The following is a 56647-nucleotide window of genomic DNA, read 5'->3' on the forward strand; positions in this document are numbered from 1 at the left end:
GGCCAGGCGGCACGCCCGACCGGTTTCGGTCAGCGCCCAGGCGCCTTCCAGCGCCCCGGCGCTGCCCCGGGTGGAGCCGGCGCCGCACGCCCCGGATTCACTCGCCCCGGAGCTCCTGCCGGAGCCCCCGGCTTCGGCCCGCCCCGCCCTGCCGGTGGAGGAGGCGGAGCCGGTCGCGGTCGCGGCCCGGGCGGTGGCACCGCTGGTGCCTTCGGTCGCGGTGGCGGCAAGAACAAGGCGCGCAAGTCGAAGCGTACGAAGAGAGCAGAGTTCGAGCTGCGCGAGGCCCCGTCGCTGGGTGGAGTATCCGTACCCCGCGGCGACGGTGGCACCGTTGTTCGTCTGCGCCGCGGAGCATCCATTACGGACTTCGCCGACAAGATTGACGCGAGCCCCGGAAACCTCGTTACCGTGCTATTCCACCTCGGTGAAATGGCCACGGCAACGGAGTCCCTCGACGAGGCCACGTTCGATGTACTCGGCAGCGAACTCGGCTACAAGATTCAGATGGTCTCGCCCGATGACGAAGACCGTGAGCTGCTGCTCGCGTTCGATATCGACATCGATCAGGAACTCGAAGACGAAACCGACGAGGACCTTGCGATTCGTCCTCCCGTCGTCACCGTCATGGGCCACGTCGACCACGGTAAGACCGCGCTGCTTGACGCGATCCGTAACGCCAAGGTTGCCGAGGGCGAGGCCGGTGGTATCACGCAGCACATCGGTGCTTACCAGATCATCACCGAGCACGAGGGCATCGACCGTGCCATGACCTTCATTGACACACCGGGCCACGAGGCGTTCACCGCCATGCGTGCTCGTGGTGCGCAGGTCACCGACATCGCGATCCTCGTGGTTGCCGCCGACGACGGCATCATGCCGCAGACGATTGAGGCGCTCAACCACGCTCAGGCCGCCAACGTGCCGATCGTGGTTGCAGTGAACAAGATCGACAAGCCAGGCGCCAACCCACAGAAGGTGCGTCAGCAGCTGACCGAATTCGGCCTCGTCGCCGAAGAGTACGGCGGAGACGTCATGTTCGTGGACGTGTCGGCCAAGAACAAGACCGGTATCAAGGAAATTCTTGACGCCGTGCTCCTGGTCGCCGATGCCGCACTCGACATGCGCTCCAACCCGAACAAGGACGCCCGCGGTGTCGCCATTGAGGCTCGCCTGGACAAGGGCCGCGGCGCGGTGGCAACCGTGCTCATCCAGTCCGGAACGCTGCACGTCGGAGACTCCATCGTCGCCGGAACGGCCTACGGCCGCGTTCGTGCGATGGCCGACGAAAACGGCGTTGCCGTTCTCGCCGCCACGCCGTCCCGCGCGGTCCAGGTGCAGGGTCTGTCGAGCGTTCCCCGCGCCGGCGACACCTTCCTCGTCATCGAGGAAGACCGCACCGCCCGTCAGATCGCCGAGAAGCGTGAAGCCGCCGAGCGCAACGCACTGCTGGCCAAGGCCCGCAAGCGCATCAGCCTCGAAGACTTCACCCGTGCGCTCGAAGAGGGCAAGGTCGAGTCGCTCAACCTCATCATCAAGGGTGACGTCTCCGGTGCCGTTGAGGCCCTGGAAGAGTCGCTCCTCAAGATCGAGGTCGACGATTCGGTTCAGCTGCGCATCATCCACCGTGGTGTCGGTGCGGTCACGGAGAGCGACGTCAACCTCGCTACCGTCGACAACGCCATCATTATCGGGTTCAACGTTCGCCCGGACACGAAGGCCCGCGAGCGTGCTGCTCGCGAAGGCGTCGACGTGCGCTTCTACTCCGTCATCTACTCCGCGCTCGAGGACATCGAGAGTTCCCTCAAGGGAATGCTCAAGCCCGAGTACGAAGAGATCCAGAGTGGTATCGCCGAAATTCGCGAGGTCTTCAGCTCGTCGAAGTTCGGAAACGTCGCCGGTGTCATCGTGCGAAGCGGTACCATCACCCGAAATGCCAAGGCTCGCGTTATCCGCGAGGGCATCGTGGTGGGGGACAACCTGGGCATCGAGTCGCTGCGCCGCTTCAAGGACGATGTCACCGAGGTCCGTACGGACTTCGAGTGTGGTATCGGACTGGGCAAGTTCAACGACATCCGAATTGGCGATGAGATCGAGACCATCGAAATGAAGGAGAAGCCGCGCGTCTAGCGTTGGTTTGGGGGTCGGGCTTCTCGCGAAGCCCGACTTCTGCATTGGGTCGGTCTTTTCATTGAGACCCGACCGTGGGTCGGGTCTCCGCAAATTTCCCCTTGAAAAGGAAAGAGAGCGGGGACCCCTACCCCGATTCCCTTTTCAAGGGGAAATTTGCTCCGACCCTCAGTTGGGTGCGCGGCATCCGTTTAATAAGATGTTGAAAACACAGAATGATCCGGCGCTTCGGCGCCGGCAAACAAGGAGTAGTGCAATGGCAGATCCGGAACGCGCCAGAAAGATGGCGGACCGCATTAAGGTCATCATCGCCAAGCGGCTGGAACGCGGCTTGCGCGACCCGAGGCTCGGGTTTGTGACCATCACAGACGTGAAGGTCACCGGGGATCTGCAGCACGCCTCGGTGTTTTACACCGTCTATGGTTCGATCGAAGAACGCACGGACAGTGCAGCCGCACTCAAGGCCGCCACCGGCCTGATGCGCAGCGAGGTCGGCAAGAACATCACCGCGAGGCTCACCCCGTCGATCGAGTTCATCGCCGACGGTATTCCGGAGAACGCAGCGTTGATCGATGATCTGTTGCGTGAGGCGCACGATCGCGACACCGCGACCGAGGACAGCAAGGGCACGGCGACCTATGCCGGCGACGCTGACCCGTACAAGAAGCCGCGCGACTACGACCTCGAAGACGACGAGGCGGACGACGTATCGGCTGACTCCGACGACTCCGACGCTGCGAGCACCGCGAAGCACTAGCGCCACCTTCGACCGGGCCCGGGCCCGGTCAGTTTAAGGCGGCGGGTTTACGGTGCTGGTGCTGGTGCTGGTGCTGGTGCTGGTGCTGGTGGGGCGGCAGGGTGCGGCTAGTGAATGGCGGGGGCGCGCTGGTAGCGCGCGAAACGGTAGGGCAGGCCGGTGCTGGAGTGGAGCCATCCGCTGGCTGGATTGGTGTTTACACGGGTCCAGTCGGGCGTAAGCGCTGGGGCGAGGGTATCGCCGGCGAACTGTTCGTCTATCTCGGTCAGCTCGAGGGTGTCGGCGTGCGGGAGGGCGAGGCGAAAGATCTCGGCGCCGCCGATCACCCAGACCGGCCCAGCGGCAATCACGATTGCGTCGTCGAAGCTGTGCACAACGGATGCCCCGGGCGCGGCCCAGCCCCGTTGGCGCGTGATCACGACGTTGTGGCGGCCCGGCAGGGGACGGAAGCGTTCGGGAATCGAGTCCCAGGTGAGCCGACCCATGATGACGACACCGCCATCGGTGATCGCACGAAAATGGGCGAGGTCCTCGGGCAGGTGCCAGGGGAGGCGGCCGTCGAAACCGATCACATCATTGCGGCTTTGCGCCCAGATCAGACCGATGCTCATGACATCCCGTCGGGCAGGGTGTAACCGTCGGGGGAGTCGACCGCCAGGCCGTCGGCCACGAGGCTGTGCAGCGCGCGCTGCAACTGGGCCGCCTCTGGCCAGAGCGAGGCAATCTCGGCTTCCGTTACGGCGCGGTGGGTGGAGCGCAGCTCGGCCATGATCAGGCCGCGTACCTGCCGGTCGCTGCCCGCGAACTTCTTCTGCACGGTCTTGCGCGTTCCGGTGAACTCGGGGTAGCCGGCGGCGCGCCAGGCACAGTCGTCCCGAATCGGGCAGATATCGCAGTGCGGGCTGCGGCTGGTGCAGACGACCGCGCCGAGCTCCATGATCGCTGCGTTGAACAGGGCGGCTTCGAGCGCGCTGCCCGGCAGCAGGGCACCCATCGCCTCGAGGTCACGGCCGCGGCTGGGCGGTGCCGGTTCTCCAGCGCCCGCGACGGCGCGGGCAATCACCCGCCGGGTGTTGGCATCGACGACCGGATGCCGGTGGCCATACGCGAACGCTGCCACCGCACGCGCGGTGTAGTCCCCGATCCCGGTCAGGGCGAGCAGCGCATCGATGTCGGAGGGGACGACGCCGCCGTGTTGCTCGGTGATCTGCACGGCTGCAGCGTGGAGCCACAGGGCGCGCCGCGGGTACCCGAGGCTGGACCAGGCGCGCACCGCTTCGCTCGGCGGCACCGCGGCGAGGTCCGCGGGTGTCGGCCACCGCGCGAGCCACTCCTGCAGCCGGGGAATGACCCGCTTCACCGGGGTCTGCTGCAGCATGAATTCGCTCACCAGAATGCCCCAGGCGCCGAATCCCTCGCGGCGCCAGGGCAGGTCGCGGGCGTTGGCCAGGAACCAGGCGTTGAGCGTGGTGCTGACATCAGAGGTCCTGCTGCCGGCCACCGCGCCCGGAGCGGCCGCACGAGCGGCGTTGTCTCCGGTGCCGGCAACTGTTGCGACGGGCACACCGGGCGCGTCCTGCGGCGCAGCGGGATCATTCGAGGGCGCGATGTTCATCCGTTCTAATCTAGGCTCGTTTCATGAAGCTGGTTTCCACACCCCGGATCGAATTTCTACGCACCCTGGCCGCCGAGATTCTGCACAATTACGGCCGAGGTCGTACGATCATTGCCGTCGACGGCAGCGAGATCGACGGCAGCGAGAAAGCCGGCCGCGTTGGCTTCGCCGACGACCTCGCGGCGGTGTTCCGCGAGAGCGAACACCCCACGTTTAGAGCCAGCCTGCGCAATTTTCAGCACTCACGCGCCGAGCAACAGCGACTCGGCGGAGACGGCCTCGATGTTTCCGAGCGGTTGTACCGGGTCGGGTACGACTACTCGGCGCTGCGCCGCGTACTGGTCGAACCCTTTCGCCTGGGTGGCAGTACCGGGTTCGTCACCGAGGAATTCGACCCCGACCGCGATGCCTGGATTCAACCGACCTGGCAGACCGCCCCGGCTGACGCCATTCTCATCGTCGACGGAGCCTACAGCAACCGACCGGAATTGCACGGGCTGTGGCTGTTCAGCGTGCTGCTTGAATCGGAGCCAGGGAGCGACTCCGACCGGCAGTACCTCGCCGATGTGCGCCCGCGGGACCTGGTTTCGGCGGTCGTCGACAATACCGACGCCACCCTTCCGCGGCGGGTCTTGACCGACCGCTGCTAGTGGCTGGTGGCGGTGAACTGATCGAACCGGGCCATGACTTGCGCCGGTTTCAGGAATTCCCGGCTGATCTCCACCTCGTGCACCAGCGCGGTCAGGAGCGCGTTGACCGGTGCCGGTCGTCCGGCCAGTTCGGCCTGGCGCACGACAGCGCCATTGAGGTGGTCGATTTCGGTCAGGTGGGCCCGCTTGATGCTCTGCAGGGTCGACCCCAGATTGGCGACCGGACCCATTTTTGCGCTCATGCGCAGCGGCAGGGTCTGTCCGAGAGCCACCGGCAGCCGCGCGAACACGCGCAGGCTGCGATCGCTCATCCCCTGCAATGACCCAAAGGTGACGTGGCGGGCCATCCCCACCTGCACGGTCTCCTGCATGCTCTCGGTCAGGATTCGGCGCAGCGGTGCATCGGCGATGACCGCCTGCACGCTCAGCCCGGTGATGGCCGGCAGGGCGTTGAGCATGTTCACCACCAGCTTGGTCCACTGGGCGCCCACGAAGTCTTCGGCGGCGAAGGTGGGGAACGCCTCGTCCAGCACCGCCTGCCAGTGCTGGGTGGCAGCATCCGCTTTGCCGTTGCCGCGACCGAGGTAGCTTGATGCTGCGGTGGTCACCCGCACGCGGCCCGGCCCGATGTAGTGCGCGGCAATGAGGGTGAGCAGGCCGAAGCATTCCGAGTTGGGCAGCAGATCCTGGGCGATTCGCACCCCGTCCAGCCCGTTCTGCACGACGATCACCGGTGAGCCGTCGAGCAGCTCGGCATTCTCGGCGATGGCGGCCGCGGCATCCTGCGCTTTCGTGCAGATGAGGGTCAGATCCGGCGTTTCGGTCAGAATCTCCCGCACCAACACGCGGCATTGCGCATCCCCGTAACCTCCGGTGAGTCGGATTCCGTTCTCTCGAATCAGCGACCTGGCGACTTCGCGGGCGGTGATGGTGAGATCGTGGCCGGCCCGCGCGAGCAGGGTCGCGAAGAGTCCGCCCAGGGCGCCGGCGCCGATCACAGCAATTCGCATAGCCCCAGCCTAGATCGCGTTTCGGGCGGGAGCGTTCCACGCTGGTACCCTCATGGAGTGACTAGCGGCCTCCTCCTCATTGACAAGGCGCAGGGCTGGACCAGCCATGACGCTGTCGCCCGAACCCGGCGCCTGGCCGGGACCCGCAAGGTCGGCCACGCCGGCACCCTCGATCCGATGGCCACCGGCCTGCTCGTGCTCGGCATCGACAGCTCGACCCGGCTGCTCACCTTCATCGTCGGGCAGGGCAAGGAATACCTTGCGACCATTCGTCTGGGGCAGTCCACCACGACCGATGACGCCGAGGGCGATGTACTCACTCGCGCACCGGGCGAACAGGTCGCCGCGATCACCGCCGAAGCAGTCATCGCGGGTATTGACAACCTCACCGGCGATATCAGCCAGCAGCCGAGTGCCGTCAGCGCTATCAAGGTCGATGGGAAACGGGCTTACGCCCGGGTGCGTGCCGGCGAAGACGTGCAGCTGCCGCCCCGACCGGTCACGGTGAGCGGTTTCGACCTGCTCACGAGCACGCCTGGCGACGGTTTTCTCGACCTCGAGGTGCGGGTGGAGTGCAGCTCCGGTACCTATATTCGTGCCCTCGCCCGTGACCTCGGTGTGGCACTCGGCGTCGGCGGCCACCTCACCGTGCTGCGCCGCACGAGAATCGGCCCGTTCTGCATCGAGAACGCGGCCACGCTCGAGCAGGTCGATGTCGTCGCCAACCTCATTTCTCCAGCGGATGCCGCCACCCGGCTGCTGGCGCGCCTCGACCTGTCCGCAGAGCAAGCCATCGACCTCGGTCATGGAAAACGCATCACCGTGGAGAAAGACGCCACCCGCACCGGTCCGGTCGCCGCCATTGCGCCGGACGGGCGCCTGGTCGGATTGGTCGAGTATCGCGGCGACCAGGCCAAGTCGCTGCTGAACTTTCCGCCAGATCTCCCGACCGCCACCGAACCGGAACAGAGCTCATGATCGAATGGTTTACCTGGCTGCAGCTCGGCATCGCCGTGCCCGGCGGAGTGCTCTGTGTCATCCTCGGCCTGCTCGGCCGCAAACCCACCGACCTCACCATGGGCGCGGCCGCCCTCGTCGAGCTGCTGCTCATCGTGCAGCTCGCTGCCGCGATCGCAGCGCCACTGGCCGGCAACGACGCCACCGGTAGTCTGCTCGAGTTCTACACCTACCTGGTCAGTGCCATTGCGCTGCCGGTCGCGGCCGGATTCTGGGCGCTGGTCGAACGCAGCCGCTGGAGCACCGTCATTCTCGGCGTGACCTGCCTGTCGGTCGCGGTCATGCTCTACCGCATGAACCAGATCTGGAACGTGCAGGGGAGCTGACCCGGTTCCGGTAGCCCCGCGGAAGCTGCAATAATTATCGAGCAATGAAAACAGAGCGATGACAGAATCCCCAACCGAGAAGCCCGCCGCCGCCGAGCGGGTGAGCGGCATCGGTCGACTCCTCATCGCCGTCTACGGCGTGCTGGCCCTCGCCGCCACCGGCCGCTCCTTCGTACAAATCGTGCGGGCTTTCGATGAAGCCCCGCTCGCGTATTCCTTGTCTGCTCTCGCCGCGGTGGTCTATATCGTGGCCACGGTGGCCCTGATGCGGCGCAGCATCCGCTGGTATCGCATCGCCTGGATCACGATCAGCTTTGAACTGCTGGGCGTACTCGTCGTCGGTACCCTGAGTCTGGTTGATCCGGCGCTGTTCGAGCACGCGACCGTCTGGTCGATCTACGGCAGCGGATACCTCTTCATTCCCCTCGTGCTGCCCCTGCTGGGCATGTGGTGGCTCTCCCGCCACCGCGTCGCGTCGGTGAGCGAGGGTCGCGCATGAAGATTCTGAACGGCGTCGAGTCCGTGCCGAGCGACTGGCCCGACTCGGCCGTGAGCATCGGCAAGTTCGACGGCGTCCATGCCGGACATCGGGCGGTCATCACCGAGCTCCAGACCGTCGCCGAGCGCGAACAGCTGGCGGCCGTCGTCGTGACGTTCGACCGGCATCCGCTCGCCCTGCTCTCGCCGCAAAACTGCCCGAGCCCGCTGGTGAGCGCGGAGCAGAAACTCAACCTGATCGCCGGGACCGGGATCGACGCGACCCTGCTGCTCGAGTTCAACCACGCCCTGTCCAGCCTTCCGCCGCGCGAGTTCATCGAAAACATTCTGGTCACCGCCCTGCACGCCCGTTTCGTGCTCGTCGGTCGTGACTTTCGGTTCGGAGCCAAGGGGGCAGGCGACGTCGCCCTGCTGAGGCAACTCGGCCTCGAATTCGGCTACACCGTCGGACTGATCGACGATGTGAAACCAGACGGGGAACGCCGGGTCTCGTCCACCTGGATTCGCGAATTGCTCGGCGCCGGCGCGGTGCGCGACGCCGGAGACCTGCTCGGGCATCTGCCGACCGTGCGCGGCATGGTGGTGCACGGCGCAGCCCGCGGTCGCGAACTGGGCTTTCCCACCGCGAACCTGTCCACCGATTCCGAGGGTCTGATTCCGGCCGATGGCGTCTATGCCGGTTGGCTGACGGATGCCGGTGCTCGCTACCCGGCGGCGATTTCGGTTGGCAACAATCCCACCTTCGACGGGGTGGCGCAGAAGCAGGTCGAGGCCTACGTACTCGATGAGACCGAGCTGGACCTGTACGACCGTGTGGTCGACGTCGCGTTCGTTGAGCGGATTCGCGGCATGGTCGCCTACGCCGGCATCGACCCGCTGATCGAGCAGATTCGCGACGACGTGGCACGGGTGCGCACGATTCTGGGCCCGTAATTCCGGCCCTGGTTTAGTCCAGTTGGAGCCGGTTACCGACGGCGAACCAGGCGGTCGCGCCAAACACCGGGGCGAGCAGCACCGCCAGGACCCAGTTGGTGCGCTTGGTCGGACACAGGTGTGCGGCCCGCCCGATCTGCACCATGGCGACGAGGGAGAGCGTGAGCACGACCAGCCCAGTGAACACTGCCACCATGATGCCTGCCCAGTCGTGACCGCCGATGTTCTCCATGCCCCGAACCATACCAAACAGTATGTTTATAGTTTCGCACAATGGGGTAACGGTATCTGGGCACTGGCACGCGAGGCCTAGCCCCAAAAGGGGGTGCCGTCAAGGCCCTCGGGGGGAGTCGATGCGGGTCGTTGCCCCCGGGTATTCTGGAAACTCGCGCATTTTCCGGGGGATCCAATGTCACAACAAGTACGAGCGATCGAAACGCGCGCCGCGATCATTCGCGGTGCAGCAGCGGCTTTTGAGCAGCGCGGTTACGGGAGCACGTCCCTGGCCCAGGTCAGCGGTGCGGCTGGCGTCACCAAGGGGGCCTTGTACTTTCACTTCGATTCGAAGGAAGCCCTCGCCGTCGCCATAATCGACGCGCAGCACGCGGCGTCGGCGGCGGCCGGGCAGAAGCTCCTCGATGACAACTATCCCGGTTTGCACGCCCTCGTCTCGATGTCCTACGAGCTCGCCCGGCAGCTCCGCGACGACCTCGTTGTGAGCGCCGGCATCCGTTTAACCATCGAAGCGGTGAATTTTTCCACCCCGGTGGCCGGTCCGTACCTTGACTGGATGGTCGCCTGCGAGGAATTCCTCCGCCGGGGGATCGCCTCCGGCGACGTCAACCCAAAGCTGGACGTCAGCGCGGCCGCGCATTTCTGCACCGCGGCCTTCACCGGCGTGCAGGTCGTCTCCGACGTATTGACCAAGCGGGCCGACATTGACCAGCGCCTCACCGAAATGTGGGCCATGCTGCTGCCTGCCCTCGTCGCTCCCGGCCGCTGGGAGGACCTGAAAGACCTACCGGAGCGCATCCGGCGGGAGCGCGTGGGGCTGTAGCCGTCGCATCCGCTCGGCTGAACCTCGCCCCTAGACTGACCGAGTGACTACCGCAACCCCCAGCCCTCTCTGGCCGGGACGCGGCCTGGCCCTGCTGGGCATCATTCTGGTCGCGGCCAATCTCCGCAACGCGGTGACCGCCCTCTCGCCCATCGTCGCCGAGATCAACGTCGATATTCCGCTCGGAGTGGTAGCTCTCGGCGTGCTCGGCATGCTTCCGCCGGTCTGCTTTGCCGTGTTCGGTATCTTCACCCCCATGATCACCCGCCGCCATGGCCTCGAACTGCCCCTCGTGCTCGCTCTCCTGGCGATTCTGGTCGGTCATTTCACTCGCGGGTCATCCGGCTCGATCACCATGCTCATTATCGGCAGTGTCATCGCCTTCGCCGGCCTCGGCGTTGGCAATGTGCTCCTGCCGCCGCTGGTCAAGAAGTACTTTCCGGACCGGATCGGCCTCGTCACGTCCCTTTATGCCACAGTGATGTCGCTGAGCACCCTCGTTCCTCCGCTCATCGCCGTTCCGGTAGCGGATGCCGCGGGCTGGCGAATCTCGCTCGGCATGTGGATGCTGCTGGCTCTGCTGGCGCTGGTGCCGTGGATCACGATGCTCCTCCGGCACCGCACCGAGCAATCGCCGAGCCCCGTGGTCGATGAGGCCGATGCGGCCATTCTCGGTCGACTGTGGCGATCCTCGATCGCCTGGGCCATCGCCGGCGTGTTCGCGACCTCGTCGCTCAACGCCTACGCCATGTTCGCCTGGCTGCCGCAGCTCCTCGTCGATACCGCGCGGGTAACTCCGGGCGAGGCGGGGACGCTTCTCGCGGTCTACGCCGGCATGGGAATCCCGTGCGCCCTGATCATTCCGATCCTCACCGCCCGCCTGAAAAATATCGGCCCGCTCGTCTACGTGGGCGTATTCGCGTTCGTAATCGGCGATCTGGGGCTACTGTTCCTGCCGGCGACCCTGACCTGGCTCTGGGTGTCGCTCGCCGGCCTGGGACCCATGTTTTTCCCGCTGGCTCTCGTGCTCATTAATCTGCGCACCCGCACCCACGCCGGTGCGGTCGCGCTCAGCAGCTTCGTGCAGGGCATCGGTTACACCCTCGGTGCCTTGGGCCCGCTGGTTTTCGGCCTGTTGCACGAACTGAGCGGTGGGTGGACCTGGCCGCTGGTCTTCCTCCTCGTAACGGCGCTCGTCGTGCTCGTCGCTGGAGCGGTGATCGGTCGACCGCACATGCTCGAAGACGACCTGGCACGCTCCCGCTGAGCCAGCCGGCTACGGCACCAATTCCCCGCGGTGAATCAGCGCTGCGGCGCCGATCAGCGGGCCGTCGCCCGAGAGGGTCGAGTGCACCACGCGCACCCGGGTGGCGTAGGCGAATTGCACGCGTTCCAGGATCGCTGCGCGAGCGAAATCCAGCAGGTCGGGGGTGACATTCGAGAAGCCACCACCGATGGCGACCACGTCGAGGTCGAGCAGCGTCGCTGCCGAGGCGATCGCCTGGCCGAGGGCCCGGCCGCTGCGCTCTACGGCCAGAATCGCGATCGGGTCGGCGGCCGCGTAGGCTGCCGCCAGGTCCTCGCCGGACTCGCCGGTGAAGCCCTGAGATCTGGCCCAAGCGACGGTTTTCGGCCCGGAGGCGATCGCCTCGATGCAGCCGGTGCCGCCGCAGGCGCAGGCATCCAAGAAGCCGCCGACCTCGATGTGGCCGATATGACCGGCATTTCCGGTGGGACCGGACACCGTGACGCCGCCGAGAATCAGGCCGCCGCCGACACCGGTCGACACGATCATGCCCATCAGGTTGTCGACTCCGCGGCCCGCGCCCACCCAGTGTTCGGCCAGGGTGATGCACAGGCCGTCCATGCGCAGCCGCACATCCAGACCGGGAACCAGCTCGGCCACGAGCTCCTGGAGCCCGAACTCGCGCCACACCGGCAGATTGAGCGGCGATACCGCCCCCGAGTTCAGGTGAATCGGCCCGGCACAGCCAATGCCGACGCCGATCAGCGGATAGCCCGGCGGCACGCTCGCGAGGGTTGCCAGAATGACAGTTCTGACAGCGGATGCGAGCTGCTCACTGGTCGCGCTGGCCCCGGTCGGCGCGCGGTGCCGACTGCTTGGAAGCACCGTACCCCGGTCGTCCACGAGTGCAGCTTCGACCTTGGTTCCTCCAACGTCAACGGCGAGAACGTACTCGAGGGCTTCATTGGCGCGCATGCTCTGATCGTATGGGATGGGTTCGCTCAACGTGCCCAGCGGAGGCTCCTGCTCAAAAGAGCAAGATCGTCTACAGCTGTTGATTCGCGCGTCGGGCCCACGTAGGCTGAGCTCAACCGATTGGACCGCGAACCGTATATGAGCGACACCGACGAACTCCTCTCCATCCGCGCGGCCGAGCTGTACTACGAGGAAAACCAGACCCAGGATGAGATCGGCGTGATTCTGCGCCTCACCCGCTGGAAGGTCGGCCGGCTGCTCGCGAGCGCTAAGGCGAACGGCTTCATCCGCATCGAAATCGTGCACCCGCGCGCCCGCCGGCTGCCGATCGAACGACGGCTGCGCGAATCGACCGGCCTGACCGATGCCATCGTGGTGTCCTCCGCCGGGGTGTCGAGCGACGCCGAGCTGCAGTCGCGCACCGCACAGGCCGCCGCCGACTATCTCACGAGCCTCCGCCCGATTCCGCGCACCCTCGGCATCAGCTGGGGTCGCACCCTGCACGACGTGTCCCTGCACCTCAAACAGGGCTGGGCGCCGGGGGTGAACGTGGTGCAGATCAACGGCGGCGTCAGCCTGAATCAGCGCACCGGCACCGCAGCATCCACTGCGGTGACCATCGCGCACAAGGCCGACGGCTCGGCCACCCTGCTGCCGAGCCCCGCCATCTTCGAACGTCTCGAAACCAAACAGGCGATGGAAGCCGACCGCACGGTTGCCGGGGTGCTCGCCCTGGCTCGCAACGCCCAGGCCTACGTCTTCAGTGCGGGGCAGGCGGATGCGAATTCCGCCCTGGTCGACAGCGGCTACCTGACGGTCGCCCAGATCGACGACCTCGTGGCGCGCGGCGCCGTCGGCGACGTCGTCGGCCGCTACATCGACCACAACGGCCGAATCGTCGACCCCGAACTCAACGAACGCACGGTCGGCATCCAACTCGACCAGTTGCGCCGCGCTCCGCTCACCATCGCCGTCATCTCCGGACGCTCCAAACACGCCATCGCCCGCGCCGTCGTGCGCAACGGGCTGTGCACCGTTCTGGTGACCGACGAAGACACCGCGAATGCCCTCCTCCAAGACTGAACATCTGTGACCCATAACACCAGTGCCACCGCACAGCACGTATATGCCCAGAAGGACACCCCATGACCAGTAGCCCCTTGGCCACCTACCAACCCGATCAGCGCGCCGCCGCGTTGATCGGCGGGGAGGCCACCGACGCCAACCTGCGCCGGTACCTGCACGGCATCCCCGGAATCGACGCCGTCGGCCTCGAAGCCCGCGCCGCCGACCTCGGCACCCGCTCGATCAAGACCAGCTCCAAGCGCTGGGCGATCGACACCATCATCGGACTGATCGACCTCACCACCCTCGAGGGCGCCGATACCCCCGGCAAGGTGCGTTCACTCGTCGCCAAGGCGCTGGTACCCGACCCGGGCGACCCCGGCTGCCCGCGCGTCGCCGCGGTCTGCGTCTACGGCGACATGGTCGGCACGGCCGTCACCGCGCTCGGCTCCGCCCGAGCCGCCGGCGGCACCGAGAGAGCCGGTGTTCAGCGGGTACATGTGGCCGCCGTCGCCACCGCTTTCCCCAGCGGCCGCGCCTCGCTCGCCATCAAACTCGCCGATGTGCGCGACTCGGTCGCCGCCGGCGCCGACGAAATCGACATGGTCATCGACCGTGGCGCCTTTCTGGCCGGCCGCTTCGGCCAGGTCTACGACGAGATCGTCGCGGTGAAAGACGCCTGCCGCCGCGCCGACGGATCGGTGGCCCACCTCAAGGTGATCCTCGAGACCGGCGAGCTGAACACCTACGACAACGTGCGCCGCGCCTCCTGGCTGGCCATTCTGGCCGGCGGCGACTTCATAAAGACCTCCACCGGCAAGGTCGCCCCGGCCGCAACGCTGCCGGTGACGCTGTCCATGCTCGAGGTCGTGCGTGACTGGCACCGCCTCACCGGCGTGCGCATCGGCGTGAAGCCGGCCGGCGGCATCCGCACCTCGAAGGACGCCATCAAGTACCTCGTGACCGTCGCCGAAACGGTGGGGGAGGAGTGGCTCGTGCCGCACCTGTTCCGCTTCGGTGCCTCGAGCCTGCTGAACGACGTGCTGTTGCAGCGCCAGAAGATGACGACCGGGCACTACTCCGGCCCCGACTACGTGACGATTGATTAGGAACGACCATGAAATTTCTTGACTACGCTCCGGCCCCCGAGTCGCAGGCACTGCTGGGCCTCAAAACCGACTATGGCCTGTTCATCAACGGTGACTTCACGGCCGGCCGCGGCACCCCGTTTCAGACCATCAACCCGGCCACCGAACAGCAGATCGCCATGATCGCGACCGCCAACGAAGCGGATGTCGACGCCGCCGTCTCGGCCGCCCGGCACGCCTACGACGGGGTCTGGTCCCGCCTGTCCGGCAGCGACCGGGGCAAGTACCTGTTTCGCATCGCCCGCCTGGTGCAGGAACGCGCCCGCGAACTCGCCGTCGCCGAAACCCTCGACAACGGCAAGCCGATCAAAGAGACCCGCGACGTCGACATTCCCCTCGTCGCCGCCTGGTTCTTCTACTACGCCGGCTGGGCCGACAAGCTCGATCACGCCGGAGTAGGCCCGAACCCGGCCTCGCTCGGCGTTGCCGCCCAGGTCATCCCGTGGAACTTTCCGCTCATGATGCTCGCCTGGAAGATCGCCCCCGCCCTCGCCGCGGGTAACACCGTCGTGCTCAAGCCCGCCGAAACCACCTCGCTGACCGCGCTGTTGTTCGCCGAGATTCTGCAGCAGGCCGACCTGCCCGCCGGTGTCGTGAACATCATCACCGGTGATGGCAGCACCGGGCAGACGCTGGTCAACCACCCCGGCGTCAACAAGGTCGCCTTCACCGGGTCGACCTCGGTCGGGCGGGCCATCGCCCGTTCGGTCGCCGGAACCGACAAGAAGCTCAGCCTCGAGCTCGGCGGGAAGGGCGCCAACATCGTCTTCGATGACGCCCCGATCGACCAGGCGGTCGAGGGCATCGTGCGCGGCATCTTCTTCAACCAGGGCCATGTCTGCTGCGCCGGCAGTCGCCTGCTCGTACAGGAGAGCATCCACGACGACGTCATCGACCGGCTCAAGCGCCGCATGCAAACGCTGCGCCTGGGCGACCCGCTCGACAAGAACACCGACATCGGCGCCATCAACAGTGCAGAGCAGCTCGCCCGCATTCGCGAACTGTCCGAGCTGGGTCAGCAGGAGGGCGCCGAACGCTGGAGCGCCGACTGCGTCATCCCCGAGAACGGCTTCTGGTTCGCGCCGACCATCTTCACCAACGTGTCGACCAGTCACCGCATCGCCCGTGACGAGATCTTCGGCCCGGTGCTCTCGGTGCTCACCTTCCGCACCCCGGCCGAGGCCATCGCCAAGGCGAACAACACCCCGTACGGTCTCTCCGCCGGAATTTGGAGTGACAAGGGCAGCCGCATCCTGGCCGTCGCCGACAAGCTACGCGCCGGCGTGATCTGGGCGAACACCTTCAACCAGTTCGATCCGTCGAGCCCGTTCGGCGGCTACAAGGAGAGCGGCTACGGCCGTGAGGGCGGCCGCCACGGCCTCGCTGCCTATCTCAAGCCCGCCGTGCGCACCGGCTCGCGGTCCGCCGCCGCCGTTGTGCAGCAGAGTCCCGCCACCGCATCCGCCAGCAAGAAGTCAGCATCTGCAAAGAAGGCCGCCAAGTGAACCGCCTCACCATCCCCAAGACCTACAAGCTGTACATCGGCGGCAAGTTTCCGCGCAGCGAATCTGGCCGCGTCTATGAGGTGCTCTCGCACAAGGGCGAGTTTCTGGCCAACGCAGCGAAGGGCAGCCGCAAGGATGCCCGCGACGCGGTCGTTGCCGCTCGCAGCGCCCTCGGCGGCTGGGCCGGCGCCACGGCCTACAACCGCGGCCAGGTGCTGTACCGCATCGCCGAACTGCTCGAGGGCCGTCGGGCCCAGTTCATCGACGAGATCATGAGCAGCGAGGGCGTCAATGCCGCAGTGGCGAGCGCCCAGGTCGACGAAGCCATCGACCGCTGGGTCTGGTACGCCGGCTGGGCCGACAAGTACGTGCAGGTTGCCGGCAACGCCAACCCGGTCTCCGGCCCGTTCTTCAACCTCTCGGTGCCCGAACCCACCGGCGTCGTGGCGATCATCGCGCCGCAGGGCACCGAATCGCTCCTCGGACTGGTCAGCGCTATCGCCCCGGCCCTCGTCGCTGGGAACACCGTCGTCGTCGTCGCCAACGAGACTGCGCCGCTGTCTGCGATCAGCCTCGGCGAGGTGCTCGCCACGAGTGATGTGCCTGGTGGAGTGGTCAACATCGTGACCGGTTCGCCAGCTGAGATCGCGCCCTGGCTGGCCAGCCACGCCGATGTCAACGCCCTCGACCTCGTCGGAGCCGGCGACCTGGATTGGGTCGAGCTGCAGATCAGCGCCGCCGACACGCTCAAGCGGGTGCTCCCGCCCGAGACGGGAGCGGATGCCGCAGCACCGGCGTTGTCCCGCATCCTTGCCTTCACCGAGCTGAAGACGGTCTGGCACACCAAAGCTATTCTCTGATTCGGTTCCGGGGCACTCAGCGGGGGGTCACGTGGACGGGATAAACTCCGCCTCATGACCTCACGCAGAGCACTTGTCACCGGTGCGACCGGTTACATCGGCGGACGCCTCGTACCCAAACTCCTCGAAGCCGGCTTCACGGTGCGCGTGCTCGTGCGCACCCCGTCGAAGCTGCGTGATGTGCCCTGGTCTGACCAGGTGGAAATCGTGCAGGGCGACCTCGGCGACGCCAAATCGGTGCAGTCCGCCTGCGCCGATATTGACGTGTTCTACTACCTCGTGCACTCGATGGGTGCGGCCGGTGATTTCGAGAAGACTGAGCACATCGCAGCCGAAAACGTTGCCAAGGCCGCCGCTGCAGCGCAGGTGTCGCGCATCGTCTACCTTGGCGGGTTGCATCCAGACACACAGACGCTCTCGGCCCATCTGCGCTCCCGCATGGAGGTCGGCCGCATCCTGCTCGACAGCGGTGTACCGACCACGGCCTTCCAGGCCGGCGTCGTTATCGGCTCCGGCTCGACCTCGTTCGAGATGATCCGTCACCTCACCGACGTGCTTCCCTGCATGCCGGCGCCCAAGTGGGTGCGTAACCGTATCCAGCCGATCGCCGTGCGCGATGTGCTCTACTACCTGCAGGCGGCGGCTGATCTGCCCAGTGAGGTGAACCGTACCTTCGACATCGGCGGCCCCGACGTGCTGCGCTACGACCAGATGATGAACGGCTACGCCCTCGAGGCCGGCCTCAAACATCGGGCGATTATCGCCCTGCCGGTGCTCACCCCGTGGCTGGCCTCACAATGGGTGAACCTGGTCACACCGATTCCGCGCAACCTTGCCATTCCCATCATCGCGTCGCTGCAGTATGACTGCGTCGTGCACGAGAGCGACATCGATCAGTACATTCCGCAGCCGGACGGCGGCCTCACCGGCTACCGGCGGGCCGTGCGCCTCGCGCTGGGCCGCATGCGTGACGGAGACGTGGAGACCAGCTGGCGCAACTCCTCGATCGAGGGCGCTTCCAGTAACCCGCTGCCGAGCGACCCGAACTGGGCCGGCCACGCCGTTTACACCGACCTGCGGGAGAAAACCACCCCGGCCGATCCGGCAGCGCTCTGGCGAGTCATCGAAAGCATCGGAGGTGAGAACGGCTGGTATTCCTTCCCGCTGGCCTGGGCCGTGCGCGGCCTGATGGACAAGGCCGTCGGCGGTGTGGGCCTGCGCCGCGGCCGCCGCAATCCCGACCACCTGCAAACCGGCGAGGTGCTCGATTTCTGGCGGGTGGAGCAGATCGACCACGGCAGCTTTCTGCGGTTGCGCGCCGAAATGCGCTTACCAGGTCGGGCCTGGCTCGAAATGAGCGTCATACCAACGGATGCCGGCGGCTCGCTCTACCGCCAGCGCGCGGTCTTCTTTCCCCGCGGGCTCGGTGGACGGTTGTACTGGGCGTCGATCTTCCCGTTCCACGGCATCATCTTCGAGGGCATGGCGACCCGCATCACGGCGACGGCCGCGGCCGAACGCGTGGCGCAAGAGGAGGCCTAGGAGCGGCTTTCCCTGGCGGTGGTTTCTCGCTCCCACCACGACTGATCCGGCGGGTAGATGTGTCGATAAATCGTGCGTATACTCTGGGAATTCTGGCGACTCGGCCCGGTTCGGGGCATGATGGGTAACAGATAGGAGGCCTACTATGACAGTTTCACTCGCCTTTCTGGGCGACGGCCTCACCGCGAATGGTCAGTGGGAAGAGTGGTTTCCCGAGTACGTGGTGCACAATCTCGCTGCCAGCGGTAATACCACCGATGAGATTATTTCACAGCTTGATCAGGTGATTGAGTTGCGGCCCGACGCCATTGTGATCGGGGTCGGCACCAACGATCTCGGCTGGCGCAAATCCGACGAATATGTCGTGCGCAACCTCGAAACCATCCTGCACACGCTGCGCCGTGCCCTGCCGGAGACCCGCATCATGGTGCAATCGGTGCTGCCGCGCGACCGGGACTTCGCCGGCACCATCCGCTCGATCAACCGGCACGTCTGGCAGTACGCCCCCACCCAGCACGTGCAATATCTCGACCTGTGGCCGGCCCTGGCCCTGCCAGACGGTGAACTCGACCCGACCTTCGGCATCGACCGGCTGCACCTGAACGAGGCCGGCTATGCCGCGTGGCTGGCCGAGTTGCGGCCGGGGCTGGAGATGCTGTTCGAGCGACCGCCGTCGACGACGTCGATTCCGATTCAGCACGCCTGAACTGTTCGGGACTGACCCGCGCTGCGGGCGGCTCAGTACGGCTCGGTAGAGTGGACTCATGCTTCGATCGGTTCGCCCCGCACGTGTCCTGACCCTCGGCGGGATGGTCGTCGGTGCCGGCGCTAAGGCGATGGCCGCACAATGCATCAGCTTCGCCGTGCGCGGTAACGTGCGCATTCTCGATGCCGACGACAAAAAGAATCACTTTCTGCTGGAATTCGTGCACGCCGACGGCGTCGATGAGACCGAAAGCCGCATTCTCAGCAAACTTTTTCCCGGCTTGCGGCCCGGCGAGCAGCGCGACCTGAAGAAGAAGAGCGTTTCGCTCAGTAAGGCCCTGCAGAAGGAACGGCTGGCGACCCGCGCCGAATCGCTGCGGCTGGGCGTCAGGAAAAAGCAAAACGATGGGCTGCGGGTGTGGCTGTTCCTGCTGGCCAGCGTGAGCGCCCTGGCCGCCGGACTGGCGAGTCTCGGGGCCGTCATCACCGTCGTGGGCGGTTTCTGGCCGCTGCTGTTCATCGTGCTGGGCATCACCACCGCGGTGGTCACCTTCGTTTGTGCCGGAAATCTGCGACCGCTCACCGACAGCGGCGCTGAACTGCGTGACTATTTGAAAGGCGTCAAGTTGTATATAGGTCTTGCCGAAGCCGATCGACTTCGTGTTCTGCAGAGTCCGGAGGGGGCCGTGCGATCGGTCTACCAACCGGAGAACGGTCGTCCCGATCTGACCAGAACCACCACAGCGGATGCCCCCTCCGTTCAGATCGTGAAACTCTACGAGCGCGGACTGCCGCTGGCCATACTGTTCGGCCAGGAGAAGGAAAGGTCGAAGGTACTGGGCGGGTATTACGGGGAGAGCGGCACCCAGCCCGACTGGTATCTGGGAACGGGAATGTTCCAGGCCGAGCTGTTCGCCGGTGCTATCAGCAGCTTCTCGGCGTCCTCTGCCGCGTCGTGGTCGGGCAGTGCCACCAGCTCGTCGACCGCGGGCGGCCGTGGCGGCGGGTTCTCCGGCGGCGGCGGGGGCGTCTGATGGGCACGCCAGTCGAACCGACCTTCACCCGCTCTGCCCTCGCACCGGGTCTGCTGGGGGCGATCGCCCTGCTCGCCGGCCTAGCCCTGCTGGACAGCGAGAGCTTCATCATCATCCGCTACGCCGTCAGCATCCTCGCGCTCATTATCTGCGTCTTCGTGCTGCAGGCGCGGTCCTGGTACTGGCTGATCGGCCTCGCGCCGATGGCGATTCTGTGGAACCCTGTCGTGATTCTCGACCTCAGCGGTCAGGGCTGGGTCTCGGCCCAGTTCATCGCCGCGATCATTTTCATCGCCGTCGGCCTGCGCACCAAGGTGCCGGTTCGCAAGAATTGAACGGGGGCGTAGACTACTAGCGCGTTGAGAGAACCGGGTCAGGTCTCTACTGTGCGCTCGCTGGCGATGGCCGTACTCGTTGAATCAGTACCTGTAGAGGCGCGTGATTCGACGGCACCACCGCTGCGACAGCATCCGCTTGACCGCGAGTTTTGTGTGAAGATCGCGACCCGTGCTGTGTTTCGTGAATCGTTTGTTCCTGAGAACTCATCAGAACGATTGGCGGGCTGCAGCGTTCCGGCAACACCTGGATGCCGTGACCGGCTCGCGTGGACGGATACAGCCGGTACCCGTACCGTGCTGCTTTTGAGTGGAGAACAATGGCTTATACCCGCACCGATGCCTCGGGCAGCCGGAACAACCTCGGCCGCGGCGGTGTCACCCGCAATCGGGCCCACCCGCGTTCGCGTGACGACGACGCGCCGATCATCCCGATTCTCGCCCGCAAGGTGCGCGAGGTCGAGGCGAAGGCGCAGTCCGGTACCAAGCTCGGGCCGACCAACCGCACCAAGTATCAGGTCATTGCCCTGCTCATGCGCGAGGAACGCGCCAGGGTCAAGGGCGATAAGGAGCTCTCCGACGCCAATCGGGCCGAGCTGCTCAAACGCCTCGACGGCATTGCCCAGATTCTGGCCAAGACCGCGGCTCGCGATACCAGCCTGATCACCCTGCTCGAACCCGATGCCGGCGTCTCCACCGTCGCGCAGCGTTTTCGCCGGGACTGGCTGCTTGAATCCGGTGCCGAACTGAGTCCGGACGAACTCATCATCACCCGCGAACCCGAAGCCAAACCGGTCGTGCTGCAGAACCAGGTCGTCCCGCAGTCGGTCAAGGCCCGGCAGCTGGCCAACCCGTTCCTCGCCCCCGACTTCAGTGCAGCAGCCCAGCCGATCGTGCACCCGCGCCGGCTGGCCAATTGGGAACTGCTCGGTCCCCTGTTCAAATCGTTCGAGTACGGTTCGGGCGGCCAGGCCGCCAGCATGGACATGCCGGAAGCCCCCAGGCTTGACCGACTGTCGCCGAACGGTATGGAGCTCATGCGGCACCAGGCCCGGTTCATCGAGAGCGCTCGTCTGGGCCACCGCAGCTATCTGCTCGCCGATGAGCCGGGCCTCGGCAAGACGGCGCAGAGCCTGCTGGCAGCATCCGTTGCCAACGCCTACCCGCTGCTGGCCATCGTGCCCAACGTCGTCAAAATGAACTGGGCCCGTGAAGTGGAAATGTGGACGCCGAACCGGCGTGCCACCGTCATCCACGGCGATGGTGACAGCCTGGACGCCTTCGCCGATGTGGTCGTCGTCAACTACGACGTGCTCGACCGGCACCTGGCCTGGCTGGGCACCCTCGGCTTCAAGGGCATGGTCGTCGACGAGGCCCACTTTATTAAGAACCTCGCCTCCCAGCGCTCCAAGCACGTACTCTCGCTGGCCGACCAGATTCGCCGCCGTACCCCGGGCGGCAACCCGCTGCTGATGGCCCTGACCGGAACGCCCCTGATCAACGACGTCGACGACTTTCGGGCCATCTGGCAGTTCCTCGGCTGGATCGACGGCGACAAGCCGGCCCCCGCACTGCTGAAACGCCTGGAAGAGACGGGCCTCACGCCCGCCGACATGGGTTTTTACAAGGAAGCTCGCGCCGCCGTGATCGACATGGGCATTGTGCGTCGCCGCAAGATCGACGTCGCCGCCGACCTGCCGGCCAAGCGCATCGCCGACCTCCCGGTCGAGCTCGATGACGACCTCGGCCGCTCCATCCGTCAGTCCGAACGGGAACTCGGTGCCCGGCTGGTCATCCGGTACCGCGCACTCGTCGCGGCGCGGCACACCGGCTCTGGCGGCCCGGCCGTTCCCGATGAGGACCAGCGGAATGCTTACATTCGCGCCGTCGCGCACGCCGAACTCGAAGATTCCAAGGGCCAGAGCACTGGTGAAAACGTATTCACGATGGTGCGCAAAATCGGTCAGGCCAAAGCTGGTCTCGCAGCCGACTACGCGGCCCAGCTGGCCCGGTCGGTCGGTAAGGTCGTGTTCTTCGCCAAGCACATCGATGTCATGGACACCGCTGAGGAGATCTTCGCCAAGCGTGACCTGAAAACGGTGTCGCTGCGCGGCGACCAGAGCGCGCTTGCCCGGCAGGCAGCGATCGACTCCTTCAACAACGACCCCGACGTTGCGATCGCGGTCTGTTCCCTCACCGCGGCCGGCGTCGGCGTCAACCTCCAGGCCGCGTCGAACGTTGTGCTGGCCGAGCTGAGCTGGACCGCAGCCGAGCAGACCCAGGCCATCGACCGGGTGCACCGCATCGGGCAGGATGAGCCGGTCACCGCTTGGCGCATTATCGCCGCGCACACCATCGACGCCCGCATTGCCGACTTGATCGGAAGCAAGCAGGGCCTGGCGGCTCGGGCACTGGATGGTTCGCAGGAAGAGTACGCCGCGGCCGATTCGGTGCAGGAGAGTGCTCTGATCTACCTGCTCACCCAGGCCCTCGACGGAAAACTATAAGGCCCTGCGCGACTGACCGGGCCGGATGCGATTTGAGCCATGCCCGGTCAGGCAGCATGATTGTCAAGCGTGCATCGTTGATGCGCTTGTTCTGACATTGATTGGTGGCGCGCGTTGCGTCATGATCAATCGACCGGATTCGCCCAGCTACCAAGATCGGCCAGCAATGAAGATCGGCATCCTTACCAGCGGCGGCGACTGCCCCGGACTCAACGCGGTCATTCGCGGCGCTGTGCTCAAGGGCGTGCGCACGCACGATTTCGAGTTCGTCGGAATTCGCAACGGGTGGCGCGGCCTGGTGCAGAGCGAATTCATGCCGCTCGACCGGCACAGCGTTCGCGGGCTCTCTCGCCAGGGCGGCACCATTTTGGGTAGTTCCCGTACGAACCCGTTCGAGGGTGAGAACGGCGGACCGGAGAACATCCAGCGCACGCTCGATGAGAACGGCATCGACGCCGTGATCGCCATCGGTGGAGAGGGCACGCTCACCGCCGCGCATCGCCTGACCGAGGCCGGCCTCAATATCGTCGGCGTGCCCAAGACCATCGACAACGACCTCGAAGCCACCGACTATTCCTTCGGCTTCAACACGGCCGTCGAAATCGCCACCGAAGCCATCGACCGGCTGCGCACCACCGCCGAATCCCACGGCCGCTGCATGGTGGTCGAGGTGATGGGACGCCACGTCGGGTGGATCGCCCTGCACTCCGGCATGGCCGGCGGCGCCCACGCCATCCTCATCCCAGAACAGCCGAAGTCGATCGAACAGATTTGCAACTGGGTCGAGCACGTGCGCGACCGCGGCCGGGCCCCCGTCATCGTGGTCTCCGAGGGCTTCCTGCTCTCCGGAATGGAGGAGGCGCACTCCACCAAGGGGCTGGACGCCTTCAGCCGTCCCCGCCTCGGCGGAATCAGTGAGGTCATCGCGCCGCTGATCGAAGAACGTACCGGCATCGAGAGCCGAGCGACCGTGCTCGGTCACACCCAGCGCGGCGGCGCCCCCTCGGCATACGACCGCGTGCTCGCCACCCGACTCGGCATGGCCGCCGTCGACGCGATCCACAATTCGCAGTGGGGCTCGATGGTGTCACTGCGCGGCACCGAGATCGTCGTCGTGAGCATCGCCGCCGCCACCATCGGTCTCAAGCGCGTCTCACCGGCCCGCTACGACGAGGCCGCCGTACTGTTCGGTTAGCCGCGCGGGCTCGCGCAGGGCGGGCAGGCCTGGTCAGGTCAGGTCAGGTCAGGTCAGGTCAGGTCAGGTCAGGCGAGTTTGGCCTGAACCTGTGCCAGCGACGGATTCGTCGCTGCTGAGCCGTCGGGGTACAAAATCGTCGGCACGGTTTGGTTGCCGTTGTTGAGGCTCATGACGAGCTCCGACGTGCCGTCAACCCGTTCGATATTCACCTCGGTGTAGCCGATTCCGACGCTGTCGAGCTGTTTCTTCAATCGTTTGCAGTAACCACACCAGTCGGTCGTGAACATGGTGATGGTTCCGGTAGCTGGTAAAAAGTCCATGTTCGGAGCTTATCCGAGCTGCCTCCCAACCAGCTCCACGTGCCTTCTGTTCAACAAGCATTAAGATGAGGCAATGACTTTGCCCCAGGTATGCGTGTGCTATCTCACTCGACTATCTCCCGAAGGCAACCGACAGGTCCTGCTGGGGCGCAAGAAGAAAGGCCTCGGCATGGGAAACATCGTCGGGCTGGGTGGCAAGCTCGAAAGCGGCGAAACCGCGGTGGATGCTGCGGTGCGCGAAATCGAGGAGGAGTCGTCTCTCGTGGTGGCGGCATCCGCTCTTACCGAACTGGGGCTGCTCACCTACCTGTTTCCCCACCGCGAGGAGTGGAGCCAGGAGTCGACCGTCTTCGTCTGCGACCAGTGGTCGGGAACACCGCGGGAATCCAACGAGCTGAACCCCCTCTGGTTCGACGTGGCGACCCTGCCGGTCGATGAGATGTGGGACGACGCCCGCCATTGGCTGCCCGGTGTTCTCAATGGTGTGTCCGTACGCGCCACCTTCACCTTCGGCGCCGACCTGGAGAGCGTGGTGTCCCGTGCCTGATTTCAGCCTCATTATCGTGCTGGTCATCGCCCTGGCCCTCATCTTCGACTTCACCAACGGCTTTCACGACACGGCGAACGCCATGGCCACCCCGATCGCGACCGGCGCCATGAAACCCAAGGTCGCCGTCGGTGTCGCTGCGATTCTCAACCTGGTCGGGGCATTCTTGTCGACCGAGGTCGCCCGCACAATCTCGGGCGGCATCATCAAGGAGGGCGACGGCGGGGTGCTGATCACCCCCGAGCTGATCTTCGCCGGTCTGATCGGCGCAATTGTCTGGAACCTGGTCACCTGGCTAATGGGGCTGCCGTCGAGCTCCAGCCATGCCCTGTTCGGCGGTCTCATCGGCGCCGCCATCATCGGTGTCGGCACCCAGGCCATCGACTACAACGTTGTCGCCGCGAAGGTTATTCTGCCCGCCCTGATCGCGCCCGTGATCGCCGGCGTCATCGCCCTCGTCGCCACCCGCCTCGCCTATACGATCACTCGCCGGGACGTGGGTCAGCCCGACGGGCGCGGCGGCTTTCGCTACGCGCAAATCTTCTCCTCCTCGCTCGTAGCCCTGGCCCACGGCACCAATGATGCGCAGAAGACGATGGGCGTGATTACCCTGACCCTGATCGCCGGTGGGTTTCAGGCCGTCGGCAGCGGGCCAACGTTCTGGGTGATCGCTGCCTGCGCGCTGGCGATCGCGATCGGCACCTACACCGGCGGCTGGCGCATCATCCGAACCATGGGTACCGGATTGACCGAGATCAAGCCAGCGCAGGGCTTTGCCGCCGAGGCCAGCACCGCCGCGACCATCCTGGCCTCGAGCCACCTCGGCTTCGCACTCTCCACCACCCAGGTCGCCTCCGGTTCGGTGATCGGCTCCGGGCTCGGCCGCCGTGGCTCGACGATCCGCTGGGGCATGGCCGGACGCATCGCGCTCGGCTGGGCTATGACGTTGCCGGCCTCGGCCATTATGGGTGCTTTCGCGGCCGGGCTGGCCTTGCTCGGCCCGATCGGCATCGTGCTGGACATGGTGATTGGCACCATCGTGATCATGGCCCTGTTCCGCTGGTCTCGGCGCAATCGGGTCACTCACCACACTCTGCTCAACGACATCGATGATGCCGGCCGGGTGGTCAGGATCAGGAAAACGCCGCGTCGCCCGACTCGTTCCGACCGCAGGAAGGTGTCGCTGTGATCGACTGGGCGGCTTTCCTCATCGTCTCCACTGCGTCGCTCGTCTCGGCGGCACTGGTGGTGAGCCTCTACTCGCTCGGTCTGCGCCTGCTCACCACGGCCGGACGCATCCCCCTGGTCGAGCCGTACGAGTTCACCGGCGCGATTACCGTGCTGAGCCCCAAAAAGGCCGCGAAGCAGGTCAAGCGAGCGCGCAAGGCTGCCGCGGCGAACCCGCTGTCGGATGCCCAGAAGCGGTTGGCCCTCTACGCCGGCTACGTCTGCTTCACCCTGTGCGCGGCCGCCGTGCTCTACGGCGTCTACCTGATCGTGCCCGTCCTGCACGTCTAACCCTGCACGTGCGAGCTAGGCGGTTCCGCGCACCCGCGCTAGCCAGGTCATCAGGTGGTAGATCACGATGGCCGCGACCGTGCCGAGCGCGATGCCGTTGAAGCTGAGGGTGCCGGCGTTCAGCGTGAAGTCGGCGATGCCGATAATGAGCGCTGTCGCCGCCGTGAACTGGTTGACCGGCTTGGAGAAGTCGACCTTGTTGTCGAGCCAGATCTTCACGCCGATGACGCCGATCAGCCCGTACAGCGCGGTGGTGACGCCGCCGAGCACCCCGTCGGGAATCGTGAAGATGATCGCACCGACCTTGGGGGAGAGGCCGAGCAGGATCGCGACGATTCCGGCGACCCAATAGGCCGCCGTGGAATAAATGCGCGTCGCCGCCATCACGCCGATGTTCTCGCCGTAGGTCGTGGTGCCGCTGCCGCCGCCGAAGCCGGCGAGCATGGTTGCCAGCCCGTCGGCGAGCAGGGCGCGCCCGGTGAGCCGGTTCACCTTCGCATCCGTCATTTGGGCCACACCCTTGATGTGGCCGACGTTCTCGGCGATGAGTACGAGCACGACCGGCAGGAAGGCGGGAAGCACCCCGAACACGGCGGCCGGGTTCTCGAACGGGTTGGCCGGGGCGGTGAACGGCGGCAGGCCGATCCAGGCGGCCTCGGCGACCCGGCTGAAGTCGACCTCGCCGAAGAAGACGGCCGCGACGTAGCCGACGATCACGCCGAGAAAGATCGACAGCCGACCCAGGATGCCGCGAAGCAGCACCGTGCACAAAATGACCGCGACGAGGGTGATCAGCGCGGTGAGCGGTGCCTTGTCGAAGTTGGCTTTGGCGACCGGGGCCAGGTTGAACCCGATCAGGGCGACGATGGCGCCCGACACGATCGGCGGCATCAGCCGGTCGATCCAGCCGGTGCCGGTGAGCTGCACGATCACCCCGACGAGCGCGAGCAGCGCTCCGACGACCAAAATTCCGAACAGGGCGCTGCCCATGCCGGCCGAGGCCGTTGCCGCGGTGATCGGCGCGATGAACGCGAACGATGAGCCGAGATAACTCGGCAGTTTATTGCCGGTGATCAGCAGAAACAGCAGGGTTCCAATACCGGAGAACAGCAAAGTCGTGCTGGGCGGAAAGTCGGTGAGCAGCGGCACCAGAAAGGTTGCGCCGAACATGGCGACGACGTGCTGCGAGCCGATTCCGATGGTCAACGGCCAGCTCAGTCGTTCGCCCGGGCCGACGACCTCCTGTGCGCCAACCGTTTTTCCGTCACCGTGCAGGGTCCAGGGCAGTGCCATGTCGTTCTCGTTTCTTCTGTTCCGTGATCAGGTTTGAGCGTAGCCTGCGCAGCAATAGACTCGAGCCCATGAGCCAGCTCGCTGATCAGACCACCAATCAGGGTCTCGAGGTGCGAGTGGCCACCGGACTGCTCCGCGGCGTGCGTGAACGCGGCGTGCTCGCCTGGCGCGGCATTCCCTACGCGGCGGCTCCGGTGGGCGATCTGCGCTTTCGCGCCCCGCGGTCAGCCTCGGCCTGGACCGGCGTGCGCGACGCGAGCCAGTGGGGCCTGATCGCCCCGCAAAGCCACAAGGGCCAGTTTCGCGGCGCCCACCCGCGCATTCCGCAGGGCGAAGACTGCCTCAATCTCAATGTGATCGCCCCCGATCAGCGGATGCGCGCCGGCGCGCAACTCCGACCGGTCATGGTGTTCATCCACGGCGGGGCCTACAGCGTCGGATCCAGCCGCGAGGTTCCGCGCCAGGGAGAGGGACTGGTACGCCGCGGCGGTATCGTCTACGTCAGCCTCAACTACCGACTGGGCGCCCTCGGGTATCTGGACTTTTCCCGGTTTGCCACGCCGGAGCATCCGTTTGAGAGCAATTTGGGGCTGCGCGACCAGGTCGCAGCCCTGCGGTGGGTGCGGGACAACATCCGCGCGTTCGGCGGGGACCCGGATGCCGTCACCCTGTTCGGCGAGTCGGCCGGCGGCAATGCCGTCACCACGTTGATGACGGTGCCGAGCGCGGCCAGCTTGTTCCACCGGGCCATCGCGCAGAGCGCTCCGCCGAACGCGGTCTACCCGAGTGAGCTCACCGCGCGCTGGGCCGGCGAATTCGTGGACAGCCTGGCGCACGGCCCCGCGGATTACAGCGACGAACAAGCGGCCAGCCTGCTGCTCACCGTTGACCCAGACGTGCTCGCCGCCGCGACCACCGCGCTGACCGTGCGTACGCCGGACCAGGATCCGGGCACGATTCCGCTCTGCCCGGTCATCGACGGCGATTTTCTGCCGGAGCGGCCGCTCGATGCCTTTCGCGACGGCCGGGCCGCGCGCATCCCGTTGATCATCGGCACCAATGCGCGGGAGGGTTCGCTGTTCAGCGGTCGCATTGACATTCTCGCCACCACGCCGGCGCGCATCCGCACGATCTTCAAGAAGACCAAGAAGAAGGCGAAGAAGGCGCTCAAGGCACAGTATCCGGGCATTCCGGCGTTGCGGGCCGCGCTCGATTTTGGGGGTGACTACTCCTTCTGGTATCCGAGTGTGAAGGTCGCCGAGCGGCATTCCCGGTATGCGCCGGTGTACTTCTACCGCTTCGATGCTGCTCCCCGCCTGCTGCGGCTGATGGGCCTCGACGCCACGCACGGCCTCGAACTGTTTCCGTTGTTCGACCGCCTCGATGGCTGGTTCGGCCGCGGCATGACGGCCCTCGGTGGGCGCCGCGCCTTTCAGGACATTGGAACCAGAATGCAGGGCTGGTGGCTCGGCTTCGTGCTCGACGGGGTGCCATCGTCCGAGTGGCCGCGGTATGAAGAGGGTGCCAGAGAGACGCTCATTATCGATCGGGACGACACGATCGAATCCGACCCTCATCGGGAACGACGTGTGGCCTGGGGTCGGTTTGTGCCGCACGTCTAAGCCAGCGGCGGCCCGGTCTTAGACTGGAACCTTGCGTTAGAGCCACGGCACCGGGAGCACACCATTAGCAGCACTGAATCACCCACTCAAGCTGCCTCGCCGCAGCCGGCATCGCGCAGCCTCAAGGCCCGCGTCGACTCCTATTTTGAGATCACCAGCCGCGGCTCCACCTGGTCCCGCGAATTCCGCGGGGGAGTCGTCACCTTCGTCACGATGGCCTACATCGTCATTCTGAACCCACTGATTCTCGGCGGGTTCAGCGCCGACCAGGCCGCCGTCGACGTCGAGGGTGGCTGGCTGCCCAACGAGCAGGTCGCCGCCGTCACCGCGCTGACCGCCGGCGTCATGACCATCCTGTTCGGCGTCATTGCCCGCCTGCCCTACGGCTTCGCTGCCGGCCTCGGCATCAACTCCTTCCTCGCCGTGAGCGTCGTCGGCCAGGTCACCTGGGCCGAAGCGATGGGCCTCGTCGTCATCAACGGCCTCATTATCGTGCTGCTCGCCTCCACCGGCCTGCGTGAACTCATCTTCAACGCCATCCCGCGCCCTCTGAAAATCGCCATCACGGTCGGTATCGGCCTGTTTATCGCGTTCATCGGACTGGTCGACTCCGGTTTCGTGCGCGCCAGCGGCGCCAACTCGCCGCCGGTGCAGCTCGGCGATGCCGGCTCGATCGCCACCCTGCCGACCGCGGTGTTCGTGATCGGACTGATCATCATGGGCGTGCTGCTGGCCCGTAAGGTCAAGGCCGCCCTGCTGATCGGCATCGTCGCGACCACCATCGTCGCCGTCATTCTGGAAGCCATCTTCAAGGTCGGACCTTCGTTCGGTACGAACCCGGCCGGCTGGAACCTCAACGCCCCGGTGCTGCCGACGAGCGTCGTCGCCGTGCCCGACCTCGGCCTGATCGGCGAGGTCTCCTTCGGCGCGTTCGAACGCATCGGCATGCTCGCCGCCGTGATGCTGGTCTTCACCCTGGTCTTCACGAACTTCTTCGACGCCATGGGCACCATGACCGGCCTGGCCAGTGAAGCCGGCCTCGCCGACAAGGACGGCAAGTTTCCGCGGCTGAAATCCGCCCTGATCGTCGAGGGTATCGGGGCCGTCGCCGGCGGTGCGTCGAGCGCCTCCTCGAACACCGTGTTCATCGAGTCCGGTGCCGGCATCGGCGAGGGAGCCCGCACCGGCGTCGCCAACGTGATCACCGGCATCCTCTTTCTGGCCGCCATGTTCTTCACGCCGCTGACCCAGATCGTGCCACTCGAGGTGGCCGCAGCCGCCCTCGTCATCGTCGGAGCGCTCATGGTGTCGCAGATTCGGCACCTCGACTTCACCGAATTCTCCAGCACCCTGCCGATCTTCCTCACCATCATCGTGATGCCGCTGACCTACTCGATCGCCAACGGCATCGGCGCCGGCTTCATCAGCTGGGTGCTCGTGCGCAGCCTGTCCGGCAAGGCGCGTGAGATCAGCCCGCTGCTCTGGGTCGTCGCCGTCGGCTTCGTGCTCTACTTCGTGCGCGGCCCGGTCGAGCTGCTCATCGGCTGAGTTATCCGACAAGCGGATGCCGCGGCGCGGCTACTCGAGAAAGCCGCGCAGCAGCAGCGCTGTCCCGGCTAAATGCTCACGCATCGACTGGGCGGCGGCACCTGCCCGACCGGACAGGATCGCCAGCACAATCTGTTCGTGCTGCGCGTCGGAGTGGGCGATATTCGGGCTCAGCAACGGGATGGCGTCGAGCAGATCGTTGACCCGCATCCGCACGTCGGCCAGCAGCGGCACGAGCGACGGCGAACCGGCCAACTCCCCGATATAAAGGTGCAAGCGAGCATCGAGCCTTCGGTAGTCCTCGGCGCTGGCCTCCCGCACCGCACCGAGGCTGGCCCAGAGCAGCTCGCGCTCCGCCGCCGGCAGCACCCGGCTGGCGGCGGCCCGGGCGGCGCCGACCTCGAGAATGTCGCGCAGCGTCAGCACATCGTCGATTTCGGCGGAACCGGGCGCCGGCGCGGCACCGTCGGGGCCGGGCGAAGCGGGAATCACCGCGGTGACGAAGGTGCCGCCGTAGCGTCCACGCCGGGACACCAGATAGCCAGCCTCGGCGAGGGAGGCGATCGCGTCGCGCAGCGTGTCCCGGCTGACGTTCAACTGCGCGGCCAAATCCCGTTCGGCCGGCAACCGTTCCCCGGGCGCGACCAACCCCAGTCGCACCGTCTGCAGCAGCCGCTGCACGGTCTCCTCGAAGGCGTTGCCGCCCGGCACCGGGCGCAGCAGCAGACCACTGTCGAGGCCACTGACGGCGGGCGGGTCGGTCATTATTCTGGGGTGACGTAGGCCGAGCTGATACCGCCGTCGACCAGAAAGGTCGAGCCGGTCATGAAAGAAGAATCATCGCTTGCCAGAAAGGCCACCGCTGCCGCGAGTTCCTCGGGCTCGGCGAACCGGCCGACCGGAATATGCACGAGCCGCCTTGCGGCACGTGCCGGGTCTTTCGCGAACAGCTCCTGCAACAGCGGAGTGTTCACCGGGCCGGGGCAGAGCGCGTTCACCCGAATGCCCTGACGGGCGAACTGCACGCCGAGTTCACGGCTCATCGCCAGCACCCCGCCCTTCGAGGCGGTGTAGGAGATCTGGCTCGTCGCCGAACCCAGCACCGCGACGAAACTCGCCGTGTTGATGATCGATCCGCTGCCCTGCCTGACCATGTGGCGAAGCGCCGCCCGGCAGCACAGATACACCGACTTGAGGTTGACGTCCTGCACGTTCTGCCAGGCCGGCAGCTCGGTTGTTTCAATGGAATCGTCGTTGGGCGGGGAAATACCAGCGTTGTTGAACGCCACATCGACCGAGCCGTAGGTGTCGAAGGCGGTGTCGAACAGGTGGTTCACCTCCTCCTGATCGGTGACGTTGACCTTCACGAACAGTCCGCCGACCAGCGCTGCGGCCGCCTGCCCGGCGGTTTCGTCGAGGTCGCCGATCACGACCGTCGCCCCCTCGGCGGCAAACCGTTTCGCCGTGGCCAGCCCGATACCGCTGGCTCCGCCGGTGATGACGGCGACCTTGCCGGCCAGACGCTGGGTCAGGTCTATTCGAGCGATGCTGCTCACGATTTTCTCCTTCAATCTCAGACAAGCGGATGCTTCGCGCGGGTGCTGCGCTAGTCGACCGCGATGAAAACGTTCTTGGTATCGGTGAAGTTCAGCGGGGCATCCGGCCCCAGCTCACGTCCGAGCCCCGACTGCTTGAACCCGCCAAACGGGGTCGAGTAGCGCACCGAGGAGTGCGAGTTGACCGACAGATTGCCGGATTCGACACCGCGCGCCACGCGAAGGGCCCGGCCGACATCGCGGGTCCAGATCGAGCCGGACAGCCCGTACTGGGTGTCGTTGGCCTGTCGCACCGCGTCGGCTTCGTCATCGAAGGGCAGCACCACCACGAGCGGGCCGAAGATCTCGTCGGTGACACAGCGATCGGTGCGGCTTATCGGGGTGAGCACGGTTGGTGCGACCCAGAATCCGGGGCCGGTCGGGGCGTGGCCGCGAAACGCCACCGGAGCATCCACTGGCAGATAGGCGGACACCGCGGCGTGATGCTGGCGGGACACGAGCGGTCCCATTTCGGTGGCCGGGTCGGTCGGGTCGCCGACCGCGACCGCGGCAACGGCCGGTTCGAGCAGTTCCAGGAAGCGGTCGAACTGGCTCGCCTGCACCAGGATGCGGCTGCGGGCGCAGCAATCCTGGCCGGCGTTCTCGAACACGCCGGATGGCGCGCTCGCGGCGGCCCGTTCGAGGTCGGCGTCGGCGAAGACGATATTGGCGCTCTTGCCGCCGAGTTCCAGGGTGACGCGTTTCACCTGCTCCGCGCAGCCGGCCATGATCTGCTTGCCGACTGCGGTCGATCCGGTGAAGACGATTTTGCGTACGTCGGGGTGGGTGACGAAGCGGTTTCCGACGACGGAACCGCGCCCGGGCAGCACCTGGAACAGCCCATCGGGCAGTCCGGCTTCGAGGGCCAGTTCACCGAGCCGCAGGCTGGAGAGCGGGGTCCACTCGGCCGGTTTCAGCAGCACGGCGTTGCCGGCCGCGAGGGCCGGCGCGAAACCCCAGGCACCGATCGTCATCGGAAAGTTCCACGGCGTGATCACTCCCACCACGCCGAGCGGCTCGTGAAAGGTTAGGTTTACGCCGCCGGAGACCGGAATCTGCTGACCGAACAGGCGCTCGGGTGCCGCCGAATAATACTCGAGCACGTCGCGCACGTGCCCGGCCTCCCAACGGGCCTGCGTGATCGGATGCCCCGAGTTGCGCACCTCGAGGCCGGCCAGGTTCTCTCGGTCGCCGTCGACAGCGGCGGCGAATCGGCGCAGCATTCGGGCCTTGTCGGCCGGAGCCACGGCCGCCCACAGCTTCTGGGCCGCGACCGCCCGGGCGACGGCCTCGTCGGTTTCGTCCACACCGACGTGCTCGATGGTCTCGGCGGTCGACTCGTCGGCCGGATTGACGATGGTGTAACTGCTCACGGGGTTGCTCCTTCAATGTGGGCCGCCCGGTATTCGGTGGCGGCTGCAATGAGCCCGCTGAACAGGCGCAGGTCATCGGGCGACTGCTCCGGATGCCACTGCACGGCCACCCCGAACGGAACGGTCGGCAGTTCGATCGCCTGCACGATGCCGGCATCCGTTTTCGCCGTCACCGTGAGGCCCTCGGCGACCCGGTCGATGGACTGGTGGTGATACACCGGCACCGCCGGCAGCAGGGTCTGGCCATCGAGCAGTGTGCTGAGGGTCGTGTGCGGTTCGATCACGACGTCGACGACGTTGAACACGCCGCCGCCCGCCTGGTAGCTGGTGTCGCCGACCAGATCGGGCAGATGCTGGTGCAGGCTGCCGCCGAGGGCGACGTTGAGCATTTGGGCGCCGCGACAGATGCCCAGAAACGGAAGTTTTCGGGCGATGGCCTCGTGCAGCAGCAGATCTTCCCAGGTGTCGCGGTCGGGCCGGGGTTCGTCGGTCTGTGCGTGCGGCGCCTGCCCGTACCGGGCCGGGTCGACGTCTTTGCCGCCGGTGATGATCAGGCCGTCGAGCCCATCGAGCACCCGCCGGGCGACGGCGGCATTCACCGGCTGCGGCGGCAGCAGTACGGCGATCCCGCCGGCCCGCGTGACCGCATCGAAGTACACCCGCGGCAGGATCGCGGCCGGCACGTCCCACACCCCGGTCTGGGCCTGTTCCAGATAGGTGGTCAGACCGATGATCGGTCCGGGAGTTTCAGAGGCGTTCAAAGCCACGCACCCGCTCCCAATCGGTCACGGCGGCGTCGAAGGCCGTCACCTCGATGCGGGCGTTGTTGGCGTAGTGCTCGACGACCTCGTCGCCGAAGGCCTCCCGGGCGATAGCCGACCCGGTGAACAGGTCGGCCGCTTCGCGCAGGGTCGAGGGAACCCGTGGTAGGTCGCTGGTGTAGGCGTTACCTTCGAAGGCCGGCTCCAGTTCGAGCTCGTGCTCGATGCCGTAGAGACCGGCCGCGATCAGGGCGGCGACGGCGAGATACTGGTTGACGTCGCCGCCGGGCACCCGGTTCTCCACCCGGATACCTGGGCCATGCCCGACCACGCGCAGGGCACAGGTGCGGTTGTCGAAGCCCCAGCCGAGCGCGGTCGGAGCGAAACTACCGGGCACGTAGCGCTTATAGGAGTTGATATTGGGGGCAGAAAAGAGGGTGAGTTCGCGCATCACCGCGAGCTGTCCGGCCACAAAGTGTCGGAACACGGGCGACATGCCGTTCTCAGCATCCGCTTGATAGAACGCTGATTCGCCGCCGGGGCGCTGCAGACTGATATGGATATGGCAGCTGTTGCCCTCGCGCTCGTTGTACTTGGCCATGAAGGTGATGCTCTTGCCCTGTGCGTCGGCGATCTCTTTGGCACCGCTCTTATAAATGGAGTGGTTGTCGCAGGTGGCGAGGGCCGTGGCGTAGCGAAACCCGATCTCCTGCTGACCGAGGTTGCACTCACCCTTGACGCCCTCGCAATACATTCCGGCGCCGTCCATGGCCAGACGGATCTCCCGCAGCAACGGCTCCATTCGAGCGGATGCCTGCAGCGAGTAGTCGATATTGTAATCGCTGGCCGGGGTCAGGCCTCGATAGCCCTTCTGCCAGGCATCGCGGTAGCCATCGTCGAACACGATGAATTCCAGCTCGGTCGCGCAAAAGGGGAAGAGGCCGTGTGCGGCCAGTCGGTCGAGCTGCCGGCGCAGAATCTGCCGCGGCGAGGCGACCACGGGGGTGTTGTCCGGCCAGTACAGGTCGGCGGTGACCAGAGCGGTTCCGGGCAGCCACGGAGCCAGACGGAGGGTGTCAAGGTCGGGCCGCATCGCCATATCGCCGTAGCCGCGGCCCCAGCTCGACATGGCGTAACCCTCGACCGTGTTCATCTCCACGTCGACGGCGAGCAGATAGTTGCAGCACTCAGCACCGTGCGCCGCGGCATCCTCCAGGAACAGCCGTGCTGAGAGACGCTTGCCCACCAGCCGCCCCTGCATGTCGGTGAACGCGACGATCACCGTATCGATCTCGCCGAGCGCAACCCGCGCGGTCAGCTCGTCCAGGGTCAGGTTTCCGGTACGGGTGGTCATTGAGCTTCTCCTCGGAGCCGGTCAAACGAAACGAGTCGGTCAAAGCCGGCAATCGTGCGATTTTCAACCATTAGACCACAGACCCAGCCGTACAGGGAAGGCCAATTTGCCTACACTGAGCAGATTTCATTTACTCAAAGGTATATACACCGCACCATTCCAGGCCATACCATCGTGCCAATCTCACTGAACTAGTGCTCACCGGCCGAAGGTGTTTTGCGTCTGTTTACCGACCGGGTGCGCAACGAGCGCAAAGGAATACTGATGTCCAAAGACACCTTGAAAGTTTCGGGCGTTAAATACACCACCGCGAAGGTCGGATACTTCGAGAAACGCAAGCTCAAACGCACTGCTGGCATTTGGGGCCTGTGGGGATTGGCGGTGGCCGCCGTTATCTCCGGCGACTTCTCCGGCTGGAACTTCGGCATCGGATTTGCCGGTTTCGGCGGGATGCTCATCGCCTTCCTGCTTCTCATCGTCATGTATTACGGCATGATTTTCAGCATCGGCGAGATGGCGGCAGCCATGCCGCACACCGGCGGTGCCTACTCCTTCGCCAGAGCGGCGATGGGGCCTTGGGGCGGATTCGTCACGGGACTCGCAGAAACAATCGAGTACGTCGCGACCACCGCCGTCATCGTCTACTTCTCGGCCTCCTACGCCGACTTCATCACCACGGAACTGCTCGGCGTCTCCCTGCCGCCCTGGCTCTGGTGGTTGCTGCTCTACGCCGCGTTCATCGCACTGAACGCTGCCGGGGCCGCTATCTCGTTCAAATTCGCCATCGTGGTCGCGATCATTTCGATCGCCATCCTGCTGGTGTTCTCGGCCATGGCCGCCCTCTCCGGCCTGTTCAGCTGGGACAACCTGTTCAATATCGCGCCGGATGCCGGCCAGAGCGCGTTCCTGCCGCACGGCATCATCCCCATCCTGTTCGCCCTGCCCTATGCCATGTGGTTCTTCCTCGGCATCGAGGAACTGCCGTTGGCCGCCGAAGAATCGCACAATCCGGTGCGGGATATTCCCCGGGCCGGATTCATCGCTCGCTCGACCCTGATCGTGACCGGGTTGCTCGTGCTGTTCCTGAACACGGGAGTGGTTGGTGCGTCGGAAATTGCCGGTTCGGGCGAGCCGTTGCTCGACGGGTTCCGGGCGATCGTCGGTGACGGCGTGGCGGCCGTGCTGGCACTGTTCGCGCTGATCGGGTTGCTGGCCTCGCTGCAGGGGATCATGTTCGCCTACGGACGCAATATGTATTCGCTCTCCCGAGCGGGCTACTATCCGAAGTTCCTCTCGCTCACCGGAAAACGCCAAACCCCGGCCATCGCCCTGCTGGTCGGTGCGATCATCGGCTTCGTGGCACTCGTGCTGGTCGACGCGCTGGGCGGCTCCGGCGGCGTCGCGGGGGCCATCGTGCTGAACATCGCCGTCTGGGGCGCCGTGATCGCCTACGTGCTGCAGATGGTGTCGTTCGTTCTGTTGCGCAAGAAGTTCCCCAATGCGAGCCGACCGTACCGCAGTCCGTGGGGTGTCCCCGGAGCGGTCATCGCCGGCATCCTCTCACTGGCCATCTTCTTCGGGTTCTTCATCAATGAACCGGCTCGGCCCGCGATCGTGGCCATCGCCGTGGTCTACGTCGTCATGCTCGCGGCCTTTGCACTGTGGGGGCGCAAGCGCCTCGTGCTCTCACCGGAAGAGGAATACGCGGTGTCCGGCGGGTTGCACCGCGACCCGCAGCAGGAAGGCTACGGCGGCACCGTCGAAGACGACCTCCTCGCCAGCGACGGTCGTGACGCGCCACGCCCCTGACCGGTCGGTGTACCGAGCGGCGGCATCCGCTTTCTCGAGCGGATGCCGCCGCTCGGCTAAATCTCGCGGCAGTGCGTCGTGAGCATGCCGATTTTGTCGATCGAAATGGTCACCGTCGAGCCGTCGCGCAGAAAGATGGGAGGCTTGCGGCTGTACCCGGCGCCGCCCGGGCTCCCGGTGGAGATGAGCGTGCCCGGCAGCAGGGTCGACGTCTTCGACAGGTAGGAAATGATCTCGGCGACGGTGCGCACCATGTCGCCGCTCGAGGCATCCTGCAGGATGCGCCCGTCGACGTGGGTGGTCAGCCACAGGTCCTGCGGGTCACCGATCTCGTCGGCGGTGACGACGAGCGGGCCGGTCGGGGTGAAGCCGTCGAAGGACTTGCAGCGCGACCACTGCGCTTCGGAGAATTGCAGGTCCCGCGCGGTGATGTCGTTCACGACGGTGTAACCGAAGACGTAGTCGAGGGCGTTGGCGACCGTCACATTGCGGGCCGGACGGCCGATGATCACGCCGAGTTCCGCCTCATAGTCGACCTGTTTGGTCAGGTCGCGCGGCCAGGTGATGGTCGAGCCGTGCCCGGTGAGCGAGTTGGGCCAGAGCGAAAACACGGTCGCGGCGGTTTCGAGGCGCAGGCTGAGCTCGGAGGAGTGCGCGGCGTAGTTGGCGCCGATGGCGATAATCTGCGGCGGACGCAGCACGGCGGAGGAGTGCCGCAGCTCGTCGACCTGGGTCAGTACCGCCCCACCTGAAACAGCGTCCAGGCTGATCGCCCGCACGTGTTCGTAGCCGGCATCGCCGCGTTCCAGCAGGTCTTGCAGGTCGCGCGGCGCGTCGTCCATGACGTCGTCGAGGAACAGAGCCGCGTCGTCAAAGACCACGGCCAATCGGGGAACGGAATGGCCGTCAACTCTGAGATGCGCAAATTTCACTCTTCTAGGCTAGCGGCCCGGGCGTCGGCCCGCCCTGTGGGGTGCGCCAACCCTCATTCGATCCGCTTGGAGGAAACAGGGGACATGGGAGGTATTGCCCCGGTCGCCCGCCAGAGATGCATTCCCGCGTAGCTGCGCCGCAGCGCCCAATCCGCGCCGCGGGCCGCGAGCGCGCGCGGTTCGTTTGGCAGGCCGAGCCGGCCGGCACCCTGCCGCAGGGCCAGGTCGCTGGTCAGCAGAATGTCCGGGCTGCCGAGCACCGGCAGCTGAGCGGTTCACCCCCTCAGCCCGCCACGCCAGCACGAGCACCGGTAGCGAAAATCAGACATCGTGCCGCTCACTAGGCTGAACGGATGAACGCACTGACGCGCCTCCAGACCGAGCTTGGCAACATCGTCAGCATCGACCCGCTTGACCTTGCGGCCAGCCGCACCGACAAGTCCGGCTGGGTCGCCGACGGCACACCGCTGGCCATCGTGCGCGCGACCGAGGTGGACCAAGTGCAGGCGGTGCTGCGCATCGCAACCGAGTTTCGGGTGCCGGTGGTGACCCGCGGGGCCGGTACCGGCCTGTCTGGGGGAGCCTGCGGCACCGACGGCTCGATCGTGCTGAGCGTGGCCGGCCTGAACCGCATCCTCGAAATCAATGCCGACGACGAACTCGCCGTCGTTGAAGCGGGTGTGATCAACCAGCACCTCAATGACGTGCTGGCCGAAAAGCAGCTCTGGTTCGCGCCCGATCCGGCGAGCAAGGCCATTTCCACGGTCGGCGGCAACATAGCCACGAACGCCGGCGGGCTGCTCTGCGCCAAGTACGGCGTCACCCGGGAGGCCGTGCTCGGCCTCGTGGTCGTGCTCGCCGACGGCAGCCTGCTGCGCACCGGCCACCGCACCATTAAGGGCGTCACCGGCTACGACCTCACCGCACTTCTGACCGGCTCGGAGGGAACCCTCGGCGTCATCGTCGAAGCAACGGTGCGGGTGCGCGCGCTGACCGCTGGCACGGTCGCCACCATCGGCGCGGTCTTTGAGACCGTCACCGCGGCGGCCGCAGCGAGCGCTGCCGTCACGGCCGCTCGCATCCGTCCCGCCGTGATGGAACTGATCGACCCGATCGCCCTCGCCCACGTCGCGACCTACCTGGGCCCGGAGGGGTCGGCCGGGTTGCCGCTGGGCCGCGGCGCATTTCTACTCGTGCAGACCGACGGGCCGGCTGCGCTCGCCGAAGCCGAGCACGCCCTCATCGTGTTGCGCGCAGCCGGCGGCGAGGCCACCCTCTCAACGGATGCCGCTTCCGGCGAACGCCTGCTGGCCATCCGCCGCGCCATGCACCCGGCCCTCGAGCAGCTGGGCCAGGTTCTCATTGAAGACGTGTCGGTGCCGCGCTCGCGCATGGCCGAGATGTTCGCCGCGATCGCCGATATCAGTACCCGCACGGGGATCCCCATCCCCACGGTCGCCCACGCCGGCGACGGAAACCTGCACCCCAACTTCGTGATCGAGCGGCAACCCGGTGCGGCAGCGGATGCGCCGGTGCCCGACGAGATCTGGGCGGCGGCCGACGAAATGTTCCGGGCAGCGCTCGCGTTGGGCGGCACCCTCACCGGCGAACACGGTGTCGGCGTACTCAAGCGCCGGTGGTTGCGCGATGAGATCGGCGACCGCAGCCTAAACCTGCAGCGTCAGCTCAAGGCGGTGTTCGATCCGCTGGGTATACTCAACGCCGGCACCATGTTCGACGCCTGAGCGCCGGCGGGGTCGTCCCGGTATTCTCAAGTAATGAGTCTCGACCAGCCGCCTGGCCAGCCGTCCCCCGAACACCTTCCCGTGCAGGCGAGCCCGGCCCCGGTTCAACCGGTCTGGAACCGGGCGGTGCGACCCTCGCGTGCCGGCGCGATCGTGCTCGGCGTTGTCGGAATCGTGCTCGCCGGGCTGGCCCTGCTGGCCGTCATTTTGTATCTGACCACGTTCCTCGGCACCGGGGCGCTGCTGCTCGGACTGCTCCTGGCGTTGCTGCCGCTCGCGGTCGTGCTGCTGGCGGTACGCTGGATTGACCGCTGGAACCCGGAGCCGCGCCCGGCCCTCATCTTCGCCTTACTCTGGGGCGCTGGCATCTCCATCGCCAGCGCGCTCGTCTTCGACCTCGGGGTGCAGATCACGATTGCGGCGAGCTCGGGGGCACTCGCCGGGAGCGATTTCGCATCCGCTGTTATTCAGGCGCCCCTGGTCGAGGAAATCGCCAAGGGGTTCGGCGTTCTGGTCTTGTTCTGGGCGGTGCGTCGGCATTTTGACGGTCCGCTCGACGGCGTCGTGTATGCCGCCACCATCGCCGCTGGCTTTGCCTTCTCCGAGAATATTCATTACTTTGGCCTGGCCATGGCCGACGGCGGCGCGCAGAACCTGGGGGTCACGTTCTTGGTGCGCGGAGTCTTTTCGCCGTTCGCGCACGTCACCTTCACCATCTGCACCGGACTGGCCTTGGGCCTGGCCGCCCGGCGCGGCGCTTCGAAGAGTGGGGCGTTCGGATTCTTTCTGCTCGGCCTCCTGCCCGCAATCGGCCTGCACGCGCTCTGGAACGGTGCCACCTTTGTGCTGGCCGGTGACGCATCCGTTCTGATCTACTACGTCGTCGTGCAGGTGCCGCTGTTCATCGTCGCTATTCTCATCGTGGTATTCTTCCGCCGCCAGGAGGCGCGCATCACCCTGCGACGGCTGCACGAATATTCGCAGGCCGGCTGGTTTACCGCGGACGAGGTTTCCATGCTCGGCACCGGGGCCGGCCGACGTCAGGCTCTGGCCTGGGGCGCGCGTCAACCGCGCTCGCGCCAGCTCGCCATGCGCCATTTCATAGCGGATGCGACCCGCCTCGCCTTTGTTCGCGACCGCCTCGTTCGCGGCCAGGGAACCCCCGCGTTACATGCCCGCGAGGCACTCCTGCTCGGTTTGCTCATAAACCACCGGGCCGAGGTGCTGGGGCAGCAGCCTCCGGGCTAGCAGCCTCCGGGCTGAAAACGAATAGTCCGCACCAACAGAAACTCGCCGCTTCGGTGGTGTGGCAATGCCGACGACTCTCCCGATGCGACGAGTTGGTGTACGACTAGAATGCACCCGCGGCGCCGTGGACGCAAGCATTATTTTTTTGGATCTCGCCGGTGTGCAATCGGGCGCAAAATCCGGTTGGATGGGTGCATGACTGATATGAATTCCAAGCCCGAAATCGACTTTCCAGAGGGCGCTGCGCCCGAGCAACTTGAGGTCACCGATATCGTCGTCGGAGACGGCGCCGAGGCGGCTGCCGGCGCGACCGTCGACGTGCATTACCTCGGTGTTGAGTTTGAGTCCGGCGAGGAGTTTGACTCGTCCTGGAACCGAGGCCAGTCGATCAACTTTCCGTTGCGCTCGCTCATCGCGGGCTGGCAGGAAGGCATCCCCGGCATGAAGGTCGGCGGGCGTCGCAAGCTCGTTGTGCCCCCGCATCTCGCCTACGGCCCGGCTGGCTCCGGCCACCGTCTCTCCGGCCAGACCCTGATCTTCGTGATTGACCTGCTCGGCGTCAGCTAAAGCGCCACTCGAAACGAAACGAAACGGGATGCGGCTGCTGCAGTCGCATCCCGTTTCGTCTGCCGGGTGGGCGCTACGACTACGACCGGTCGATGCGCAAATGCTTGATCTTGGAGGTGTGACCGCGAATGATGCTCACATCACGCGTGGCCACCTTGAAATGCTTGGCCAGCAGAGCGACCAGGGCGTCATTGGCCGCGCCTTCTACCGCGCGCTGCTGCAGAAAGACGGTGACGGAGGCGTGTTCTGGGGTGCTTTCGGCATCGTCGACCACGAGGGGGCCCTTGCGGCTGCCCGGCTTCACGTGCACGGTCAGGTTGAGCATGGCGGGCACGGCACTCCTGTTTGCCCTGGTTGGATGACATCGGGCGCACCTCAACGGTAGCGCGCCCGGTCACCGGCTCTACATCAGCGCCGTTGTGGGTTCCGGGCCGAGGGTGAACCGTCGCCCGGTGATCGTTGTTGGCATGATTTCGACGAAGGTCGGCTTGACCGTGGGAATCAGGGGCCGAAGCGGCAGGGCGGCCGCCGCGTCAATCTCGTGCTGGGAGTCGAGCGCCCGTGCCGTTCCGTGCACGACGACGCTCCACGCTTCGTCGCGACCCACGCCATCCGTTTCGAAGGCCACCGTGTGGTTCACGGTCAGTTCCAGGAGCTTGGTGCCGGCCGCCGTCCGAAACATCAGCCGACGATCGGCCGCGACGAAATTCACCGGAAAGATGTCGGCAACGCCGCCGACGGCGACCGCGAGGCGGCCCAGGCTCGCCGAGAGCAGGGCATTCCAGCATTCCTCTTCCGTGAGAGTGTGCACGGGATTGTGGGTGGCGTCGACATCGTCGTAGGTCATGGTTCATAATCACACGGTCCGGCACCCCGATCGAGGGGTGCATCGGCAAAAGTCGGCCTGTTCCTAAGAAAATCTCTTGCCCCCCTTGCGGCACGCTTTACCGGTAAGCTGGAAATTTGCCTAGAGGAGCACATACCTGGCGGCTCAGCAACGGTTTCTTTCGTCCGCAACAATCTATTCTTTGAGAAAGTTTCACAGTGAGTGCGCTACCTGAACTACCGGCGAAAACGCCGAAAATCAGTCCCCCTCGACCCCGGCGATTTGTTATTCCGGCTCCTCGAGTTTTTTATCCGGCGCTCGGCATTATTTTGGCCGTCGTGATCGTCGCCATCGCCTTCCCGGTACGCACCGGCAGCGTGCTCGCCCTGCTGCAGGGTTGGGTCGTCGCCGGTCTCGGACCGTACTACATGGTCATCGTGGCCGCCTTCGTGGTATTCGCCATCTGGATGGGCGCGAGCCGCTTCGGCGACATCAAACTTGGCCAGGACGACGACAAGCCGGAATTCGGCATCATGAGCTGGTTCGCGATGCTGTTCGCCGCCGGCATGGGCATCGGCCTCGTCTTCTGGGGAGCGGCCGAGCCGCTCACCTTCTTCACCAACCCCAAACCCGGCGTGACCGGAGACTCGCAGGAGCTCGCCGCCGCCGCCATGTCGCAGACCTTCCTGCACTGGGGCTTTCACGCCTGGGCAATCTACGCCGTCGTCGGACTCGCTCTGGCCTACTCCATCCACCGCAAGGGCCGTCCGGTATCCATCCGCTGGGCCTTGGAGCCGCTCCTCGGTGACCGGGTCAAGGGCCGCCTCGGTGACGCCATCGACGTCATCGCCATCGTCGGAACCCTGTTCGGCGTGGCGACCTCACTCGGTCTCGGGGTCAAGCAGATTGCGGCCGGCCTGAGCTACCTCGGCGTCGTCGGTGAGGTCAACAACACCCTCCTCGTCGTGCTCATCATCGTGATCACCGCCATCGCCACCTTCTCCGTGGTGAGTGGAGTCGGCAAGGGCATCAAATGGCTCTCTAATATTAACCTCGGCATGGCCGGGCTGCTGCTGATCGCCGTGCTGGCCCTCGGACCCACCCTGTACCTGCTGCGCGTGCTCGTCGAGTCCATTGGCGGGTACTTTCAGAACGTGGTCGGACTCACCTTCGACGCCGGTTCCTTCACCGGGGAAGCCGGTACGGCCTGGCAGGGCGCCTGGACCGTCTTCTACTGGGGCTGGTGGATCTCGTGGGCGCCGTTCGTCGGTGTCTTCATCGCGCGCATCTCGCGTGGCCGCACCGTGCGTGAGTTCATCGCCGGCGTACTCCTCGTGCCGACGCTGGTCACCTTCGTCTGGTTCGCCGTCATGGGCGGCAGCGCCATCAAGCTGGCCTGGGAAGGCGACGGCGGCGGTCTCTTCGACCCCGCGGTCGGAATCATCTCCGAGAACGTGCTGTTCAACTTCCTCGGGCAGCTTCCGCTCGGCGGCATCCTCTCGGTTATCGCGGTCATCGTGGTGGCGATCTTCTTCATCACCTCGGCCGACTCTGGCTCGCTCGTGATCGACATGCTCGCCTCGGGTGGCGACACCAACCCGCCCAAGTGGAGCCGCATCATGTGGGCGAGCCTCGGCGGAATCGTCGCGATCGCCCTGCTGCTGGCCGGCGGACTCGCTGCCCTGCAAACCGGCGCGATTCTGACCGCGATACCGGTCAGCATCGTCATGATCGGTATGTGTATTGCCACCTACAAGGCGTTCCGCATCGAGCACGAGGTTCTGGTCAGTGCTGAACGTCGTCAGCGTCGGGAGGAGATGGCGCGCCGCATCGGCAAGACCGTGACCGCGCACCTCGAGGAGAACTTCGACGACCACTTCGGCGATCAGGTCGACGGCCACATCGAGGCCGCGCTGACCGACGATCCAGCCCGTCGCCCCCGCTGGGGCCGTCGCTCGAAAGAATAACCAGCACCACCGCCGGTTCAGGGCCGCCTACATTCCGTTGGCGGCCTTGACGCGGTTGACCAGCTCGCGCCACGGACCGTTCACCTCGGGCTCGGCGAGCACCACCTCGTGCGGGGCGCATCGAATGCGATAGGCGAACCGGTCTGCAGTTGCCACGCTGTCGGTAACGTCGTCCCAGGGCAGCGAATCGAGAAAATCCGCCCAGGTTGCGGGGTCGGGTTGCTCTTCAACTCTGACTTCCCAGGTGAGGCGGATCCCGGCCATCCCGCCGCTGCGCGAGACAATGACTTTCATACCGAAAGGTTACCCCGATGGTTGCCCCGCGGTCGGCCCGCGTCGCGGCTCCGGCGGCATCGGTGCCAGCGGGTCGACGAGAGGTGCCGAATACGCTGGCGGCAGGGAGATACCAGGGGCGCTCGGAGTGCCGGTCGTGTTGGGCAGCGGCGAGGGAACGGCGGCCACTACCCCAACCGTCGCCCAGGCCCGCAAGACCGCGTCGTGGGCGGTCGAACCGTTTCCATAGAGGCGGGCTGCGGTATCCGCCGTCGCCGCCGCGAAGGCAGCAAAATCGCTCTGCGGGCGAAGCAGCGGTCCGGTGAGCGTGTCATACCAAATGCGGCCCGGCATTTCCCAGGCGTTGCCGCCGATGGCCTCGGCGACGAGGTAGAAGGCGCGGTTGGGAATGCCCGAGTTGAGGTGCACCCCGCCGTTGTCGTCGTCCGTCTCGATGTAACCGGCCATGCTGTCCGGCTGCGGATCCTTGCCGAGCACATCATCGTTGTACGCTGTGCCGGGCGCTTTCATCGAGCGCAGGGCGATGCCCTCAACCTGTTCGGTGAATAGGCCTTCGCCGATCAGCCAGCTGGCCGCGCTGGTCGGCTGTCCCCGCAGATTTTGCTCGACGAGCGCGCCGAACACATCGGAAATGGACTCGTTGAGCGCGCCGGACTGACCCTGGTACTCTAGGTTCGCCGTGAATTGGGTGACGCCGTGCGTGAGCTCGTGACCGATCACACTCGGCGAAATGGTGAACCGGTTGAAAACCTGGCCATCTCCGTCGCCGAACACCATGCGTTCACCGTCCCAGAAGGCGTTGTCGTATTTCTGGCCATAGTGCACCGTGGCATCCATCGGCATACCACCGTTATCGATGCTGTCGCGTCCGAACTGGTTCCAGTACATCGCCTGGGTGGCTCCGAGGCTGTCATACGACTCGGTCACGGCAGGGTCGGTTCCGGCGGGCTGACCCTCCGTGCGCACCCGGCGACCGGGTAGGCGTTCGAGGCCACCGGCATCCGAAATGGTGCGATCGGATTCCCCCGGTGTGCGGGTGGGCAGGCTGCGCGCACTCGGGTGGGCGCGTGGATGCGTGCCATCGCGCAATTGCCGAATCCGCGAGTCCCGCAGTAGCGAGTCCCTGGCGGCAGCCGCGGCCCGCGCGAATTTGGGACCGTCCAGTTGTGCCAATCGCATCAGCAGGTACGGCGGCACGATCGTGCAGTGTGGGTGAATCTGCGGAGTGTGAATTGGCGGAGTGTGAATTGGCGGAGTGTGGATTTGCGGAGTGTGAATCTGCGGAGTGTCCATGTGCAGAGTCTGGCACCGGGCACCGACATCGCAACAGGTCGAAGCGCCCCGCTGAATAGACTCGCCTCATGCGCTTTGGAATCGTCATTCTCCCGCAGGACCCGTGGCCGCGTGCGCGCGAGAAGTGGCTCGGTGCCGAGCAGTACGGCTTCGACCACGCCTGGACCTACGACCATCTGTCCTGGCGGTCGCTCGTCGACGAACCCTGGAATGCGACCATTCCCACCCTGACCGCCGCAGCGGCCGTGACCGAACGTATCGTTCTGGGCACCTTTGTCTCCTCACCGAATTTTCGGCATCCGGTGCCGTTTGCCAAGGACATAGCCACCGTCGACGACGTGTCGAACGCACGGTTTCTGCTCGGGGTCGGGTCGGGCGGCACCGGGTTCGACGCCACCGTTCTGGGCCAGCCCGAGTACACGCCCCGGCAGCGGCACGAACGGTTCGCCGAATTCGTCGCCGACCTCGACCTCTTGCTACGCGGCGAGGAGGCGGGTTCCACCGCGGGAATCAGTTTCGCTGGTGACTGGTACTCGGCTGTCAATGCGCGCATGGTGCTGCCCGAGTCGACCGCCCCGGTGCGCCAACGCGTGCCGTTCGTCATCGCCGCCAACGGCCCCAAAGGCCTGGGACTGGTCAGTCGGTTCGGGCAGGGCTGGGTGACGACCGGCCAGGATGGAGCCTCGGGGGAGGACTGGTGGGAGGGCGTGCGCGGCCTCACGCACCGGCTGGACGACGTGGCGACCGCTGAAGGCCGAGACCCGGCCGCCATCGACCGCTACCTCTCACTCGACAGCGGCGGAACATATTCCCTGCAGAGCATGAATGCGTTCGAGGATGCCGTCGGCCGCGCTGCCGACCTCGGTTTCACCGACGTCATCAGCCACTGGCCGCGCGCCAGTGGAATCTACGCCGGCGACGAAGCCGTACTCGAAGCGGTGGCGGACACCTTCACCGAAATCAAATGAAGTAGCCGGTCGATCGGGGTTTCTGCCCGATGCCTGTCTAGGCTGGGTGCATGCGCGCACACGACGACCCCACGCCCCTGGTCCCTCGCACTCCGCTGAATGACCGGCTCGGCTGGCTCGGCCTGCGCAGCGGGCAGATTCTCCTCGTCATCGTGCTCGCGTCCGCCGTCATCTACGGACTCGTGCAGCTCAAGCTCGTCGTCATCCCGGTCTTGATCGCCATCATCCTTGCCTCGGCTCTGAGTCCGGTGATCAACGGACTGCGCAAGCGCGGCGTCGCCGCTATTCTGGCCACCTGGATCACCCTGCTCGGCGGCATCGCCGTGTTCGGCGGCATCATCACGCTCATCGTCTTCGCTGTGCGCGACCAGTGGAACGAACTGTTCTCCTCGGCCTCCGAGGGCATCGACAAGCTCCAGCAGTTCCTCATCGACGGACCGATCCAGGTCGACGAGCAGCAGATTACCGACGCCCGCAATAGTGTCGTCGATTTTCTCACCAGCAGTCAGTTCGGCTCGGGGGCGCTGGCCGGGGCATCCGCTGTTTTTGAACTGATCACCGGGTCAGTGCTGCTCGTGGTCATTCTGTTCTTCTTCCTTAAGGACGGCGGCCAGATCTGGAACTTCTTCCTGAGTCCGTTCAAGGGTGAGCGCCTGGCCCGTGGCCGACGCATCGGGCACACCTCCCTGCGCGTGCTGGGCGGGTACGTACGTGGCACCGCGATCGTCGCCGCCGTCGACGCCACCGCGATCGGCATCGGCCTGGCCATTTTGCAGGTTCCGCTCGCCCTGCCGCTCGCGGTCATCGTGTTCCTCGGAGCGTTTATTCCGCTGATCGGAGCGACCGCGGCCGGAGTGCTCGCCGCGCTGGTGGCCCTGGTCGCGAGTGGCCCGGTCGTGGCGCTGATCGTGCTCATCATCGTGGTCGCCGTCAACCAGCTCGAGGGAAACTTTCTGCAGCCGGTTGTCATGGCGCAGTCACTCAAACTGCATCCACTCGTCATCCTGGTCGGCCTGACCGCCGGAACCATTCTCGGCGGCATCGTCGGTGCCGTGCTCTCGGTGCCGATCGCTGCCGTCGCCTGGGCCATCGCCAAGGCCTGGAACACCCCGGATGCCCCACGCGCCATTTTGCCGAAGCGGCTCGTGCGTAAGCGCTAAACCCATCCTGCTCGTGCCACCGCTGCCACCCGCATGACTGGAGAACCATGACCGAGCAGAGCCATTTCCACCTGCCGCGCCCGCGCCTGACGCTCGAACAGGCGGCCGATCTCGCCCGCGAGCGGTTCAACGTCATCGGCGTCGTCACCGAGCTGGGCAGCAACCAGGACCGCAACTTTCGCATTCACACGGATGCCGCCACGGTCGTACTCAAGGTCTCCAACCCGGCCATCGCGGCCGTCGAGCTTGAGGCGCAGAACGCCGCTCTGGCTCACCTGCGCGGCTTGGGGCTCGACCTGCCAGCGGTGCTCCAGGCGATCGACGGCAACGAGATCCAGCGCATCACGATCGACGGGCAGACCCTCGATCTGCGCCTGCTGACCTACGTCGACGGGCATCCGCTGACCGATTCGGTGCGGCTCACGGCCGGGCAGGTGCGCTCGCTCGGCGACGTGGCCGGCCGGATCGTGCGTGGCCTGTCCAACTTCGAGCACGCGGGAACCGACCGCTTTCTGCAGTGGGACCTCCGGCGTGGGGGCGAGGTCATCGACGCACTCCTCGGCCAGGTCAATGACGAGGCGCGCCGCGAACATCTGCGCACCGTGACCGACGCCGCCCGAATGCAGCTCGCCCCGCTCAAGGGTGACCTGCGCGTGCAGACGATCCACGGCGACCTGACCGACGACAACGTCGTGAGCCGGGACGGCGACAGTATCTCCGGCGTCATCGACTTCGGCGACGTCGCCCAGGGCTGGCTCGTTGCCGAACTCGCCGCGACCTGCGCCTGTGTGTTGTATCGCAGCCCGCGGCATCCGCTGGCCATTCTCGACACCATCGACGCCTTCGCCAGGCAGGTACCGCTCTCCGACGCCGAACTCACCGCTCTCTGGCCCCTCATCGTGCTGCGCACGGCGGTGCTCGTGGTGAGCGGCGAAGCGCAGGTGCAACTCGATGATGACAACGACTATGCCGACGCCAACCGTGCCCGCGAGTGGCTCGCCTTCGCCACGGCCGCCGACCAGGACGGCGCCGAACTCGAGGCACTCATTCGCTTCATCGTGACCGCACCCGATGCGTCGGTCGCGGCAACCGAATACCCGCTGGCTGGTGTGCTCGACCCGGCCGCGCTCGTCGACCTGTCGGTCACCAGCGCCGCGTTCGACGCCGGAGTCTGGCTGGAACCCGGCATTGACGAGCGCGTGGCAGCGGATGCCGCAGCCCAGCTCGGCCACGCCGTCACCCGCTACGGCGAATACCGGCTCTCCCAAACTCGCATTAACACGGCCGAGGAATCGGTCACCCTGGCCCTCGGCGTCGAGGTGATTCTGCCGGCCGGCAGCCACATCACCGCGCCGATCGCGGGGACGGTTGTGGCCGTCGATGCCGACACGGTGCGGCTCGAGGCCGCCCACTTTGACCTGTGGCTGACCGGCATCGACGTCGCGGCCATCGACGGCCAGACCGTCGAAGCCGGAACGACTCTCGGTACCGCTCTCGGTGCGGCTCAGGCCAGTTCGGCCGGTGCCCGCCACGGCGTGTCCACGGCCCGCGTGACCCTGCAGACCAGCCGGCTTCGCGGCATCCGCCCGCCGTTCTTCGCCGCACCGTCACACGCGGCGCTCTGGCAGCGGGTCTGCCCCGACCCGTCAGCGCTGCTCGGGCTGGAAACCGCGCGTTCACTGGCCGATGCCGGCGCCCTGCTGCAGCGCCGGGACCAGTCCTTTGCGCGCGTACAGGAACACTATTACCAAGCCCCGCCGCAGATCGAACGTGGCTGGCAACATCACCTCATCGATACTCACGGCCAGGCCTACGTCGATATGGTGAACAATGTCACGACAGTCGGACACGGGCACCCGCGCATTGCCGAGGCCGCGCGCAGCCAATGGTCGCTGCTGAATACCAACTCCCGCTTTCACTACGAGGAGCTCGTGCGCTTCACCGAGCGCCTCGCCGCACTCGCCCCCGACCCGCTCGACACCGTCTTTCTGGTCAATAGCGGCACCGAGGCCGTCGACCTCGCCCTGCGCCTCGCCCTCAGCTACACGGGCCAGGACACCGTGCTCGCGGTGCGCGAGGCCTATCACGGCTGGTCGCTGGCAGCGGATGCCGTCTCCTCCTCGGTCGCCGACAACCCCCGGGCGCTCGACACCAGGCCCGACTGGGTGCACCTGGTCGAAGCGCCGAACGCCGTGCGCGGCAAATATCGGGGCATGCAGTCTGCCCCGCAGTACCTCGAAGACCTCGACGGCGATCTGCGGGACCTGGCCGACGCCGGGCGCACGGTAGCCGCGTTCATCGCCGAACCCGTATTCGGCAATGCCGGCGGCGTGTTATTGCCCGACGGTTACCTGGCCGGCGTCTACGAGCGGATGCGCGCCCGCGGCGCACTCTGCATCGCCGACGAGGTGCAGGTGAGCTACGCCCGACTCGGCAAGCACTTCTGGGGTACCGAGCAACAAGGAGTGGTTCCCGACATCATCACCATCGCCAAGGCGATGGGCAACGGGCATCCGCTCGGCGCGGTCATCACCCGCCGCGACATTGCGGAGCGCTTCAGCGAGGAGGGACCGTTCTTTTCGTCGGCTGGCGGCAGCCCGCTGAGCTGCCGCATCGGCCTGACCGTGCTCGACATCATGCGCGACGAAGGCCTGCAACACAATGCTGAGGTCGTCGGCCGGCATCTCAAACAGGGCCTGGAACGGCTCGGCGAACGCTTCGATCTGATCGGTGCGGTGTACGGAATGGGGCTCTACCTCGGCGTCGAGCTGGTCAGCGACCGCGCCGCCTTCACTCCGGCGACAGGCGCGGCCGCGCGGCTCTGCGACGAGCTACTGCTGCGCGGCTGCATCGTGCAGCCCACCGGCGACTTCAAAAACGTGCTCAAGATCAAGCCGCCGCTCTGTCTCAGTAGCGCCAGCGCCGACCATTTTCTGGCCGCGCTGGCCGACGCACTGGGTGCCATCGCCCCCAGAGCAGCGCAGCCCCCGACGCTTAGCGCCGCGTCTTCGCGCTAAGGCTCGGCGACGGTGTCGGCTCGGCGATGAACGCCAGGCCGCCGGCACTGTTGGCCGAGAGCATGAGGGCTTCGATCCAGTCCCGGTTGATCGACGGGGTGCGACTGCCAAAATATCGGTAGTACAGCGTGCTCGTCGGGTCGAGCCAGATCGCGCTGCGACCACTTCCCTCGTCGGCCGAATCGGACCAGGTGAAAATGAAACTCTCCCGGCGCCGCAGCTTGGTGCTGATCACGATCTGCAGGTGCATGAGGGCACGATCGTCGAAGGTGATCACGATACTCGGATTGCCATACAGTAACGTACCCATGTTCATGCACCTCCTCGATTGTTCCCCCACTGTAGCGCTATGAGCGGGCGGGAATAGACCGGGCGCATGGCACCAAAACGGGAGGTTGTGCCGGTTTTACCCGGGTGCTCTGCTAGGGTATCAAGGTTGCCGTTCAACGGCCGCGGATAAAGAGAGCTCAGGCATCCTGCCAAGGGCACCGCGCAGTGAGAGAAAGGGGATCCCACTTTATGGCACTCGAACCAGATGCTAAGAAGGCGATCATCGAAAAGTACGCTACCCACCCAGGCGACACCGGGTCCCCGGAAGTTCAGATTGCAATGCTCACGCAGCGCATTCTTGACCTCACCGAGCACCTGAAAGAGCACAAGCACGACCACCACTCACGTCGTGGCCTGCTTCTTATGGTTGGTCAGCGTCGCCGTCTGCTCGGTTACCTGTCGGACATCGACATCACTCGGTACCGCACACTGATCGGCAGCCTCGGCCTGCGTCGCTAATTTCGTGCAGTCTAATTGCACGAAGCGAATGCAGCGTTGACAACGCGAACTTCTTCACAACGGGTCGTCACCTTTTAGGTGGCGGCCCGTTGTGCGTTCCGCCGCCGAGCGGGGGTAGAACAGCGGCTTGCTAACATGGATGGTTGGCAATAACGAACGGAAATCAGCATGAGTCTTAGGCGCATCAAGAGTATTGAAGATTCGATAGCAGACTCGCTGGAAAAGGGCCACAGCCTCAAACGCACCCTCGGCACCTGGGACCTCATGATCATGGGCGTAGCGGTCGCCGTCGGAGCTGGAATCTTCTCGGTCGGCGCCAAGGCAGCCGGCAGCTACGCCGGACCGTCGGTCACCCTGGCCTTCCTGCTCGCCGCCTTCACCTGCGCCCTCGCGATCATGTGTTACGCCGAGTTCGCCTCGGCTGTGCCCGTCGCCGGGTCCGCCTACACCTTCACCTACGCGACCCTCGGCGAGCTGCTCGCCTGGATTATCGGCTGGGACCTCATTCTCGAGATGCTCACGGCTGCCGCCGTCATCGCCAAGTACTGGGGCATCTACCTCAGCACCGTGTTCGATCTGGCCGGCTGGAACATTCCAGCGACGATCACCGTGATCGGCCTCGACGTCAGCTGGGGAGCTTTCGTCATCGTCGCCATCTTCACCGCCCTGCTCGTGCTCGGCACCCAACTCTCCGCCCGCGTCGCCAGCGTCTTCACGATCATCAAGGTCGCCATCGTGGTCTTCGTCATCATCGTCGGCGCGTTCTTCATCAACACCGCGAACTACACGCCGTTCATTCCGGCCGAAGTTCCCAGGGCCGGCGGCGAGGGCGACGTCTGGATGCAGTCCCTGTTCTCCTTCATGACCGGGGCGGCCCCGGCGCAGTACGGCCTGTTCGGCCTGCTGGCCGGTGCATCCCTGGTGTTCTTCGCGTTCATCGGCTTCGATGTGGTTGCGACGAGCGCCGAAGAGGTCAAGAACCCGCAGAAGACCCTGCCGCGCGGCATCTTCGCCGGCCTGGCGATCGTCACGGTGCTCTACCTCGGCGTCAGCCTCGTCCTCACCGGCATGGTTCCGTACACCGTACTGGCGAACGACCCGAACGCCTCCCTCGCGACCGCATTCGTCGCGGTCGGCGCCGGCTGGGCCGCTCAGGTGATCTCGATCGGAATCCTGGTCGGCCTCACCACCGTGATCATGGTGCTGCTGCTCGGCCTGTCCCGCGTGCTGTTCGCCATGAGCCGCGACGGCCTGCTGCCGCGCTGGCTCAGCGTCACGAGCGAAAAACGCCGCACGCCGGCGCGCATTCAGATTATCTCTGGTACCGCCGTCGCTCTCATCGCCGGACTCACCGACGTGGGGGTGCTCGAAGAGATGATCAACATCGGAACACTGTCGGCCTTCGTGCTGGTGAGCATCGCCGTCGTCGTGCTCCGCAAGAAGCGTCCCGACCTGCCGCGCGCGTTCAAGGTGCCGTTCTCGCCGGTGTTGCCGATCCTGTCGGCCGTGCTCTGCGTCTGGCTGATGCTCAACCTGACCACCCTCACCTGGGCACGGTTCGGGGTGTGGCTGGCCGTCGGGTTCCTCGTCTACTTCGCCTACGGTCGCCGCCACTCCGTGCTCGGCATCAAGCAGCGTGCGGCTGCTGCCGAAGCGGCCAGGGTCGAAGCTGGCGCCGCGACCAAGCCCGTCGACTAGCCGGCAAACTCGCCGTTCGTGTTCATCTCTTCCTGAATCATGAGGGCGAGTTGGCGCAGGAGGACCGCATCGACCCCCGAGTCCGCGCGCGGTTCCGGATCGAACACGCCGAGGGCGCCGATGCGCTCGCCCGAGGCTGCTTCGATGGGGAATCCGGCATAGAAACGCATGTGGGGCGCGCCGGTGACGAAGGCTTTGCGCCGCAGGCGTTGATCGGCGAGCGTGTCGGGCACGATGACGGCACCGCGTGCGCGCACGACCATCGCCGACATCGAATCGCTCCAGGCCGGGGTCGGCAAGGCGGGGCCGGTACTCGACCGAATCTGCAGGCGATTACTGTCCCGAATAGCGAAGAGAGCGGATGCCGTACCGAAAGACTGCTGCGCCAGCGCCACAATATGATCCAACCGGGTGTCACAGCCGCGTCTGAGGTGGCGCTGGTCACCGCCACGGATGGGCGCCGTCCTGGGCGGTGCATCGGTGGATCCGAGCGGTACCGGATAGCGGCTGCGCTGCACGACCTCCAGACGCCCCGCCATCTTCTTGGCTAGAAATTCGCCCCAGTGGCGATAATCGGTGGAATCGGACAGACCAGCGGAGGCTGGAAACTCGGCGTCCGCCACGGGGACGAATACGGAGCGACGCATCGACAGACAGACCCGTTCGGTGATCGCGTCGAGCGATCGGGCGTGCCGATCGGCAATTGTTCCGCCGAGGCTGTTGAAGATCGGAATAGCACGAATGGGTTGGATACCCTGAACGTAAATGTACGCGCTGTCATTCGTGTGTCGTTCGACAAAATTCAGTAGTCGAGTGAGGTCGGCCTGCCAGGTTCGCTCGGCCGTGAGGTGCAGGGCGTCACCGACGCCCAGAACGACGACGATCGCATCGAGGCGCCGAAGGTCAGCCCCACGCAGTTGTACCTGCGCGGAGGCCAGCAGCCCGATCGAGCTGGCAATGAGGGCGACGTCCGCTCCGCGCTGTGTGCGCCCCGAAAGCGCCCGAGCGAGCGAACCGGGCAACGCGAGGTCGTGGCTGCTGACGCCCCAGCCGGCGGCCGGCCCGCTGCCGAGCACGAGAATGCGATCGCTGTCGATGCCGGGGGAGTGGGCCACCGGGGTGTCGCTGGGCTGCGGAATGGTGACGCTGCCCTGCATGCTGATCGCGGCCCAGGTACGCATCATTCCGGCTGCCGCCACCCGCGCGAGTCCCTGCATCGGCGCATCCTCATTTCAGTCACTAACACTTTGACTGACACTGGAACGTGTGCCACCCATTCTCATGGCACCAGTTCGGGGCGGTTTACTGCCGGGAATGCGGTCAACCCGGCCGCAGTTACTGGTAATATCAATGCAAACGCATTGATTTTCCTGGAGGTTTACATGCAGTTCGGAATCTTCACCGTCGGCGATCGCACCGTTGACCCCACGACCGGGCGGGAACCGTCCGAGCACGAGCGCATCTCGGCAATGGTCACGATCGCCCAGAAGGTCGAAGAAGTAGGCCTCGACGTCTTCGCCACCGGTGAGCACCACAATCCGCCCTTCGTGCCGTCGTCCCCGACCACCATGCTCGGCTACATCGCAGCAAAGACGCGCCGCATCATCCTCTCGACCGCGACCACCCTGATCACGACCAACGACCCGGTGAAGATCGCCGAGGACTACGCGATGCTGCAGCACCTGTCCGAGGGTCGGGTCGATCTCGTGCTCGGTCGCGGCAATACCGGCCCGGTGTACCCGTGGTTCGGCCAGGACATCCGTCAGGGCATCCCACTGGCCCTGGAGAACTATGCGCTGCTACGTAAACTCTGGCGTGAAGACGTGGTGAATTGGCAAGGCCAGTTCCGCACCCCGCTGCAGGATTTTCAATCAACGCCGCGCCCGCTCGATGGTGTGCCGCCCTTCGTCTGGCACGGCAGTATCCGCAGTCCGGAGATCGCCGAGCAGGCCGCCTTCTACGGTGACGGCTTCTTCGCCAACCACATCTTCTGGCCGGCCAGTCACACCCAGAAAATGGTCGGTTACTACCGCGAGCGGTTTGAGCACTACGGACACGGATCCGCCGAGCAGGCCATCGTCGGTCTCGGCGGCCAGATCTTCATGCGCAAGAATTCCCAGGACGCCGTGAACGAATTCCGCCCCTACTTCGACAACGCACCCGTCTACGGACACGGCCCGTCGCTGGAAGACTTCACCGAGCAAACCCCGCTCACCGTCGGCAGCCCGCAGCAGATCATCGACCGCACCCTCGGTTTCCGCGACTACGTCGGGAACTACCAACGCCAGCT

General features: G+C 65.7%; 54 protein-coding genes (1 of these 54 cut by a window edge). 35 read left to right on the forward strand and 19 right to left on the reverse strand.

The window, feature by feature from the left end; all coding sequences use genetic code 11:
- Both infB and rbfA read left to right on the forward strand, forming a co-directional pair.
- The coding region (infB, locus tag E3T46_RS09800; protein WP_134578420.1) for a translation initiation factor IF-2 at window positions 1–2130 on the forward strand (2130 nt) is incomplete at its 5' end.
- Window positions 2131–2386: 256 nt separating this feature from the next.
- Window positions 2387–2887, forward strand: coding sequence for a 30S ribosome-binding factor RbfA (gene rbfA / locus E3T46_RS09805; RefSeq protein WP_134472618.1), 501 nt, complete (start codon window positions 2387–2389; stop codon window positions 2885–2887).
- A 107-nt stretch (window positions 2888–2994) separates the two neighbouring features.
- Here rbfA and E3T46_RS09810 read toward each other — a convergent pair whose 3' ends face one another.
- Both E3T46_RS09810 and E3T46_RS09815 read right to left on the reverse strand, forming a co-directional pair.
- Window positions 2995–3498 (reverse strand): dihydrofolate reductase, encoded by a 504-nt coding sequence (locus E3T46_RS09810; protein ID WP_134578421.1) that lies wholly within the window; start codon window positions 3496–3498, stop codon window positions 2995–2997.
- On the reverse strand, window positions 3495–4502 hold the full coding sequence (locus E3T46_RS09815) for an A/G-specific adenine glycosylase (protein ID WP_134578422.1): 1008 nt from the start codon (window positions 4500–4502) through the stop codon (window positions 3495–3497). Before E3T46_RS09815 ends, E3T46_RS09810 begins: the two co-directional genes overlap by 4 nt.
- 23 nt (window positions 4503–4525) lie before the next feature.
- Here E3T46_RS09815 and E3T46_RS09820 point away from each other — a divergent pair, with 23 nt between their 5' ends.
- On the forward strand, window positions 4526–5152 hold the full coding sequence (locus E3T46_RS09820) for a hypothetical protein (RefSeq protein ID WP_134578423.1): 627 nt from the start codon (window positions 4526–4528) through the stop codon (window positions 5150–5152).
- Here the strand turns inward: E3T46_RS09820 and E3T46_RS09825 are convergent.
- Window positions 5149–6162, reverse strand: coding sequence for a 2-dehydropantoate 2-reductase (locus tag E3T46_RS09825; RefSeq protein WP_134578424.1), 1014 nt, complete (start codon window positions 6160–6162; stop codon window positions 5149–5151). The two genes, E3T46_RS09820 and E3T46_RS09825, sit on opposite strands and share 4 nt — an antisense overlap.
- Window positions 6163–6219: 57 nt before the next feature.
- Between E3T46_RS09825 and truB the strand changes: the two genes are divergently transcribed.
- Genes truB through E3T46_RS09845 form a run of 4 tightly spaced genes read left to right on the forward strand, consistent with a single transcriptional unit; the run spans window position 6220 to window position 8936 of the window.
- Entirely contained in the window at window positions 6220–7140 is a 921-nt protein-coding gene (gene truB / locus E3T46_RS09830) for a tRNA pseudouridine(55) synthase TruB (RefSeq protein ID WP_134578425.1), read from the forward strand.
- Window positions 7137–7505 carry a hypothetical protein gene (locus tag E3T46_RS09835; protein WP_092450052.1) on the forward strand — a complete coding sequence of 123 codons (369 nt, stop codon included), beginning with the start codon at window positions 7137–7139 and terminating at the stop codon, window positions 7503–7505. The genes truB and E3T46_RS09835 overlap by 4 nt, the downstream gene beginning before the upstream one ends.
- Before the next feature lie 58 nt (window positions 7506–7563).
- The gene (locus E3T46_RS09840; RefSeq protein ID WP_134578426.1) at window positions 7564–8004 is read left to right on the forward strand and encodes a hypothetical protein; all 441 of its coding nucleotides are present in this window, start codon (window positions 7564–7566) and stop codon (window positions 8002–8004) included.
- Window positions 8001–8936, forward strand: coding sequence for a bifunctional riboflavin kinase/FAD synthetase (locus E3T46_RS09845; RefSeq protein ID WP_134578427.1), 936 nt, complete (start codon window positions 8001–8003; stop codon window positions 8934–8936). The genes E3T46_RS09840 and E3T46_RS09845 overlap by 4 nt, the downstream gene beginning before the upstream one ends.
- Before the next feature lie 13 nt (window positions 8937–8949).
- On the opposite strand, the gene E3T46_RS09850 is transcribed toward E3T46_RS09845, so the two are convergent.
- Window positions 8950–9168 carry a hypothetical protein gene (locus E3T46_RS09850; protein WP_241980607.1) on the reverse strand — a complete coding sequence of 73 codons (219 nt, stop codon included), beginning with the start codon at window positions 9166–9168 and terminating at the stop codon, window positions 8950–8952.
- Window positions 9169–9345: 177 nt separating this feature from the next.
- Here E3T46_RS09850 and E3T46_RS18225 point away from each other — a divergent pair, with 177 nt between their 5' ends.
- Window positions 9346–9993 (forward strand): ScbR family autoregulator-binding transcription factor, encoded by a 648-nt coding sequence (locus tag E3T46_RS18225; protein WP_134578429.1) that lies wholly within the window; start codon window positions 9346–9348, stop codon window positions 9991–9993.
- 43 nt (window positions 9994–10036) lie between these two features.
- A complete protein-coding gene (locus E3T46_RS09860) occupies window positions 10037–11260 on the forward strand; it encodes an MFS transporter (protein WP_134578430.1) in 1224 nt (407 codons plus the stop codon).
- Between the two features lie 9 nt (window positions 11261–11269).
- On the opposite strand, the gene E3T46_RS09865 is transcribed toward E3T46_RS09860, so the two are convergent.
- Window positions 11270–12214, reverse strand: coding sequence for an ROK family protein (locus E3T46_RS09865; RefSeq protein ID WP_134578431.1), 945 nt, complete (start codon window positions 12212–12214; stop codon window positions 11270–11272).
- A gap of 138 nt (window positions 12215–12352) precedes the next feature.
- On the opposite strand from E3T46_RS09865, the gene E3T46_RS09870 reads away from it, so the two are divergent.
- The 10 genes from E3T46_RS09870 to E3T46_RS09915 all read left to right on the forward strand — a co-directional run bounded on the left by E3T46_RS09870 (window position 12353) and on the right by E3T46_RS09915 (window position 24110).
- Entirely contained in the window at window positions 12353–13297 is a 945-nt protein-coding gene (locus E3T46_RS09870) for a sugar-binding domain-containing protein (RefSeq protein WP_092450038.1), read from the forward strand.
- A 62-nt stretch (window positions 13298–13359) separates the two neighbouring features.
- A complete protein-coding gene (gene deoC, locus E3T46_RS09875; RefSeq protein WP_134578432.1) occupies window positions 13360–14388 on the forward strand; it encodes a deoxyribose-phosphate aldolase in 1029 nt (342 codons plus the stop codon).
- An 8-nt stretch (window positions 14389–14396) separates the two neighbouring features.
- Window positions 14397–15932, forward strand: a complete 1536-nt coding sequence (locus tag E3T46_RS09880; RefSeq protein WP_134578433.1) for an aldehyde dehydrogenase family protein — start codon at window positions 14397–14399, stop codon at window positions 15930–15932.
- Window positions 15929–16792, forward strand: coding sequence for an aldehyde dehydrogenase family protein (locus tag E3T46_RS09885; protein ID WP_134578434.1), 864 nt, complete (start codon window positions 15929–15931; stop codon window positions 16790–16792). Before E3T46_RS09880 ends, E3T46_RS09885 begins: the two co-directional genes overlap by 4 nt.
- 54 nt (window positions 16793–16846) lie before the next feature.
- Complete coding sequence (locus E3T46_RS09890) at window positions 16847–18334, forward strand: SDR family oxidoreductase (protein ID WP_134578435.1); 1488 nt, start codon at window positions 16847–16849, stop codon at window positions 18332–18334.
- A 145-nt stretch (window positions 18335–18479) separates the two neighbouring features.
- Window positions 18480–19040 (forward strand): GDSL-type esterase/lipase family protein, encoded by a 561-nt coding sequence (locus tag E3T46_RS09895; RefSeq protein ID WP_134444363.1) that lies wholly within the window; start codon window positions 18480–18482, stop codon window positions 19038–19040.
- A gap of 58 nt (window positions 19041–19098) precedes the next feature.
- The gene (locus E3T46_RS09900) at window positions 19099–20073 is read left to right on the forward strand and encodes a DUF2207 domain-containing protein (protein WP_134578436.1); all 975 of its coding nucleotides are present in this window, start codon (window positions 19099–19101) and stop codon (window positions 20071–20073) included.
- Complete coding sequence (locus E3T46_RS09905; RefSeq protein ID WP_241980608.1) at window positions 20073–20408, forward strand: DUF6804 family protein; 336 nt, start codon at window positions 20073–20075, stop codon at window positions 20406–20408. The genes E3T46_RS09900 and E3T46_RS09905 overlap by 1 nt, the downstream gene beginning before the upstream one ends.
- 320 nt (window positions 20409–20728) lie before the next feature.
- Complete coding sequence (locus E3T46_RS09910) at window positions 20729–22915, forward strand: DEAD/DEAH box helicase (protein ID WP_134578437.1); 2187 nt, start codon at window positions 20729–20731, stop codon at window positions 22913–22915.
- A gap of 166 nt (window positions 22916–23081) precedes the next feature.
- Window positions 23082–24110 carry a 6-phosphofructokinase gene (locus E3T46_RS09915; RefSeq protein ID WP_092450022.1) on the forward strand — a complete coding sequence of 343 codons (1029 nt, stop codon included), beginning with the start codon at window positions 23082–23084 and terminating at the stop codon, window positions 24108–24110.
- Window positions 24111–24178: 68 nt separating this feature from the next.
- Here E3T46_RS09915 and E3T46_RS09920 read toward each other — a convergent pair whose 3' ends face one another.
- On the reverse strand, window positions 24179–24433 hold the full coding sequence (locus tag E3T46_RS09920; protein WP_092450016.1) for a mycoredoxin: 255 nt from the start codon (window positions 24431–24433) through the stop codon (window positions 24179–24181).
- A gap of 73 nt (window positions 24434–24506) precedes the next feature.
- Here E3T46_RS09920 and E3T46_RS09925 point away from each other — a divergent pair, with 73 nt between their 5' ends.
- Genes E3T46_RS09925 through E3T46_RS09935 form a run of 3 tightly spaced genes read left to right on the forward strand, consistent with a single transcriptional unit; the run spans window position 24507 to window position 26498 of the window.
- Window positions 24507–24980 (forward strand): 8-oxo-dGTP diphosphatase, encoded by a 474-nt coding sequence (locus tag E3T46_RS09925; RefSeq protein WP_134578438.1) that lies wholly within the window; start codon window positions 24507–24509, stop codon window positions 24978–24980.
- Window positions 24973–26169: an inorganic phosphate transporter gene (locus E3T46_RS09930; protein WP_241980609.1), complete on the forward strand. Its 1197-nt coding sequence runs from the start codon at window positions 24973–24975 to the stop codon at window positions 26167–26169. The genes E3T46_RS09925 and E3T46_RS09930 overlap by 8 nt, the downstream gene beginning before the upstream one ends.
- Window positions 26166–26498: a peptidase gene (locus tag E3T46_RS09935; RefSeq protein WP_092450010.1), complete on the forward strand. Its 333-nt coding sequence runs from the start codon at window positions 26166–26168 to the stop codon at window positions 26496–26498. Before E3T46_RS09930 ends, E3T46_RS09935 begins: the two co-directional genes overlap by 4 nt.
- A 15-nt stretch (window positions 26499–26513) precedes the next feature.
- Here the strand turns inward: E3T46_RS09935 and E3T46_RS09940 are convergent, their stop codons facing one another.
- On the reverse strand, window positions 26514–27791 hold the full coding sequence (locus tag E3T46_RS09940; RefSeq protein WP_134578440.1) for a solute carrier family 23 protein: 1278 nt from the start codon (window positions 27789–27791) through the stop codon (window positions 26514–26516).
- A gap of 68 nt (window positions 27792–27859) precedes the next feature.
- Between E3T46_RS09940 and E3T46_RS09945 the strand changes: the two genes are divergently transcribed.
- Both E3T46_RS09945 and E3T46_RS09950 read left to right on the forward strand, forming a co-directional pair.
- Window positions 27860–29413, forward strand: a complete 1554-nt coding sequence (locus tag E3T46_RS09945) for a carboxylesterase/lipase family protein (protein WP_134578441.1) — start codon at window positions 27860–27862, stop codon at window positions 29411–29413.
- Window positions 29414–29563: 150 nt separating this feature from the next.
- On the forward strand, window positions 29564–30961 hold the full coding sequence (locus E3T46_RS09950) for an NCS2 family permease (RefSeq protein ID WP_255411843.1): 1398 nt from the start codon (window positions 29564–29566) through the stop codon (window positions 30959–30961).
- A 30-nt stretch (window positions 30962–30991) separates the two neighbouring features.
- Here the strand turns inward: E3T46_RS09950 and E3T46_RS09955 are convergent, their stop codons facing one another.
- From E3T46_RS09955 to E3T46_RS09975, 5 genes are all read right to left on the reverse strand, one after another.
- A complete protein-coding gene (locus E3T46_RS09955; protein ID WP_134578442.1) occupies window positions 30992–31726 on the reverse strand; it encodes a GntR family transcriptional regulator in 735 nt (244 codons plus the stop codon).
- On the reverse strand, window positions 31726–32493 hold the full coding sequence (locus tag E3T46_RS09960; protein WP_304466174.1) for a 3-oxoacyl-ACP reductase: 768 nt from the start codon (window positions 32491–32493) through the stop codon (window positions 31726–31728). The genes E3T46_RS09955 and E3T46_RS09960 overlap by 1 nt, the downstream gene beginning before the upstream one ends.
- 74 nt (window positions 32494–32567) lie before the next feature.
- Window positions 32568–33929: an aldehyde dehydrogenase family protein gene (locus tag E3T46_RS09965; RefSeq protein ID WP_134578443.1), complete on the reverse strand. Its 1362-nt coding sequence runs from the start codon at window positions 33927–33929 to the stop codon at window positions 32568–32570.
- Window positions 33926–34696 (reverse strand): gamma-glutamyl-gamma-aminobutyrate hydrolase family protein, encoded by a 771-nt coding sequence (locus E3T46_RS09970; protein WP_198419175.1) that lies wholly within the window; start codon window positions 34694–34696, stop codon window positions 33926–33928. Before E3T46_RS09970 ends, E3T46_RS09965 begins: the two co-directional genes overlap by 4 nt.
- Window positions 34677–36044, reverse strand: coding sequence for a glutamine synthetase family protein (locus tag E3T46_RS09975; protein WP_134578444.1), 1368 nt, complete (start codon window positions 36042–36044; stop codon window positions 34677–34679). Before E3T46_RS09975 ends, E3T46_RS09970 begins: the two co-directional genes overlap by 20 nt.
- A 264-nt stretch (window positions 36045–36308) precedes the next feature.
- Here E3T46_RS09975 and E3T46_RS09980 point away from each other — a divergent pair, with 264 nt between their 5' ends.
- Complete coding sequence (locus E3T46_RS09980) at window positions 36309–37853, forward strand: amino acid permease (protein ID WP_134578445.1); 1545 nt, start codon at window positions 36309–36311, stop codon at window positions 37851–37853.
- Between the two features lie 56 nt (window positions 37854–37909).
- Here E3T46_RS09980 and E3T46_RS09985 read toward each other — a convergent pair whose 3' ends face one another.
- Window positions 37910–38785 (reverse strand): fumarylacetoacetate hydrolase family protein, encoded by an 876-nt coding sequence (locus E3T46_RS09985; protein ID WP_241978955.1) that lies wholly within the window; start codon window positions 38783–38785, stop codon window positions 37910–37912.
- 353 nt (window positions 38786–39138) lie between these two features.
- Here E3T46_RS09985 and E3T46_RS09995 point away from each other — a divergent pair, with 353 nt between their 5' ends.
- From E3T46_RS09995 to E3T46_RS10005, 3 genes are all read left to right on the forward strand, one after another.
- Window positions 39139–40530 (forward strand): FAD-linked oxidase C-terminal domain-containing protein, encoded by a 1392-nt coding sequence (locus E3T46_RS09995; RefSeq protein WP_134578446.1) that lies wholly within the window; start codon window positions 39139–39141, stop codon window positions 40528–40530.
- 33 nt (window positions 40531–40563) lie between these two features.
- Window positions 40564–41778, forward strand: a complete 1215-nt coding sequence (locus E3T46_RS10000; RefSeq protein ID WP_134578447.1) for a PrsW family intramembrane metalloprotease — start codon at window positions 40564–40566, stop codon at window positions 41776–41778.
- A gap of 195 nt (window positions 41779–41973) precedes the next feature.
- Window positions 41974–42345 carry an FKBP-type peptidyl-prolyl cis-trans isomerase gene (locus E3T46_RS10005; RefSeq protein ID WP_198419177.1) on the forward strand — a complete coding sequence of 124 codons (372 nt, stop codon included), beginning with the start codon at window positions 41974–41976 and terminating at the stop codon, window positions 42343–42345.
- 79 nt (window positions 42346–42424) lie between these two features.
- Here the strand turns inward: E3T46_RS10005 and E3T46_RS10010 are convergent, their stop codons facing one another.
- Window positions 42425–42670, reverse strand: coding sequence for a DUF167 domain-containing protein (locus tag E3T46_RS10010; protein ID WP_134578516.1), 246 nt, complete (start codon window positions 42668–42670; stop codon window positions 42425–42427).
- Between the two features lie 78 nt (window positions 42671–42748).
- On the reverse strand, window positions 42749–43192 hold the full coding sequence (locus E3T46_RS10015) for a pyridoxamine 5'-phosphate oxidase family protein (RefSeq protein ID WP_134578448.1): 444 nt from the start codon (window positions 43190–43192) through the stop codon (window positions 42749–42751).
- Between the two features lie 266 nt (window positions 43193–43458).
- On the opposite strand from E3T46_RS10015, the gene E3T46_RS10020 reads away from it, so the two are divergent.
- Entirely contained in the window at window positions 43459–45138 is a 1680-nt protein-coding gene (locus E3T46_RS10020; protein WP_347232615.1) for a BCCT family transporter, read from the forward strand.
- A gap of 27 nt (window positions 45139–45165) precedes the next feature.
- On the opposite strand, the gene E3T46_RS10025 is transcribed toward E3T46_RS10020, so the two are convergent.
- Window positions 45166–45432, reverse strand: a complete 267-nt coding sequence (locus E3T46_RS10025; protein WP_134444391.1) for a protealysin inhibitor emfourin — start codon at window positions 45430–45432, stop codon at window positions 45166–45168.
- Window positions 45433–45441: 9 nt separating this feature from the next.
- The gene (locus tag E3T46_RS10030; protein WP_241980615.1) at window positions 45442–46611 is read right to left on the reverse strand and encodes a M4 family metallopeptidase; all 1170 of its coding nucleotides are present in this window, start codon (window positions 46609–46611) and stop codon (window positions 45442–45444) included.
- Between the two features lie 182 nt (window positions 46612–46793).
- Here E3T46_RS10030 and E3T46_RS10035 point away from each other — a divergent pair, with 182 nt between their 5' ends.
- Genes E3T46_RS10035 through E3T46_RS10045 form a run of 3 tightly spaced genes read left to right on the forward strand, consistent with a single transcriptional unit; the run spans window position 46794 to window position 51870 of the window.
- A complete protein-coding gene (locus E3T46_RS10035; protein ID WP_134578450.1) occupies window positions 46794–47693 on the forward strand; it encodes an LLM class flavin-dependent oxidoreductase in 900 nt (299 codons plus the stop codon).
- 50 nt (window positions 47694–47743) lie between these two features.
- Window positions 47744–48853, forward strand: a complete 1110-nt coding sequence (locus E3T46_RS10040; protein WP_092449976.1) for an AI-2E family transporter — start codon at window positions 47744–47746, stop codon at window positions 48851–48853.
- 47 nt (window positions 48854–48900) lie between these two features.
- Entirely contained in the window at window positions 48901–51870 is a 2970-nt protein-coding gene (locus tag E3T46_RS10045) for an aminotransferase (RefSeq protein WP_134578451.1), read from the forward strand.
- Here the strand turns inward: E3T46_RS10045 and E3T46_RS10050 are convergent.
- Window positions 51848–52180, reverse strand: a complete 333-nt coding sequence (locus tag E3T46_RS10050) for an ATP-dependent DNA ligase (RefSeq protein WP_134578452.1) — start codon at window positions 52178–52180, stop codon at window positions 51848–51850. The genes E3T46_RS10045 and E3T46_RS10050 overlap by 23 nt on opposite strands.
- A 209-nt stretch (window positions 52181–52389) precedes the next feature.
- Here E3T46_RS10050 and rpsO point away from each other — a divergent pair, with 209 nt between their 5' ends.
- On the forward strand, window positions 52390–52659 hold the full coding sequence (gene rpsO, locus E3T46_RS10055) for a 30S ribosomal protein S15 (protein WP_092112143.1): 270 nt from the start codon (window positions 52390–52392) through the stop codon (window positions 52657–52659).
- A gap of 168 nt (window positions 52660–52827) precedes the next feature.
- Window positions 52828–54357, forward strand: a complete 1530-nt coding sequence (locus tag E3T46_RS10060) for an amino acid permease (RefSeq protein ID WP_134578453.1) — start codon at window positions 52828–52830, stop codon at window positions 54355–54357.
- On the opposite strand, the gene E3T46_RS10065 is transcribed toward E3T46_RS10060, so the two are convergent.
- Window positions 54354–55574 (reverse strand): GAF domain-containing protein, encoded by a 1221-nt coding sequence (locus tag E3T46_RS10065; RefSeq protein ID WP_134578454.1) that lies wholly within the window; start codon window positions 55572–55574, stop codon window positions 54354–54356. The two genes, E3T46_RS10060 and E3T46_RS10065, sit on opposite strands and share 4 nt — an antisense overlap.
- Window positions 55575–55739: 165 nt before the next feature.
- Here E3T46_RS10065 and E3T46_RS10070 point away from each other — a divergent pair, with 165 nt between their 5' ends.
- Window positions 55740–56647, forward strand: the 5' portion of a protein-coding gene (locus E3T46_RS10070) for an LLM class flavin-dependent oxidoreductase (protein WP_134578455.1). It continues 211 nt past the right edge of the window; 908 of the gene's 1119 nt are visible here — the first part of the coding sequence; its start codon is at window positions 55740–55742; its stop codon lies off the right edge, out of view.

This window comes from Cryobacterium sp. Hh11 (genome assembly GCF_004404045.1).
Classification (GTDB): Bacteria; Actinomycetota; Actinomycetes; order Actinomycetales; family Microbacteriaceae; genus Cryobacterium; species Cryobacterium levicorallinum.

Coding starts and splice junctions, on each gene's coding strand:
- E3T46_RS09865 (WP_134578431.1), bottom strand. CDS start 12,214: ATGCGCGCCAATGAAGCCCTCGAGTACGTTCTCGCCGTTGACGTTGGA.
- E3T46_RS10060 (WP_134578453.1), top strand. CDS start 52,828: ATGAGTCTTAGGCGCATCAAGAGTATTGAAGATTCGATAGCAGACTCG.
- E3T46_RS09925 (WP_134578438.1), top strand. CDS start 24,507: ATGACTTTGCCCCAGGTATGCGTGTGCTATCTCACTCGACTATCTCCC.
- E3T46_RS10040 (WP_092449976.1), top strand. CDS start 47,744: ATGCGCGCACACGACGACCCCACGCCCCTGGTCCCTCGCACTCCGCTG.
- E3T46_RS09995 (WP_134578446.1), top strand. CDS start 39,139: ATGAACGCACTGACGCGCCTCCAGACCGAGCTTGGCAACATCGTCAGC.
- E3T46_RS09900 (WP_134578436.1), top strand. CDS start 19,099: ATGCTTCGATCGGTTCGCCCCGCACGTGTCCTGACCCTCGGCGGGATG.
- E3T46_RS09845 (WP_134578427.1), top strand. CDS start 8,001: ATGAAGATTCTGAACGGCGTCGAGTCCGTGCCGAGCGACTGGCCCGAC.
- E3T46_RS09840 (WP_134578426.1), top strand. CDS start 7,564: ATGACAGAATCCCCAACCGAGAAGCCCGCCGCCGCCGAGCGGGTGAGC.
- E3T46_RS09920 (WP_092450016.1), bottom strand. CDS start 24,433: ATGGACTTTTTACCAGCTACCGGAACCATCACCATGTTCACGACCGAC.
- E3T46_RS09825 (WP_134578424.1), bottom strand. CDS start 6,162: ATGCGAATTGCTGTGATCGGCGCCGGCGCCCTGGGCGGACTCTTCGCG.
- E3T46_RS09850 (WP_241980607.1), bottom strand. CDS start 9,168: ATGGAGAACATCGGCGGTCACGACTGGGCAGGCATCATGGTGGCAGTG.
- E3T46_RS09940 (WP_134578440.1), bottom strand. CDS start 27,791: ATGGCACTGCCCTGGACCCTGCACGGTGACGGAAAAACGGTTGGCGCA.
- E3T46_RS09955 (WP_134578442.1), bottom strand. CDS start 31,726: ATGACCGACCCGCCCGCCGTCAGTGGCCTCGACAGTGGTCTGCTGCTG.
- E3T46_RS09890 (WP_134578435.1), top strand. CDS start 16,847: ATGACCTCACGCAGAGCACTTGTCACCGGTGCGACCGGTTACATCGGC.
- E3T46_RS10005 (WP_198419177.1), top strand. CDS start 41,974: ATGACTGATATGAATTCCAAGCCCGAAATCGACTTTCCAGAGGGCGCT.
- E3T46_RS09975 (WP_134578444.1), bottom strand. CDS start 36,044: ATGACCACCCGTACCGGAAACCTGACCCTGGACGAGCTGACCGCGCGG.
- E3T46_RS10045 (WP_134578451.1), top strand. CDS start 48,901: ATGACCGAGCAGAGCCATTTCCACCTGCCGCGCCCGCGCCTGACGCTC.
- E3T46_RS10030 (WP_241980615.1), bottom strand. CDS start 46,611: ATGCGATTGGCACAACTGGACGGTCCCAAATTCGCGCGGGCCGCGGCT.
- E3T46_RS09815 (WP_134578422.1), bottom strand. CDS start 4,502: ATGAACATCGCGCCCTCGAATGATCCCGCTGCGCCGCAGGACGCGCCC.
- E3T46_RS10050 (WP_134578452.1), bottom strand. CDS start 52,180: ATGGGTACGTTACTGTATGGCAATCCGAGTATCGTGATCACCTTCGAC.
- E3T46_RS10035 (WP_134578450.1), top strand. CDS start 46,794: ATGCGCTTTGGAATCGTCATTCTCCCGCAGGACCCGTGGCCGCGTGCG.
- E3T46_RS09915 (WP_092450022.1), top strand. CDS start 23,082: ATGAAGATCGGCATCCTTACCAGCGGCGGCGACTGCCCCGGACTCAAC.
- deoC (WP_134578432.1), top strand. CDS start 13,360: ATGACCAGTAGCCCCTTGGCCACCTACCAACCCGATCAGCGCGCCGCC.
- E3T46_RS18225 (WP_134578429.1), top strand. CDS start 9,346: ATGTCACAACAAGTACGAGCGATCGAAACGCGCGCCGCGATCATTCGC.
- rbfA (WP_134472618.1), top strand. CDS start 2,387: ATGGCAGATCCGGAACGCGCCAGAAAGATGGCGGACCGCATTAAGGTC.
- E3T46_RS09835 (WP_092450052.1), top strand. CDS start 7,137: ATGATCGAATGGTTTACCTGGCTGCAGCTCGGCATCGCCGTGCCCGGC.
- E3T46_RS09810 (WP_134578421.1), bottom strand. CDS start 3,498: ATGAGCATCGGTCTGATCTGGGCGCAAAGCCGCAATGATGTGATCGGT.
- E3T46_RS10000 (WP_134578447.1), top strand. CDS start 40,564: ATGAGTCTCGACCAGCCGCCTGGCCAGCCGTCCCCCGAACACCTTCCC.
- E3T46_RS09980 (WP_134578445.1), top strand. CDS start 36,309: ATGTCCAAAGACACCTTGAAAGTTTCGGGCGTTAAATACACCACCGCG.
- E3T46_RS10010 (WP_134578516.1), bottom strand. CDS start 42,670: ATGCTCAACCTGACCGTGCACGTGAAGCCGGGCAGCCGCAAGGGCCCC.
- E3T46_RS10025 (WP_134444391.1), bottom strand. CDS start 45,432: ATGAAAGTCATTGTCTCGCGCAGCGGCGGGATGGCCGGGATCCGCCTC.
- E3T46_RS09910 (WP_134578437.1), top strand. CDS start 20,729: ATGGCTTATACCCGCACCGATGCCTCGGGCAGCCGGAACAACCTCGGC.
- E3T46_RS10065 (WP_134578454.1), bottom strand. CDS start 55,574: ATGCAGGGACTCGCGCGGGTGGCGGCAGCCGGAATGATGCGTACCTGG.
- E3T46_RS10015 (WP_134578448.1), bottom strand. CDS start 43,192: ATGACCTACGACGATGTCGACGCCACCCACAATCCCGTGCACACTCTC.
- E3T46_RS09905 (WP_241980608.1), top strand. CDS start 20,073: ATGGGCACGCCAGTCGAACCGACCTTCACCCGCTCTGCCCTCGCACCG.
- E3T46_RS09820 (WP_134578423.1), top strand. CDS start 4,526: ATGAAGCTGGTTTCCACACCCCGGATCGAATTTCTACGCACCCTGGCC.
- E3T46_RS09945 (WP_134578441.1), top strand. CDS start 27,860: ATGAGCCAGCTCGCTGATCAGACCACCAATCAGGGTCTCGAGGTGCGA.
- E3T46_RS09895 (WP_134444363.1), top strand. CDS start 18,480: ATGACAGTTTCACTCGCCTTTCTGGGCGACGGCCTCACCGCGAATGGT.
- rpsO (WP_092112143.1), top strand. CDS start 52,390: ATGGCACTCGAACCAGATGCTAAGAAGGCGATCATCGAAAAGTACGCT.
- E3T46_RS09880 (WP_134578433.1), top strand. CDS start 14,397: ATGAAATTTCTTGACTACGCTCCGGCCCCCGAGTCGCAGGCACTGCTG.
- E3T46_RS09870 (WP_092450038.1), top strand. CDS start 12,353: ATGAGCGACACCGACGAACTCCTCTCCATCCGCGCGGCCGAGCTGTAC.